Below are 57,326 nucleotides of genomic sequence, written 5' to 3'. Positions count from 1 at the left end.
CAAAATATCGCGCGCCAGGAGGCTCAGGATTCTCGTAGTCTGGATTTTTTACAGGCGCAGTTGCCGAAAATCAGCGCGGACCTTGATCAGGCAGAAGCGCGGCTGAATGCCTACCGGGCGCAGCGAGACTCGGTGGACCTGTCTCTGGAGGCAAAATCTGTCCTGGATCAGGTTGTTAACGTTGAGAATCAGCTAAATGAGCTGACGTTCCGGGAGGCAGAGATCTCCCAGCTCTTTAAAAAAAGTCACCCTACCTATCGTGCATTGCATGAAAAGAGACAGACCCTTGAGCGGGAACGGGAGCGTCTCAATAACCGTGTGTCAGCTATGCCCTCCACGCAGCAGGAGATTTTACGCCTGAGCCGTGATGTTGAGTCGGGTCGCACGATTTATTTACAGCTATTGACGCGCCAGCAGGAGCTGAATATTTCCCGCTCCAGCTCTGTCGGGAACGTGAGGATCATTGATGAGGCTGTTACGCTGCCGGACCCGATAAAGCCGCGTAAAGCGTTAATCATCGTTCTTGGCGCGCTGTTCGGGCTAATGCTCTCAATGGGGACCGTGCTGGTACGTCAGGCGTTCAAACGTGGGATCACGCTTTCCGAACAGCTGGAAGCGCAGGGGATGCCGGTTCTGGCTACGTTGCCAAGTTCACAGTGGCTGTGGAGTAAAACGCAGTTGCGCAGAAAAAATCCGTTTTCTCGTCGCTGGAAACACAAAACCTCGGATGTGCCTTTCCTGCCCGTCGATCGCCCTGCTGATATGTTTGTTGAAGCGGTGCGCGGGCTGCGGACCAGTCTGCATTTCACCATGATGGAGGCTGAGAACCGCATTGTGATGATTTCTGGCCCCACGCAGGACTGCGGAAAAACGCTGGTGGCGACGAATCTGGCGGCCATCGCCGGGCAGAGCGGTCAGCGGGTGCTGTTTATTGATGCGGATATGCGCCAGGGCTATGTTCATAATATTTTTGGTCTGGAGAACCGCCACGGATTGTCCTGCCTGCTCGAAGGGAAACGCGACTTAGCGGAGGTCATTCAGCATGCTGAAAAAGGGGGAATTGACGTCATCACCTGCGGCCCGGAACCCCTGCGCCCGTTAGAATTGCTGTTAAGCGAACGATTCCTTTCCGTCATGTCCTGGGTTAACGAGCAATATGACATTGTCATCATTGATACTCCGCCGGTCCTGGCCGTCACCGATGCCGCGCTGGTCGCCAGAGCAGCCGGAACAACGCTAATGGTTGCCCGTTTCGATAAAACCAGCGTGAAAGAGATGGAGAATACCGTTAAACGGTTACAGCACGTTGGCGTGAAGGTCAGCGGCACAATCCTCAACGATATTGTTAAATCCGCAGCGCTGTATTACAGCTCGGGGTACAGCCAGTATGAATACGGCTATGCTTCGAGGAAAAAAGGGGAAAGGCGTTAGCGCGGGAAAAACAATCCCTCTCCCGGGTGGGAGAGGGATAAGCATTACTTCGCCATCACTTCCTGCGCGGTACGCTCAACCAGAGACAGCAGGATTTTTACGTCCTCCAGCGTCACGGTTGGGTTCAGCAGGGTCAGCTTCAGGCAGGTGATACCGTTATGCTCGGTCACACCGACGTTTGCACGGCCAGACTCCAGCAGCGCATCGCCAATTTTCTGGTTCAGCAGGGCAATACCGGCGTCATCCATCTGCGCCTGCGGACGGAATCGGAACAGCACGCTTGCCAGCTGGGGTTGCATCACCAGTTCCAGAGCAGACTGCTCTTTCACGTAAGCCGCAACCTGCTGTGCCAGCGTCACGCCGTGATCGATGATTGCCGCGTATTGCTCCTGACCCAGCGCTTCCAGGCTCATCCACAGTTTCAGCGCGTCGAAACGGCGCGTGGTTTGCAGAGATTTGGAGACCAGGTTAGGTACACCCGCTTCTTCATCGAACTCAGAGTTCAGATAGGCCGCCTGATAGCGCATCAGTTCATAGTGACGCGCTTCTTTCAGCAGGAACGCACCGCAGCTGATGGTCTGGAAGAACTGCTTGTGGAAGTCCAGGGTGACGGAATCCACCAGCTCGATACCGTCCAGGTAGTGACGATACTGCTCAGACATCAGCAGCGCGCCGCCCCAGGCCGCATCAACGTGCACCCAGATATTCTGTTTCGCAGCCAGCTCAGCAATAGCACGCAGCGGATCGATAGCACCCGCATCGGTCGTACCGGCCGTGGCCACAATCGCCAGGATCTGCTCGCCGTTCGCGTTGCACTGTTCGATTTTCGCCGCCAGATCGGTGAGATCCATGCGGGAGAATTCGTCAGTTTTCACCTGCACCACGGACTGGTAGCCCAGACCCATCAGCGCCATGTTTTTCTGCACGGAGAAGTGGGCATTTTCCGAACACAGCACGCGGATCTTACGCAGATCGCCTGTCAGACCGTCCTGCTGAACCGAGTGGCCCTGACGCGCAAAGAACGCGTCACGCGCCAGCATCAGCCCCATCAGGTTACTCTGGGTGCCGCCGCTGGTGAAGACGCCTGCGTCGCCAGCCTGATAACCCACGCGGGTACGCAGCCATTCGATCAGTTTGATCTCAATGATGGTTGCGGACGGGCTTTGATCCCAGGAGTCCATACTCTGGTTAGTGGCGTTGATCAGCACTTCCGCCGCCTGGCTAACCACCAGGCTTGGGCAGTGCAGGTGCGCCACACACTGCGGGTGATGAACGGACAAACTGTCTTTCAGGAAGAACTCCACGGCGCGTTCGATCGCCGCTTCGTTGCCCAGCCCTTTCGGGTTGAAATCCAGCTTAATACGGTCGCGCAGCTCCGCGACCGTTTTGCCCTGGTACATCTCAGGCTGTTTCAGCCACTGCATCACAGCCTGAGTGCTTTGTTCAATCGCCTGCTGGTAAGCTTCAATGCTCTGCGCAGAGGAGAACAAAATTGGGTTTGAATCAGACATCGTATTCAACAACTCCGGTTACGCCGGGCTAACGCCCGCAGCAAGCAGTGCCTGCTCGAATTTATCCAGGAAGACTTTCAGCTCGTCATCGCTGATCAGCAGAGAAGGCAGCAGACGCAGAACGATACCGTTACGGCCGCCACGCTCCAGAATCAGGCCGGCTTCGAAGCATTTCTTCTGGATCAGTGCAGACAGCTCGCCATCGCCCGGGAAGCAACCCATGTGATCGGCGGCTTCATGAGGCTTAACGATTTCAATACCGATCATCATGCCCAGACCGCGAACGTGGCCGATCACCGGATAGCGTTTCGCCATCTCTTTCAGCTGGCCTTTCAGCCATTCGCCCTGTGCAGCTACTTTGCCCGCGATGTTCTGGTCTTTCAGGATCTTCAGCGTCGTCAGACCAGTTGCCATCGCCAGCTGGTTGCCGCGGAAAGTACCGGTATGATGACCTGGCGCCCATGCATCGAACTGCTTTTTGATACCGAGCACGGCCAGCGGCAGACCGCCACCGACTGCTTTAGACATCACGATGATGTCTGGCTCAATGCCAGCGTGTTCGAAGGCAAAGAATTTACCGGTACGGGCAAAGCCAGCCTGGACTTCGTCGAGGATCAGCAGGATACCGTGTTCCTGAGTGACTTTACGGATGCGCTGCAACCACTCAACAGGCGCCGGGTTCACGCCACCTTCACCCTGAACGGCTTCGAGGATCACCGCGGCAGGTTTACGCACGCCGCTTTCGACGTCGTTAATCAGATTTTCGAAGTAGTAGGTCAGCGCCTTCACGCCCGCTTCACCACCGATACCCAGTGGGCAACGGTACTCGTGTGGGTAAGGCATGAACTGGACTTCTGGCATCATACCGTCAACCGCTTCTTTCGGAGACAGGTTGCCGGTGACGGACAGTGCGCCGTGGGTCATACCGTGGTAACCACCAGAGAAACTGATGATACCGCTACGACCGGTCACTTTTTTCGCCAGCTTCAGCGCCGCTTCAACGGCATCAGCCCCGGACGGGCCAGTGAATTGCAGGCAGTACTCTTTGCCCTGACCAGGCAACAGAGAGAGCAGGTATTCTGAAAACGCGTCTTTCAACGGCGTGGTCAGATCCAGGGTATGTAACGGCAAGCCGCTGGTAATGACATTTTGGATGCTTTTCAGCACATCAGGATGATTGTGTCCAAGCGCAAGGGTGCCTGCGCCTGCTAAACAGTCAAGGTATTCTTTATTATCTGCATCGGTGATCCACACGCCTTCTGCTTTCGTAATCGCTAAAGGCAATTTGCGCGGATAACTCCTGACGTTAGATTCAAATTCGGCCTGACGGGCCAGATAGGTTTCGTTGCTTTTGTGGGCATCTACGGTGTCAATACGGACTTTATCCGTCATCATATCACTCCTACAACCGCCGCTTCGTTATGAGCAACGATTGAATAAAAAGTTAAAAAACAGATGGGGCCTGAAAAAAACGCCGCCAATATAGAGCCTTTTGTCACCGGGCTCAATGGTTAATTTGCTTACTGTTTTGTGACACAGGGCACAGGGCAGGGAAGATCGCCGTTTGTATGGGGGAGGTTGCACTTTATGCAAAATAAAAACAGCAGCTTACGTATGATTTATCCGCATTGTAAAATCAGACAAAAGAGTGTGACAAATCGTGCGATTGTCAGGTGAAAAGGAGGCAGTGAGCCTCCTTACGCTGTTTATTTCTGGCTAACGCGTAAAATACCGTGTTCGCGTCCCTTCGTTTTATTCCACGACGCGTCCGTAATACCGTTTTCATCCAGGCTTAGCGATATCACAAAACCATTACCACGGATCTCATAGAAATTCGCATTCAGACGTTTAACGCTGGCTTTTTTGCCGTTTACGGTGGCGCTAAAGAAGCCGTTAGAAAGCGTGGCGTTAACCGTATCCGACGAGAACGAGGCTTCACGCAGGGGATCGTGAACGGATGTCGTTGGTTCGTGTTGTGCCGCATTTTCCGCTTTGGTTTTGCTGATATCGCAAGAGCCATCGCCAGCGCTAATTTGCGTGCATCCCGAACGCTCTAATTGAGCGCGATAATGGGCGTTTATGGCGTGCGCAGGCGAGACACAACCTGCAAGCACCGCAGTACCTATAACGAACATCATTACTTTTTTCATTTTACCGCCTTAAAAACGACACAAATACCAGGAGACATACATCACGCCGATCCAGATCCCGACCGAAATCAGCATCAGATACAGGGCTACCGAAATAAAAATATATTTAGACATCTTTTTGTATCAACGAAATGCTCATCCGCTAAAATGAGGCTTTATATTTGTCCCGATGATTGTTTTACGCTTTAAAAGCCCATTCCAATCCCAACCGAAGCGCCCATATTATTCGCGGTATCATCTGAGAAGCTCACTTTCGCGATGACATGGGAATTAAAGTTAACGGATGCACCGACAGCAAGCGCGCTCTCGCTGTTGTAAGTCGCGCCGCCAGCAGAGAACATGACGCGTTGATTGGTTTGCACTTGTGGCAAACCCGCCATCGCCCCTGAAATACCGGCATTGGCCTGCTTCTTATTATTGTCCACTTCATCACGCAGAGATTTAAATTGCTGGCTGGTGTTAGTATTCATTGCCAGTAATGTCTGCCTGGTGGCTTGCAGATCCTGCGTGGCGGCGGTAACAGCCAGGCTATTTTTAGCGACCTTCGCCTGGGTAGCCGTATCCAGCTATCGTTGTGTTACGGTGGTTGTCACACCATCTTTACCGTTATGACCGTCTACACCGTCGCGCCCATTTCTTCCCGCAATGCCTTGTGCGCCAGTATCACCCTTTATCACCTTTCGCTCCATCTGTACCGTTGATGGGTTTAGGTGCATTTTCGAGAGCAGTAAGGCGGCTATCCTGAATATTATCGACGTGTTGAAGGTTGATAATGGCTGTGCCGTTAGTCGCTACACCCTGTAGGGCCGTCTCACTTTTCAGACTGGCGGTATCGACAAGCAACGCTTTCTGATGTGTGTCGTTAGCCATTTTATCCACGACTAACACGCCTAATTTTGTGGACTGAAGGTCGTCATTAACCTGCGTTAAGCGGTTATCCGTTGCGATATCACGGTTAATGCTATCAGCGTTGTTTTGTGCAATCTGATCCTGATGGTCATTTACAATATTAGTGATTTGCTGATCGTCCCAAACCGTATTCGCGGCTTCAGCCTGGCTCATTGTACCCGCTAAGACAACGCCCATTACAAAAATAGCAATAAAGGTTTTATTCATAGATTTCATTTGAAAAGCTCACATCATTAATTGTCGAAAAATACTGAAGCTGAATCGCTTTGTTTTGTGGATTTAAAAAACGGGTGAACGTTGTCTAAATCTTATTTAGTAACGCGAGTAAACTATCAATTAAACGCAAACCAATGATGTTGATCTAAGTCATAAATATTATGAATAGTTCCGACGGCGTAAAAGTCATTTTGCGGTTGTTATTAATGTAAACATTAAGGTGAAAATGAGGTGGTAAATGAGAGAGTTAAATTAAGTGTTTGACAGAGATAAAATTTTGCAAAATAAATGTTTACATTAATATGTGGGTTTATTTCATACGAAAGAAGGTGGGCTGTCTTATAAAAGCACTCCCGGTGCGTCATTATGGATAAAAATAATATTTCTCTGCACAGTGAGTAAATAATATTTTTCATGTGTTCTTAACAAATCTGGCGGGATAATTAACTGAACAATAATGTATACATATAGAGGGTAGTTAATATCTTGTCGTTTATTGTTCGTTACAGGGGATTAACGGACAGCCCAAAACCCCTTGCACCCGGGTTACCCCCCGGTTACACTACATGACTACGAATTGCTATTTCGTAAGTAGCTGTTTTATAAGTAATTTGACTCGGGGTGCCCTTCTTTGTGAAGGCTGAGAAATACCCGTATTACCTGATCTGGATAATGCCAGCGTAGGGGGCCGAAATTTGGCCTATTTATCATGAGATTGCATCTCTTTTTGTCCGTGCGGAATGCACTTGAGGTACAAAAAGGGGATGTTCATGAGGTTAAGATCACTTCCGTACACGTTCAAGAGGTACGGTAACTACTACATTCAGATCCGCTTATCTGATGGGCGGTCATACAAAAAATCACTGTCCACTGACAGCTATCGTGAAGCATCTGCTTTGATGATCAGCATCCTTCCGCATATCCCTTTTCTTAAATCATTAACTACTCCGCTCCCTGTGTTTGAAGCGTTCTTATCAAATCTGATCGCGTCAGAACGCAGGGCTGCAAGAAATCCACTCTTATCCCAACAGCAGATAATTGTTCCTTCTGAACTCGTGGAACCTCAGCCGCCAGCCGAACCGGAAAAAGTGCTAACCCTGTGGGATGCGTGGGCTATGTACAAAGATGAAAAAGGGCGCAACTGGACGAAATCGATCTCTATGGCAAACGAGCGATACATGGAAGTGTTGTTAACTGTCTTGGGAGAGAAAACTGATGTAACGGCGATCACAAAGCAGGATATTAAGCAGGTGATGGAAGTGGTTGAAAATCTCCCTAAGCGCGTTGTTCAGCCTTATCGCTCAATGTCCATTCAGCAGTTGATAGAATGTGATGATGTCCCACCGGATGATCTGGTTGGTGTTGAGGCTATCCATAAGCATCTCAAACTCTACAAATCACTGTTCAAAACATTTCTTACCGAGAGCAAAGATATTCTTTCTAAGCCTCCAACTGATGGCGTAGTGGCTGCACCTTCAAAAGCGAGATTTGGTGCTTACAGCACAGCGGAGATGAAAAAGTTTGTAGGGTGGGCGCTCAAGCAGCCAGATCACTGGCAAAAATGGATCACATTGTTGTTGGCGTACACTGGAGCCAGAAGGGGGGAGATTGCCAAACTGGAGAGGTCACAGATCAAATACGATGAAGATAGTCAGCGCTATTATTTCCTGATTGCGGAGGGAGGCCAGGGCAAAACGGAAAATGCCACAAGGCAGGTAGTTATTCATCCCAAGCTGATCGAATGGGGTTTTATGGACTATGTTGATCGCCAATGGAAAGAGCGGATTTTCTCAGAGGTGGCAGGATCGAACATGACAAAGATCGGAAAAATGTTCGCTGATCTCCGTGATGAGCTTGGGATTCCGTATCAAGATGATTACGGGCAACGGCGGTTGCTGCACTCCATACGTCATTCCGTCTGTTCTTCGGCAATGGCAGGTTGGGTGACGAATATTCTTCATCTTCAACAGACAGTTGGCCACGAGAAGAGCGGAGGGATCACTAAGCGCTATCTGCATACGTTTCCCTTATCCTCAATTTCTTATGTGATTGATGGGATTGATTGGGAGTCCTGAGTAGGCTCCCCAACGGGCAATAAGGCTTGTATTGTCCAATATCTGCGCTACGCTACCTTTGATTAACCACAGCAAAGGATAAAAATTATGACTAAAGAACAGTTTAAAGCGGCTGCACAGTATGATGATTGGAAAGGAAGCGTCGCAGCAGATGAGCTTGAGAAGAAAAATTTCAGCGACTTCTTAAGAGCGAAAGGAATACTCAAACAAGGTGAAGTCGTCAAAGGCATCTCCGTTTATTCGGGTGTAAATCGCTTTGATGTAGAAGCGTACATCGCTGATGATAAAAACGCATTACGGAAAGAAGATATTCAGATAACCCTTGGGGAGTTTTTCAAAACTTTCAAACGGTTCTCTATCAATATTTCTCGTAAAGGGGAATTGGACGATCAAGAAATCGAGTTCAAAGAGTAAGGAATCATAATGAGCATTTACTTTACTGAACATGGCAGCGCTATTGAATACCAAGTTGAAGGACGTTGGACAGTCAAGGGAGACTATTTGCAGGTCAATCATGGCCCCAATATTCCGGGCGGCTTGTACAAAATCAACGACGATAAAGTGAAATTCCCATTCGACTACAGAGAGGTTGAGGCAGTGATCGATACTGAAAAACTCACCTTTACCGTGAATGGTCAAGAGTACTCAATGAGGAAAAAACAAACTAACGCTTGGGATGTATAGCTGTATGGGGGCATTGCGCCCCCTCATATCATCCTCTCAAAGTCTGTAGCCACATCATCAGCAAATGAAGCTGGTTTCCTGTCATTGCTGGCAATTTAAACGTTTGACCTCAATATACGTCGCACAATGCAAGCGGCAAACTTTATTTTTATGGGAGGAGAAGTTTATCATGTGTCTTATATTAACTCGATCTAACCATTTACTTCTTCCACCCAAATTTTCGACAAAGGTAGCCGTTGATGGATTTATGCCACCTTAATTAACGAGTAAATACCATCTGGATTAAGATAATCAATGATATCGTAGAAGGATACGAATAACTCCCACGGACCTAAGGCATAGCAGTGAATTTCATACGGAGCAAAATGGAAAGTTAACCCTGCTTCACTAATGGTGAAAATATCCAGTTTACTATCCGTTATCCCCCGGACTAACCACTCCATATCTGATTCCTCAGGTTTTTCTCCCGTTCTCTCCCAGAATATACGGGGAGCATCCGATATAAGCCTTTCTTTAATTTTGTTAATAGCATCGTACCCTTTTTCATCAATGAAGAGATCATATAATGAAAATTTATAGGAATAATCATCGTCGATTACTACGAAATTGCTAACATCGAAATGGCTGTTAGGGTGAGCTGCGCCTGCACCATACCAATTGGCACTATGGAGAATACTTAGGATATGGATATTACAGTATGCAATGTAATATCCTTCAATATAGTCACTGGTATAAGTGTTTTTATACTCTTCATTCCAACCAAAATTACTTGGCCAAGGTGAAGTTCTGTTGTTGAAAACTAAACTCGCGGCACGACCTTTGAAATAGTTAGATATGATCTTTGCTGACCGAGGATAATTTTGGTTAGAAACAATCGGAAAGGTTATATCAATTTCATGTCCAGGTATGCTGTTATATTCTTCCTTAAATGTTTCGCTTGTGAATGTAAAATCACCGTACGTTACCCCTTTTGCAATTTCAATGTTTTGTTGAGTTGCAGCTAAGGCTAACGATTTTTCTAACAACGCCCAGCCATCTTCACGTTTATAGTCGATGTATTGAATTTTTGAGGATATGAATGTTGGGACAGGTGAATCATCAATAAGAATGGGTATCACAAAAATGTCATCAGGTTTATAATATTTCAATTTATCAATGGCTTCATTCATTTCACGCCTAATATAACCATTTTTTTGACAGCTAACTTTACTAAGAATAATAATTATAACATTTGCGCTGCTAAAGTTTTTTTGAATTTCGTTGTCCCAATTTACACCCGCAGGAATATCTCTTATATCCATCCAAGGACTATAACCATTGGTTTTTAATTTCTCATAAATTGACTCTGTAACCTTTTCATCTTCTTTTGCGTGAGCCAAAAATAATTTCATTCCTGATCTCCATTAGAGAATATCTGATATATTTTAACATCAGTGAGTGCAAATTTTACATTCATTATATTGCAAGCGGGAGGGGAAGGGTAGCCTTAAAAATATATTTAACTGATCTAAGTGATATGTTCGCTTCCAGAGTTTCACCTCCATCGGATTAACGCGCTCCGTAGCGCCACACCAGAAAAAACTGATGATCGGCTCTTCTTCCTTCTTCCTTCTTCCTTCTTCCTTCTTCCTTCTTCCTTCTTCCTTCTTCAATCGTTACTCCTCTTTAAAGGTCATTGTGTAGCGGTATTGCTGCGATGGTCTGATCGTCACTGTCTCTGTAAAGTTGGCGTTGCGATATACGCAAATCTTCGCGTTATCTGTCTCCTCTTCATCATTCAATATCAGGGTTATATGTCCGGCATTCGCCAGGGCAGGCAATAGCGCCAGCGTCAGCACAATCAAGCGTTTCATGCGCGTGTCCCTCTCTTAATGCCTGTTGAATACTTCGTTCGTAGTGCGTCCACTTTGGCCTGAGTGATCCCCAGGTAGGCGCGTGTGTGTTCTGTGGAGCGATGCCCCAACATTTTACTAATCACCTCTAAATCCTCATTGTTATTGTGGGCAATTGTTGCCACGGTCTTACGTGCGCTGTGCATACTGATCACTGCTTCCTGTGGAATCAAGCGCTGCATTTTGAGCTTATCCACTGCATACTGAATCTCTGCATGGATTTTAGAACGGCTGATCGGCTTACCCTTGCTCCGGTTGCTGTCATTCTGGAATACATACACGTTATCCCCGCGCTCGTTATGACGAGCCTTGAGAACCTCCCTTGCTGTCTCCGTCAATTCCACTTCTACCGCTTCTTTGGTCTTGTCCTGGGTGATACGCAATACCTTGCTACCGATATCCAGTTCGTCCCAGCGCCAGGAACGCATATCCACGCCGCGAAGCTGTGTCTCTACTCCTATAAGGAAGAGATCCGCCACTGTCTGGCTCTTCTTCGCGATTTCCTCCACTACCATCTTCACCTGATCGGCGCTCTCAAGTCCGTCTGTACGCTTTGCACCCTTACTGATTGCCATTCTCTTACCTCCTTAATCTGTTTCGGTGAGAAATTAATATTGATCAAAATCAGATAGATAGAAAGATCATTTTGTTCGTAATTGCATAAATGTCTTATTGGTGGGATTTCGGGGGTATTAAGTGGCATTAAACGCGATTAAAGCCGATTTGGGGGAGCGCGGTTGCGAGAGGTGCTTAACGGACTAAAACTAGGCCCCCCGATCTTGTGATTTCTTGAGTTTAAAATATCTCATTGATTCATAAAGGTTTTATTTTTAATTGTGATATTTCATAGAAACTTAATCTTGTCAACAGATTTATTTTTGCAGGCTGATTTTGCTCCAGGAATAGCCGAGAAAAGGCCAATAAATAGAGCTAAAACATAAGTGATTGTTTCTACTGAATGATGAATAGGACAGATAACCTGAATGTCCTATCGGAGCGGGATATTGCACCGCAGATGATAATAATTCGCACTTAAGTTGATTGCACCAAGAAATGATTAGAATGCTAATGAATTGGCGGATTTTGGCATGGAAAATCGATATTCAAATAAATTTGATAAAACATAAAAGTCTTTAAGCACATTGCACCTATCATGAAAGTGCTCATTGTGGACAATGATCGCTGTGAGCCGCACGGCGCAAGGCTTTACGAAAAGTGAGCGATAGTTACTATTTGCTCACCATGGCAACTTTACCCCTGTAACAACGGCATTCATTACCTGCCAATTACCAGCGGATTATATGCCTGTTTGGTAGGGATAACCCTTGGTTAACCTCGGATTAATCTTAGGTGTTGTTGTATGGTCGATTCGGAGTGAGCAGGGCGACGGTCTACCGTTGTATAGTGACCTATTGTCACTCTCTGCACGAGAACACACGGAAAAACCCGATTATGTGACGGAACGTCACACATACTAATCATCCTATCTGTGACGTTATGTCACACTTACAAACTACTTCTGTGACGCTGCGTCACACCTTGGGCACGTTATCTGTGACGTTATGTCACTCTATAAGACTACTTAACTATAATACTAAGATCTATAAGACTATCTTTCATGGTTTTGCGCTTGTCGCAAAGATCTTTTGCCTGGCGCCTATCGCCGTCACTCCTGGCAAGCAGCCTTACTTCGCTTCCTTTCGGGCTACGTTGGCTGGCCTCGTTCCGCTCACGACGCAGCAAAGCGTTATCTATACATTCTGTATGGTGCAATGGCGTTAGCCACCGTGAAAACGGTTGCACATGATCACTTCGCCGTGGGCGAATCTCTCTGCGCTGTGCGCGGTATGTAACCATCTACTAACCATCTAACGATGCTTACCAGATGCTAACTCTACCTACCTCCTATTACCTCCTCTACATCCTTTCGTCTGTAGTGGTGCTAATTCTCGAAGGTAGAGCAGCAGGGCTAAAGCTCACTGTTCACCGTGCTACGGTTCCACTTCACTAAGCCAACATATCCAATCATCTACAGCTATCCGATCTCACTGCCGTTCAATCTTATGAGTGCAGATTCTTGGTGTTGGAAAGTGCCAGAGGGCGGAAGTGATGCGAATAGAACGCCTCAGACGCGCTGTAAGCGGTTTTGAGAGGGTGGGGAATGCAGATATTACTGATATCACAAAAGCTCTCAAACGCGATACAGGAGGTTTTGTTAGTGTGAGAAGGGGTTGATCAAATAGCTTTAGTGTGTTATGATTTTAATTCACTTAATAGTGAAATTATCTATTGATTTTGAAATCATTTCATGTTATAGTAAGTTTTGTCGAGTGATGAAAGCATTCATCCCGTCGCCTTCTTAGGCATCCAGCCTAACGCAAACAATCCAAAATACACCGCACTATCAGGCAACGTTATTAACGTTCTCCCTGGATGGTGTTTTCGTTTATCTCACGCAAGGAGAACCAAAATTAAGTATTTCAACCCAGAACTTGTCTTCGAGGCTTTAAAGGCCGGAAACCAGACACGAAAGGCAATTAACAGCCAGCGAGCAGCAGCACAGCGTCAAGGATATTTGGAACACGCTGAAAGATTGCGTAAAGGAATCGAACTTTACGATCAATGGAAAGCTAAACAGGCTGAAACCACCACCAACGATTAAACCAAAAGGAGAAACCATATGATCGAGAAGAAAACCAAACTACCGCCGTCCACATCGTTAATGATCCCTGATGCGACATTTCAGATTCTATTCAAAGAAGCTAAGCGCCGAAAAATGAGCGTAAGCGCACTACTTCTTGAAGAGTGTCAAAACCTGGCGGTTAAATATTCGAAAGCTGGCGCGTAACAACCACGTTCCATCATTAACACCCACCCCACGAATGAGAAGCGGAGAAAACCAAATGAAGAGCATTCGTAACTTACTGAGCATACATAGGAGCATACACCAATGGCAAAAACACTCGCCGAGATTAAGGCAGACTACCAATACACCGACAAGCAAACTGGTGAAGTAAAAGATCGTACAATTAACACCCCACATTATTTCCGAGACATTCCCAGAATTTATTCTCCCAACCTCCAGGATGGTTACATGGACTTTTGCCCCAAGGCGCAAAAGTTGTACTGCTATTTTCAGGGATGGGAAAATTCAGGGAATTTCTGTTACGAAAGTCAGACAGAACTTGGAAAGGTGATCGATTTATCCAGGGAGAGAACCTGCAAACTCATTCAGAAGCTGCAAGATGCAGGGCTAATCACGAAAGAGAAAAACCCTGGTTATCGTTCCAAAGTTTACCGCACGTTTCCGATCACTGATGCGCACATTACTCCACCAGTGATCTTGACCCTCCATCTCCGAACAGCTTTTGTATCTTAAGTTAACGATGTCCGCTGCCGCCGGTATTCCCTCGGGGAGTGATATCCCAGCGCGCTGTGCGGGTGGTTTTCATTGTAATGCGTGAACGCTACTGCAAGGTTTCGCAGTGCTGTTCTCACATCCGGTTTTGGCATGAACGCGATATAGTCTTCTTTCATCGTTTTCACGAACCGTTCGGCCATGCCATTACTCTGCGGGCTGCTCACCGCTGTTGTGCAGGGCTCCAGATTCAGCTCTCTCGCGAACCTCCGCGTTTCATACGCGGTATACGCTGAACCGTTATCCGTCAGCCACTGCACCGCTGTGTCGGGCAACCTGTCGCCGAAGCGCTTTTCCACCGACCTCAGCATCACATCCTGCACGGTCGAACTGTCATAGCCTCCCGTGCTTGCTGCCCAGTCTATGGCCTCACGGTCGCAGCAGTCCAGCGCGAACGTTACCCGCAGTTTTTCGCCGTTGTCGCAGCCGAACTCGAAGCCATCTGAACACCAGCGCATATCGCTTTCTGCCACCGCTATCTTGCCCTTATGTTCACGCTTCGGTCGCTCTGGTTTGTGATGCAACAACAACAGGTTATGCTCGCTCATTATCCTGTAAAGCCGTTTGGCATTCACAGGTGGCTGTCCCTCTGTGCGACGTTGCTTGCGCAGGATGCCCCACACGCGTCGATAACCATAACTCGGCATATCGCTGATAATGTTGAGGATAGCCGACAGTATTTCTGCGTCTGCTTCTTCATTACGCCGGTTACAGCGCCTGTCCTGCCAGTCGGCAGAACGGTTAATCCGCAGTGACAGTTGCGCACGCGACACGCCCATGGTCCGGCTGACCATGGCTATTCCCCGTCCTTTGGCAACAAGGGCGCGTGCGCTATCCATTTTCGCGACTGACCGTACTCCACGGCTTCTTTCAGGATCTCAACTTCCATCGTTTTCTTGCCCAGAAGGCGCTGAAGCTCCCGGACCTGCTTCAGAGCAGCAGTAAGCTCAGAAGCAGGAACGACTTCCTCTCCAGCCGCAACGGCGGTGAGGCTGCCTTCCTGATATTGCTTCTTCCACTTAAACAGCAGGCTGGGCTGGATACCATGCAGGCGGGCGACATGGGAGACATTCATACCCGGCTCCATCGTCTGCTGGATAATGGCGATCTTCTCCTGAGGAGTTTTACGTTTACGGACTTCTTGCCCTAACAGGATCCCGGTCATCTCAAAATTGGCGTTAGTGTTAGACATATATTCAAGCCTATCTCTTATCTGGAGATACAGCTACTGTCCGGTGTTTCAGGGGGCTACATCACACATTACTCCACCAGAAGCACTGACAGTGCAGCCTGATATCATTTCTGACGTAGTGCCTGAACCAGCTACGGCAGAGGAAACGCAGGATGATGCGACAGAAAAGTCTGAGCCTTTAGGACTGCCTGAAACGATTACCGATGAAATGAAAATAGACGCAATGTGCGATCTATTGTCCAAACCGGAAAGTTTACGGCAGCAAAACAGGGGGGACACATTTATTAACTACGCTCGCCGCGTATTGCACCGCAAGAGTATGAAACTACCTTCCAGACTCGAAGAGGAATTAGAAATGCGATTTGAACATCGTTATCCACACTTCTATGGACGATTCGGAACACCATTTTAACGGAGACCTAATTGATACAATATATAAAACTAAACAACACAAACCAGATACAGATCAACGATAGCGGGAAGGGCGTTTATTATGCGCTTATCTGGTTCTGGAGAGGACGTAGGACACGCATTTCCTACGGAGAACTATCTGATAAATCCGGTGTAAGTGATAACGGGATCAGGTTCTGGCTTCGTGCGCTGCGCAACATTGGTGTGATTGAGATAGACGATGAGAGCCATTATCTATCATTCACGCTGAAACACATCGAACGAGACAATGTAGAATTTATCTACACTAATTTCTAAAACACACAATCGGGAAACTTTTATGATCATCGCTATGTATTGGTTATTTGCATTTTACGCAGTATGGACATTAACGAGAAAACACGGAAGTTTCCCTCTACGAGGAATGAATGGGAAAAAGAAAACGTAACGTAGTTACAAAATTTGAACGAAACGCACAATCATTATTACGAACATCTGATTTTCAAAATCTATCTCGCCTTTCGAAGGAATACAATTCTGTTCCTGGTGAATGGCAAACTACAATAATTGAAGAGAATAGCCCTGCAATGTCTCCTGACGAGATGGGCGCATTACAGGATATTCTCAATAGCTGCCCTGGTGCATTCTGGAAACCCAGGAAGATGAAAATCTTCAATGTGGATTCTTCAAATCTCCACAAATGGCAAATTCTTAATTTCTCCTCATACGAACATTATTGCGGCTGGCTTTCGGTTAATCACCTTAACAATTTAACCCGCGACTTTGACACCCTATTTGATACCAAGGAACATTATGACTCTTAACACTATGGACACCGTGAACATCGTGAACACCCTTATTAACTCTTTCCACGACATTTGGCATTTACCAGCCCTGCGGCTTGTTAATAAGGCGTGGTGTGAGAGAACGCCCTCCGCGCTCCTGGAAGCGATACAATACACTGAACAGGCAATCACTGCCCTTGAACACTGGAACGCTGCTGTAGAGCACCTGGTGCAGATGAACGGGGATACCGTCACCGTGGATCAGGCGTGGCGAATTGCCAATGATATGGAGGAGCTTGCCCTCGCTATGGAACACATCACCGTTGAACTCGGAGAGCTTGCCATCCAGATCGCGGAAGAATGCGCATAACATAAAAGTTACGAAATGTCTTGACTTATTGTGCTATTTGTGTCATAATGAGTTATAGGGTAAGTATTCGAATCACTTCTCCCATAGATGGCTACCCTACAGGGGAGGTGTAGCCCTCTTCTCTAAAATCATTCCTTCTTTGATTTTTGGTTGTGTCCTTTATTGCTACGTTTCGTTTGTTTCTAACAGGGGATCTCCACTGCCTTATTTATTGCTTCTTCTCAATGAATAGGGGATATCCGGTGGAGAACACCTTTTTAAGGTGCGCCCTTCATTCTAAAGGTAGTCATTCACAACGAGTGATTTTATAGAAGAGCAATCCTGCTCTTCATAACCGTTCTAATCATAAGAGTGGTTGTTAGACAATACAGAGAATTCAGACACTGGAACATTTTTGCTTTAGGGAAGGTGCGAACAAGTCCCTGATATGAGATCATGTTTGTCATCTGGAACCATGGAACAGGGTTCATTATGAGTCATCAACTTACCTTCGCCGACAGTGAATTCAGCAGTAAGCGCCGTCAGACCAGAAAAGAGATTTTCTTGTCCCGCATGGAGCAGATTCTGCCATGGCAAAACATGGTGGAAGTCATCGAGCCGTTTTACCCCAAGGCTGGTAATGGCCGGCGACCTTATCCGCTGGAAACCATGCTACGCATTCACTGCATGCAGCATTGGTACAACCTGAGCGATGGCGCGATGGAAGATGCTCTGTACGAAATCGCCTCCATGCGTCTGTTTGCCCGGTTATCCCTGGATAGCGCCTTGCCTGACCGCACCACCATCATGAATTTCCGCCACCTGCTGGAGCAGCATCAACTGGCCCGCCAATTGTTCAAGACCATCAATCGCTGGCTGGCCGAAGCAGGCGTCATGATGACTCAAGGCACCTTGGTCGATGCCACCATCATTGAGGCACCCAGCTCGACCAAGAACAAAGAGCAGCAACGCGATCCGGAGATGCATCAGACCAAGAAAGGCAATCAGTGGCACTTTGGCATGAAGGCCCACATTGGTGTCGATGCCAAGAGTGGCCTGACCCACAGCCTGGTCACCACCGCGGCCAACGAGCATGACCTCAATCAGCTGGGTAATCTGCTGCATGGAGAGGAGCAATTTGTCTCAGCCGATGCCGGCTACCAAGGGGCGCCACAGCGCGAGGAGCTGGCCGAGGTGGATGTGGACTGGCTGATCGCCGAGCGCCCCGGCAAGGTAAGAACCTTGAAACAGCATCCACGCAAGAACAAAACGGCCATCAACATCGAATACATGAAAGCCAGCATCCGTGCCAGGGTGGAGCACCCATTTCGCATCATCAAGCGACAGTTCGGCTTCGTGAAAGCCAGATACAAGGGGTTGCTGAAAAACGATAACCAACTGGCGATGTTATTCACGCTGGCCAACCTGTTTCGGGCGGACCAAATGATACGTCAGTGGGAGAGATCTCACTAAAAACTGGGGATAACGCCTTAAATGGCGAAGAAACGGTCTAAATAGGCTGATTCAAGGCATTTAAGGGAGAAAAAATCGGCTCAAACATGAAGAAATGAAATGACTGAGTCAGCCGAGAAGAATTTCCCCGCTTATTCGCACCTTCCTTAGTCGAGTTGTATTGTCTCCTAATTAATTATTAAGCCGAAAGGCTTGGTAGTGATAAGAAATTCCAATAGGGCGATCATTCATCCTAAGCGTGTTTGCAACGACACGGAATGATCCCCAGGCTGGTTTATAAGATTTCCAGCTATCCCAATAAGCCCCTTCAATGGGGTTTATTTTTATCTGCTGTAACAAAAAAGTTACGATAAGGAAACGACAATGTTTCTAATGAACTATGACCGTGTGATAACACACAAAGGTGCATCTCTTGTTCTGTCTGAAAAGATGATGAAACAAGCGGCGAATGTATTATGCGTAAGTGTCGAAGAAATTCGAGAGGCTACAGAAAAATTCTGGCCTACCGCCACGATCACTAAATCAAAAGAAGGTTCCCACCCATTAACGGGACTTGAGGAACGATTAAAATTATTAGCTAAAGGAAAATAACCGAATGCAATTTGGAACATTTCAAACTCTCAACGGGAATAACAGCCACGCCCGTTATAAAGTAGTGGCTTACGCATCTGATGCAATTATGCAGGACAAGCTGATCCGTGTGGAATCCGGTATTCCTGCCGATCTCATTGTTGGCGATCTCGTAACCGCAACAGGTGCAAAAGCTGCCACCCCTGGTGACATTGCGTATGTTGTCGTAGAACCTGCACGCGCTGGTGATAAGGCGTTTATTGTAGCTTCTCCAGAACATACTATTTTAGCCCTGGTTGGCGTTGAATTTGGAAGCCTGGATAAATCTCTGGCTCAAGCGCAATTAGCAACCCTTGGCTTTACTTTCACTGATTTTGACACTGTAGCGCTACGCACTACCTAATAATAAGGAAATTACATAATGTCTAAAGATTTATTCTCTGGTGTAGTGTACGACAGCTTTACAAGCCCGTTTACTTTCAGCACTCAGCTAAACCGTATTATTTCAAATCTGGGCTTATTCCGTCAGGAGTCCCACAACGTAAATCTGATTTCTCTTGAAAAGATTACCGATGTTAAAAATCTGGTAGCTAAAGAAAACTCTCCTTATTCCCAATCAGATTGGAACAGCGCACAGCGTCCAGAGTTTACTAACTCATTGTACACCATGAAATATTTCGGTGTTTTGAACAGCGTCACCAGTTTAGATCTGCAACAATACGCCGCGCGTGGAATTGCTGACACTGCCGACCAGGTGAGTATTGCTCTGTCAGATTTCAGTGATAGCCAATATTCTATGGCAGAAAACGCCGTTGAAATTGACCTTGTGAATGCTCTGTTAGGTCTGCGTGTTAATAGCGACTATGCCGGACAAGGCGATCTTGATTTCTTAACTGGCGGTGCTCGAACAGAATACACCCTGGACACTTCCGACACTGCTAACATCTTTGAACAACTAAGCGAAATTGCCCGTATTCAGAATGTCGCTCTTGGGGATGGCCTGGCACAACAGAAACAAGGCGCTGTGATCCTGGCTTCTGGGGCTGCTGCTAAAGCACTTCGCTATCATCCATCTATTAAAGATTTCATGGTGTACACCCTAAGTGTCAATAGCTCTGACAACTTCTACACTCGAACAGTAGAAAGTAATCCGGCTTACGAGGTGTGGACTCTGAACGGGATCACCGTAATGGATGTAACAGGGTACTCCCTGATCACCGACAAAATCGGTGTGGACGGGTTCGCCGTCATCCCACGCATGAGTGAGGGGAGTAATGCACTGGTGCTGCACACCGGAATCGGTGTTCGTCATCTGACACTTGGAAAATCTGCAACTCTGCATAATCAGTATGTTGTTTCAGATGCTAAATGGCAATTCCCATCTATTGCAACAGAAACCAGCTATATACCAATTAATAACATCCCTACGGCGATAGTTTTCGGTAGCGTCTCAGCATAATGAGCGATAGACGGTAGCTCTTCCCGTCTGGAAAATAAATAACAGAAGAGCTTTTGAATAGGGCGTGTGAACGTTGGGAACTAAGAGAGCGCAAATCTCCCCAGTGTTCCCGCCCTTTTTTATTTCCAGAATAAGAGGAAAGATGAAATTGGAACTTATCCTAAAGAGTCGAGGCTTACATTTACAACTAAATGATACAAACGCAGAGCAACTACTGAATTTAGCAGCCGTATCGAGAGCACTTGATGTGAGCTATTCACATTTAAGACAACTTATTTTCAAGGGAATGAGCGTATCAGATGCGCTTAATTATCTTGTGAACGAAAAGAAAGGCGGTGAATAATCATGCTTGAGATCCACACAAGTTCTATCGTAAACACGGTACGTTTTCAAGTTTCGAAAGAGGACATTGCAGAGGCGAAGAAAGCCGCTGATGATCTTCAACGCCATTTTTCTAAGATTAAAGACCCGAAAATTCGTTTTCAGAATCAAAAGAAAAACAGGCAGAAAGCTCGTAAACAAGCCGATGATGCGAAGTTTAATAGCTCTCCTAAGAATACGGCTGAAATGAAAGCGCAGCGTACAGCAGAGAAGCAGAAAGCCAGGGATGAAAAGGCCAATCTGAAAGCGAAGCAGCAGCTACAGAAACGACAGGAAACAGCCGAGCTAAAATTTCGCCATGTAGGGCTACAAGTTTCAGGAATTAAAGGTAAATACGGGCTTGATCCTAAGTCTCAGTATGAAGCGTTACGTTTCATTCAGAAGCAAACAGAGGCTTTTGCTCAAGGTAACATCACAAGCCAGCGTATGAACGCTACTATTCGTGAGCGTGTAACCCTGTTACGCAGAGAAGCCGCACAGCAAGCGAAAGTGACACAGGCACAGCGTACCCAGTATGCCGCAGCAGCCACTAAGCTAAAGGCTCAGAAGGGCGGGAATGCTCCTATCGTCGGTGGTGGGGTATTAGGAAGCCTTGCGTTAACGGCTGGCTCCCTCGGAGTGGGGCAGCGAATTGTTGACAAAGGGAATGAAAATCTTGACCTGGTGCGACAGTCGGCTCTTGTTAAGACAAATCCTAATGCAATCAAGACAATGGTAGCCTGGGGGCAGCAACATGGGGTTGACTCAGCTAATACATCTAAAGCCGTTGATAATATGAAAGATGTTCGTGAACGCCTCGCCATGACTGTTAACGATGCTCAAATGAAGAATGGCGAATGGAAGGGTGGGGATGGTGGCATTACGTCGATAATGAACAAATTCGGATGGAGTAAGGATCAGATTTCCAAGTTCCAAGATTCACCACTGGATTTCGTTCAAGCTACGGTGAATGAAGGGCAACGCCGTGGTATGTCACAGGCTCAGATTGGTACGTTGATCGAGAGTTTAGGTGATGACCTGATGCACTACACAGATATGTTCATGAATAACGGAGCTGACTATAACAAGACGCTGAAACAGCTTGTGGAAAGCGGTCAGACGCTGAACGACGAGCAGGTAAAACAGACGCTTGCATATGGTGATCTGAGTGTAGCGATGGGTAATCTGATGAATGGATTAGACAATCAGTTGTTTACAGGCTGGATGAAAGGCTTTGCCGATGGGGGCGACGATCTGGTAAGGAACACCAAAATTATCACCGAAGCGGCGGGAATGCTTGGAGAGGGCTTAGGCAATCTCTCGAAAGAAATCACTGGGCTTGTGGGTGAGATTTCCAATGTTGTGAGTGATATCAATAAAGGGCTGAAAGAACGTTTCCCTCAATGGTTCACTGATAGCGATAAGCCAGCGGCCCAGGCTCTCTACGATGGTGCTGTTACAGGCAGTGCCAACAGTGCTGCCGATTGGGTGCAGGACAAGACAGGGTTTAGTACCCGTAGTGTCGGTCATGCTGTTAAAGGTTGGTTAGGAATAGATGATCAGCCTACAGGGACAGCGGTAGAACAGTACGGCCTGAATGGTGATTCTCTGCGAGGGGGAGCGCTTCGTGATTCTGCTATATCATCCCTAACCAGCACCAATAGTGCGCCATCGTACAACCTTGCACCTGTATTCAATCTAAATCTTGAAGCGTCTGTTCCGCTCACTATCGCCAGCGATAGCTCAAGATTGAGCGATTACATTGATTTCCAGGCGAGAGCTTCTCAAGCCAGCTTTGCACAGTCGCTAACGCTGCAAATGTCGTCCGGTCAATCGTCTACAGGTGGGTGATATAAGGTACTATTCCGCTATATGTTGTATGGTATTTTGTGATCTGTGTGCATATATTGTGCTTTTTCTTTGACGCCGCTTCGCTTATTACCTACTATTAAAAAGGTAAAGTCGTTCTATCCTTCATTCCAGATGAGGTGTTTTCATGACTAAACAAAAGGTAGTTCGTGATGCGGGTACTGGTCAGTTTGTAAAGCCGGAAGAGGCTAAGAAACGTCCAGGGACAACTGTTACGGAAACTGTAAAAATCCCCTCTAAAAAAGGGAAAAAGTAAAAACATCTCAAAGCGCTCATTTGTAGCGCTTTTTCTATTTCTGGAGATCTTTTGATGGAAAGTCATAACTTTGAAAGGCTAAAAGAACATATCTTATCGTTATCTGTTTCAAAAAACTTCGAAGTTGCCAAAACAGAGTGGAGTCTACATTCGATAGAAGTTTCTGAAGAAATGGATTCCTGTCCCTGTGGTCAGGATATCAAAGAGCATTGCTATATTGAAAATAATAAAAATGGCAATACCACGTATGTTGGCAATGTTTGTATAAATAGATTTTTGAATATTTCAACTGGCACTTTATTCGATGGGTTGAAGAGGATTAAAAAAGATATTTATGCTAATCCCAATCTCGCATTGATTGAATATGCAAATAGCAAAGGGTATTTGTTCGACAAAGATTATGATTTTCTTATTGGAACTATGAAAAAGAGAAACCTCAGTGATAAACAGAGGCAGTGGAAGGAAAAAATAAACAATCGCATACTTAGAGAAGTTGTTGTTAAGAACCGTACAGCAAGATGAGTATTCTGTTTAGCACCCTCGATTCGAAAACAATGAAAACCAGCACATTCTATAAAGAGTGTAAGAAATAAGGGGCTTGCGCCCCTTTTTGCTGTCTGGGGTGGGGGTCAAAATGGGGGTCAAATTAGGGGTTATGCTTATTTTCAAGTTGTAGATGCGATGACCGGAAAGGCGGGGCTTGCATCAGTAAGCCACTTCCCCTAAGCTGGCAAAAAGTATAGAGATTCAATCTTCATGACTCGGGGTGCCCTTCATCAAAGAAGGCTGAGAAATACCCGTACCACCTGATCTGGATAATGCCAGCGTAGGGAAGTCAGATGCCTACCCGGTCATCGCTTCTTCACGCACGGCAGGAGCGAAATCATGCAGCCTGACCTGCTAGACTCACACGTTTTACATCAATTCCGAACCCGTTCCCCGCTCACGCACTGTATGACCAACGATGTCGTGCAGACCTTCACCGCCAACGTTTTGCTCGCGCTGGGTGCTTCCCCGGCAATGGTGATCGAAGCCGAGGAAGCGGAACAGTTTGCCGCGCTTGCCGATGCTCTGCTCATCAACGTGGGTACACTCACCGCGCCGCGCGCCCAGTCGATGCGTCGGGCCATTGAGAGCGCGGTAGCCGCGGGTACGCCCTGGGTTCTGGATCCGGTTGCGGTTGGCGCGCTGGCGTACCGCACCCGATTTTGCCAGCAAATATTGTCCCTTAAACCTGCGGCCATTCGTGGAAACGCCTCCGAAATCCTCGCCCTTGCCGGAATGAGTGCGGGCGGGCGCGGGGTTGATTCCACCGATACGGCGGCGAGCGCGTTGACCGCTGCGCAGACGCTCGCCCGCCAGACCCACGCCGTTGTGGTCGTCACAGGAGAAGTGGATCACATCACTGATGGTCAGCGAACCCGTACGGTCGCGGGCGGCGACCCGCTGATGACCCGCGTGGTGGGAACAGGCTGTGCGCTCTCGGCGGTCGTCGCCGCCTGCTGTTCGCTGCCTGGCGACAGGCTTGATAATGCGACGGCAGCCTGCGGCTTTATGAAGCGCGCAGGGGCAGCTGCACTGACTCACAGCCGGGGCCCCGGCAGCTTTGCCCCGGCGTTTCTGGATGCGCTTTACGCGCTGGAGGAGCTGGTATGACACGCATTAATGCCCTGACTATTGCGGGAACCGATCCCAGCGGCGGAGCGGGGATCCAGGCAGACCTGAAAACCTTCTCTGCGCTCGGCGCTTACGGATGCTCGGTTATCACCGCGCTGGTGGCGCAAAACACGCGCGGTGTACAGTCGGTATATCGTATTGAGCCGGATTTTGTCGCCGCACAGCTGGATTCGGTATTCAGCGATGTACGCATCGACACCACCAAAATCGGCATGCTTGCAGAGGCGGACATTGTTGAAGCGGTCGCTGAACGTCTCAAACGTTATCAGATAAAAAACGTGGTGCTCGATACCGTGATGCTGGCCAAAAGCGGCGATCCGTTGCTCTCCGCCTCTGCCGTCGACACCCTGCGTAAAAAGCTGCTGCCGCAGGTGGCGCTGATCACGCCAAACCTCCCTGAAGCCGCCGCGCTGCTGGATGCGTCACACGCGCAAAACGAACGTGAGATGAAAGAGCAGGGCAATGCGCTGCTGGCGATGGGATGCAGCGCGGTGCTGATGAAAGGCGGTCATCTTGATGATGCAGAAAGCCCGGACTGGCTCTTCACCCGCGATGGCGCGCAACGTTTCACCGCCCCGCGGGTACAGACCAAAAACACCCACGGCACGGGATGTACGCTCTCGGCGGCGCTGGCGGCGCTGCGTCCCCGAAACGCGAACTGGGCGGATACGGTGCAGGAGGCGAAGATCTGGCTCTCGTGCGCGCTGGCAAAAGCCGATTCTCTGGAAGTGGGTCACGGTATTGGGCCGGTTCACCATTTTCATGCATGGTGGTAAGCCGTATACTGGCATAAAACCTTATGCCAGAGAAAAACAGAGATGGAACAAGCGCATACCCGGTTAATTGCTCAACTCAAGGAACGAATTGCCGCACCGGACAACACGCCGTTGTACCTGAAATTTGCCGAAACGGTTAAAAACGCGGTACGCAGCGGCGTGCTCGCGCACGGTAATATTTTGCCGGGCGAGCGCGATCTGAGCCAGCTGGCCGGTGTGTCGCGCATTACGGTGCGTAAAGCGATGCAGGCGCTGGAAGAGGCCGGCGTCGTCACCCGCGCGCGTGGATACGGTACGCAAATCAACAATATCTTTGAATATTCGCTAAAAGAGGCGCGCGGGTTTTCTCAGCAGGTGGTGCTGCGGGGCAAAACGCCCAACACGCTGTGGGTTAATAAACGCGTCGTGAAATGTCCGGAGGAGATCGCCCGCCACCTTTCCCTTGCGCCGGACAGCGATGTATTTCTGCTTAAGCGCATCCGCTACGTGGATGACGATGCGGTATCAATAGAGGAGTCCTGGGTACCGGTAGGGTTAATCCCCAATCCGGACGACATCGGCGTCTCGCTTTATGATTACTTCCGCAGCCAGAATATCTTTCCGCAGCGCACCCGTTCCCGCGTCAGCGCCCGGATGCCGGACAGCGAGTTTCAGGCGCATATCAAGATGGACGATAAGATACCGGTGCTGGTGATCAAGCAAGTCGCGCTCGATCAACAGCACCGGCCAATTGAGTACAGCATCAGCTACTGCCGCAGCGACCTATACGTCTTTGTGTGCGAGGAGTAGGGCCTCGCGCGTGGGGGCGCAGTCGCCACCGCGATGGCTGACTACCCAGGCGGCTACGGCATTGCCAAGCTGCACCGCCTCTGGCAGTGACCATCCCGCGGCCAGCCCGGCAAGGGTACCTCCCGCATGGCTGTCACCCGCGCCGATGGTATCGACCACGGTAGCAGGAAACGCCGGAACGTGTCCGGAAGCGTCACCGTCGTACCAGACCGCCCCGTCTTTATCATGGCGTACGATCAGCGCAGCGCCAAACCTCTGCTGCCACCGTGTGCCGAGCTCTTCCACGTTTACGCCAAGCCATTCGGCGGCAAGTTCCGCCTCCTGACGATTGAGCGAGACGATTGGTTTGCAGGCCATGATCCGCGCCATCAGCGGGTCGGGAATATCCGCGATGCGCGGACCGAAATCGATAAAGAGCGTCGCATCCTGAAGACTTTCCAGCCAGGCCGTCAGCAGCTCACCGCTGGGGGACGCCAGCTGGTAGCCGGACAAAGAGATCAGGCTCCCTGCCGGCACGCTTAACCCGTCCAGCCAGCGCTGCTGCCACTGGTTCTCCACGCCGCTAAACGACATAAAGGTCCGTTCACCGTCAGGCTCCACCAGCGCCAGGCACCAGCCGTTATCGCCCGTTTCCGCTTCCACGGCGCTGTGCAGATCCTGCTTCGCCATGGCGTTACGGATAATATCGGCCCACACGCCGTGGCCGACGGGAAGGGCGTTTTGCGCAGCAATGCCGAGCCGCTTCAGGGCGATGGCGATATTCAGCGCGCAGCCGCCAATATTCACTCCCTGTTGCTTCAGCTCGATATCACACCCGCGCCAGGGCAGGGCGTAGGCGTCGGCAATCACGTCGATGACCGCCGCGCCGAGTACCGTTACGGGGCGCGTGGCGTGAAGGGTTTCGAGACGGCGGGCAAAAGCACTCATACGCCCTCCCTTTGCTCCCGGAAGTGCAGCAGTTTTTCGCAGTAGTGGCCGAAATCGAGCCGGTTTACGGCATCAAGTTCGTTTTTGAGTGCCGGATCAATGGCCTGTACACCGTGCAGCGCGCCGCAGATGGCCGTTGCCATCGCGCCGATAGTGTCAGTATCACCGCCCAGGTTGGCGCATAACACCGCGCAGCGGTTCGGATCGGTACCCGCGAGTTCGACCATCGCAATCGCCGCCGGAACGGACTCAAGGGTGCTCGTGCCCGCGCCAATAAGCTGATAGATCTGCTCGCTGGCGGACTCGGTACCGTTGGCTTCGCGCACGGTTTTCAGGGCCAGCTCAATACGAGCGGAAAGCGATGCGCTGAAGGTGGTCGTGTTCGCCTCCTGCGCCGCACGGGCAATACCCGGCAGGGCATCGGCGATGTGATGCCAGCGTTCGCCGTCGATAGCGCGTGAAACCGCCCAGGCGATCACCACCGCACCGGCGATGGCGAGATCCGATTTATGGGTCGGGCTGGAGGCTAACGCAACCTGTTCCACAAAGTGCGCCAGACGCGTGGCTGGCAGGAGGCATCCCAGCGGGGAGGCGCGCATCGCCGCCCCGTTGGTGACGCCGTTGTTTTCCAGCTGGCTCACCGGCTTGCCGTCACGGATGGCGTTCAGGGCAATTTTGGAGGTCGGGCCGAGCACATTCTTATTGAACGCGTCAAAATCCAGCGCCCAGTCCAGAATATGCTTACCGATAACGTCAGGGTTAATTTCCCCGTCGCATTCGATAATCGCGTCGGCCAGGCACAGCGCCATCGACGTATCATCCGTAAATTCGGCCTGCTTAAAGTAACAGGCGGCATTATTCTCAGCCGGGCCGGGTAAGAAACGGTCGATCCAGCCGAAGTGTGCTTTCACCCTCTTACGCGGCCACAGCTCCGACGGCATCCCCATCGCATCCCCTAACGCCTGCCCGTAAAGAGCACCGAGAATACGGTCTTGTTTCATTTAACTTCCCCTCGTGTCAGCGCGGTATCGCCATCAACCACCTCAATTGCGGTGATCTCTTTATCCGATTCGCGGAAAAACAGCATAAACAGTACGGCAATCACCACAATCATGATTGCACCAAACGTCCACATTCCGGCCCAGTTGAAGGTCAGCCCATTCACCGGCTCTTTATATGCGAACATTTTTTCCATCATCACGCCGCCGAGACGGTAACCCAGCAGGCTACCAAAGCCCTGACAGCACAGCGTGATCAAGCCCTGCGCCGCGTTGCGCATGTGCACTGGCGCTTTTTTATCCACGTAGATGTACGCGGTGACGTAATAGAAGTCATAGCTTACGCCGTGCAGCAGAATACCGAGGAACAGCAGGGCGTAGGTGAAGTATTGCTCGGCGCCGCCGTAAACAAAGAAACCGTAGCGAATGGCGGCGGTGATCAGGCCCAGCAGCAAGACCTTCTTAATACCAAAGCGTTTGGTAAAGAATGGCAGAGCGAGCATGAAGAAGATTTCAGAGAACTGGCCGAGGGTCATCCAGCCGGTGGCGTTTTTCATCCCCACTTCGGTGAGATAGCCGTTGGCAAAGATATAGTAGAAGGCCAGCGGCATGGCGAACAGGAACGAGCAGAAGAAGAACACCAGGAAGTTTTTATCGCGCAGCAGGATCAGCGCATCCAGCCCCAGCATCACTTTGAAATCCAGCTTGCCGGTACTCTTCGGCGGGGTATTCGGCAGGAACAGCGCGAAGACGCCAAGCAGAAGGGAGCTGGCAGCGGTCATCAGCAGCGGGATATTGGTGTCAGAGATGTCGCTATAGCCCATCATCTGCGGCAGGAAGCCGCACGCCAGGCCGGAGGCAATCCAGCCGATGGTGCCCATCACGCGAATGCGCGGGAAATCAGCCTCCACGTCATCGACGTTCGCGAAGGCGATACTGTTGGTCAGCGCGATGGTCGGCATATAGGTCAGGGAGTAGGCCAGCAGCAGCGGGAAGAAGGTGCTGAACTGGGTTTGCTGTGCTGCGAAATACATCAGAATCGCGCCAGCGAACATCAGCACGGCCAGCACTTTCTGGGCGGCGAAGAAACGGTCCGTCAGCGAGCCGACAAGGATGGGAGAGAGGATCGCGGCAATCGCGGTACAGGCGTACGACCAGCCAATTTCCCCGGCGGTAAACCCGCTCTTACTCAGCCACAGCCACAGCGGCACAAACCATGCGCCCCAGATAAACCATTCAACGAACATCATGAATGACAGTTGGACTTTCGTTTTCATTTTTTAATCCTGCATGTCAGAGGTACGCATGTAACATACCATGTGATAATACCTTTTAAATACCTTTAAGGCGATTGTTTGATCAGTGTAACAAAAATGTTGTACACGAAACGAGCCAGCAGATTGTGCTTAAAAAAGTTGCAAATGGTGGAAAATAGGTTAAGTCGGTACCAGGCTTAGTCTGCCTGCAAAAACGTGGGCTTGGATCACACGCTCCGACATCATGTCGGACTTACGGGAGCATCACTATGACTGATATTGCGCAACTGCTTGGCAAAGACGCCGACAGCCTTTTACAGCATCGTTGTATGACCATTCCAGCCGACCAGCTTTATCTGCCTGGCCATGATTACGTAGACCGCGTCATGGTAGACAACAACCGTCCGCCTGCCGTACTGCGAAACATGCAGACGCTTTACAATACCGGTCGTCTGGGCGGGACCGGGTATCTCTCCATTCTGCCCGTTGACCAGGGCGTAGAGCACTCGGCGGGAGCGTCGTTTGCTGCTAACCCGCTCTACTTTGACCCGAAAAACATTGTCGAGCTGGCGATTGAAGCGGGCTGTAACTGTGTGGCATCGACGTATGGCGTGCTGGCCTCCGTTTCCCGCCGCTATGCTCACCGCATTCCGTTCCTCGTCAAGCTGAATCACAACGAAACCCTGAGCTACCCAACCGAATACGACCAGACACTGTACGCCAGCGTCGAACAGGCTTTCAACATGGGTGCGGTAGCGGTCGGGGCGACTATCTATTTTGGCTCTGAGCAGTCGCGTCGGCAGATAGAAGAGATCTCTGCCGCGTTTGAGCGCGCGCACGAGCTGGGGATGGTGACCGTATTGTGGGCCTATCTGCGTAACAACGCGTTTAAGAAAGACGGCGTGGATTACCACGTATCAGCGGATCTGACCGGTCAGGCAAATCACCTGGCGGCAACCATCGGCGCGGACATCGTGAAACAGAAAATGGCCGAGAATAACGGCGGGTATAAAGCGGTGAACTTTGGCTATACCGACGACCGCGTCTACAGCAAGCTGACCAGCGACAACCCTATCGATCTGGTGCGCTACCAGCTGGCTAACTGCTACATGGGCCGCGCCGGGCTGATTAACTCCGGCGGTGCAGCAGGCGGTGAAACCGATCTGACCGACGCGGTGCGCACGGCGGTGATTAACAAACGCGCCGGCGGAATGGGGCTGATCCTGGGCCGCAAAGCGTTTAAAAAATCCATGGCCGACGGCGTGAAGCTGATTAATGCGGTTCAGGATGTCTATCTGGACAATAAAGTGACGATTGCCTAATCGCACGCATCTTCCTGCCGGGATAAGCGTGACCCGGCAGGAAAGTTCTCTCGCTTACTCCTTCAGCGTTTCAGGATGAGGAGTATTCAGCAGACCCGCCATCCCTCTCTTGCTGCTATTTGCTTTTTCTAAGCCCGGCTGCGTGACGCGGATAAAGGCACACAGAACAAAAGCCAGCAGATAAAGCACCGTATAGGCGATGACCACACCGAGCGTGCTGAACCAGGGCAGCAGCACCACGGCAATCGCCGGCGCAAGGAAGTTAGACAGGCCGGCTGACAGGTTATACACCGAAATCGCCGCCCCCTTGTGCCGCGGCTCCAGCGCCGGGAACACCGCCGCCATCGGTACGAAGGCCGCCACAAAAATCCCCAGCGCGATGGCCGGGACCAGCGCCATGGCAAAGTTATGCCCGAAGTGCTGCGGAATGTAGTAAAACGCCAGGCTCGAGAGCGCCATCCCGATGCAGCCAAACCAACGCACCACCCGCATCCAGCCCATTTTTTCCGCCACCACGCCCCAGAAGACGTTCGAGAAGATGGTGGTGAAGAAGAATACCGCCCAGACCTGAAGCCACTCGGAGGTGGTGAAGCCCAGTTCGTCAACAAACATCATCGGCATGATGACGGCAAACCCGAACAGGGAGAGGGTGTTGATGATACGCACCATGCTGGAGAGCAGAATACTGCGGTTGGTGTAGAGCAGCGTCGCCGCACGGCCCAGCTCGGCGATTTTTTCCCGGGTGGAGAGATTATGCATGTGCGTTGGGGTTTTGACGCTGCGCAGGGATACTATGGCGATGACTCCCCCCGCCAGACAAAACGCCAGTGCCAGCCACAGGGTGCCCATCTCCCCGATGTGCGGAATGGTAAAGCTCGGAATATAACTGCCCGCCACGCCAATACCTACGGAATAAACCGCCCAGTACCAGCCCAGCGCCGAGCTGGATTTATCGCTACGCACATTATGAATAATGACCACGATGAAGGCGTACAAAAATAACGGGTAGGCCAGACCGCGGATCCCATAGAACAGCAGAATTAATGCGTAATTTGCCTGACCCAGACCAAAAACGAGAAACAGGACGTGGAAAACGCACCACAGGACGAAGCCAATCAGCATGGTTTTTTGCGGGGTGATGATTTCAGCCACCACGCCGGAGATCCACGCGGAGAGCGCCGCCGCGAGACCGTAAAGCGTGAAGGCGAAAGAGGCTTCAGCAGGCGTGAAGCCCAGTGATTTAATATAGTGCGACAGGAATGCCAGCTCGAAACCGTCACCCGTCATAAAGACCGCGATCGCCAGATATCCCCATAGCAGGTTCAGCGGCAATCCCAGCCACTGTTTATTTATTTCGGACATATTGACCTCGTTTGTAGCGTACAGGTAAGCCCACACCGGAAATATTCCGGCGTGAGTTTTCTTATTGTCTTTTTCTCTAAATATACTGACGTGTATTTATTCTCTGATTACTGTCGCAGTCTGTTGTAACTGCTTATAAGCCTCGTATCGACGCAGATGAAGGGACTGATAGTTCGCTTGCGGATAGAAATATTTATCCACGTGGGTAAATTGTTTCATGGCATCGGTCACTGAAGGCGCTATATTTCCCGCCACCGCCCCGAGAATGGCCGAACCCAGTAATACCGGTTCGCTGCATTGGGTCGCTAACACCGGTAGCCCGCAGGTATCTGCCAGCAGCTGGCGAACGAAAGGGTGCTGGCCCGCGCCGCCGCTGATAACGATATTTTCGGTCTGTACGCCGCATTCACGCTGGGCGTCAATGATTTGTCGCAAACCGTAACCGATACCACACAGACCGGCCACATACAGTGCCATCAGGTTATTGATATCGTTCTCCATGCCCAGCCCGCAGATCGTGGCCCGCGCATGGGGATCGGCAAAGGGCGCGCGGTTACCCAGAAATTCGGGTACCACGTGCAGTCCTGCTGCCAGGTTCACCGCCTCTGAGGCGGTGGCGAAGGTCTGTAAAAGCCTGTCCGCCAGGTAAACCGGCAGCGGCAGGTCTGACTCCTGTGCCAGCTGGCGCGCTTGCGGTGCGGCAGGATGGAAACTTAATAACCGATCGATAGCGGCACCCGCGGCGCTTTGTCCGCCCTCAATCAGCCACAGTCCAGGTACCATCGCGCTAAAATAAGGCCCCCAAACGCCGGGCACAAAAACGGCGCTCTCGGCGCTGGTCATGGTGCACGATGAGGTGCCAAAGACATACGCAAGATTGTTCAGCGCGCCGCCGCCAACGCCCAACGTCCCGATGCCGCCAGCGTGGGCATCAATTAACCCTACCGCCACCGGCGTGCCTGGCAGCAAGCCCATCTCACGCGCGGCCTGCTCCGTTAAGCCCTCGCCGCAAGGGGTGCCGGGGGCGGCAATATGCTGCCCTATGCGGACAAAATCTTCTCCGGCCAGCTCGTCCAGGCCAACGGTGCGGAAATAGTCCGGGTCCCAGCGATTCTCATGGGCCAGCCACGTCCATTTACAGGTTACGGTACAGATGGAACGGGTGACATCGCCGGTCGCGCGCCAGGTCAGGAAATCGGCCAAATCGAAAAATTGCCAGGCGCGATCGTAGACCTCTCGGTGGTTTTCTTTCAGCCACAGCAGCTTGGGCGTCTCCATTTCGGGCGATATTTTCCCGCCAACGTAGTCCAGCACCGGATGATGGGTGGCGTTGATGCGCTCCGCCTGGTCTGTCGCACGGTGATCCATCCAGACGATGATATTGTTTTCCGCTTCACCGTCAGGGCTGACCGCCAGCGGTTCGCCATTGTTGTCCAACACCACCAGCGAGCAGGTGGCGTCAAACCCGATGCCGGCAACGCTCTGCGGAGTCGTCCCGGAGCGCGCCAGCGCCTCGCGGATGCAGCGGCAAACGGCCTGCCAGATCTCGGCGCTGGACTGCTCCACGCGGCTTCCGCTGCGGTGCACGGTGGCAATTTTCTGCGTCGCGTGGGAAAGCAGCCTGCCGCTGAGATCGAAAATGCCCGCGCGAACGCTGCCGGAGCCGACGTCTACGCCGATAACGGTTTCTGGTGTACTCTTCATCCTTACGGCCCTTAAAGATCGACGCTGTTAGGCAGAATCACTAGATCCCGGACGGTAACGTTCTTCGAACGGGTCACCATGAACAACACCGATTCTGCGACTTCAATCGGCTGCATCAGGCTGCCGTTTGCCAGCGCTTCATCCATTTTGGCCTGCGGCCAGTCGTCGAGCAGAGCCGTCACTACCGGCCCAGGCAGAACGGCTCCGACGCGTACGCCATGTTCCGCGACCTGACGACGGGTGGTATGCACGAACGCCTGAACGGCAAATTTGGACGCGGTGTAGATCGGCTCCCAGATAACCGGCACCACGCCCGCAATGGAGCTGGTGAAGATAATATCGCCTGACTTCTGCGCAATCATATGCGGCAGTACGGCGCGAACGCAGCGGAAGGCGGCGTTGATATTCAGGTTCAGTACGCGATCCCAGACGTCCGGGTCGCCTTCAGCAACCGGCCCGCCGATGTAGGCGCCTGCATTGGCGTGAAAAATATCCAGGCCGCCGGCGAGGCCGACAATGTCGCTCAGCATCGCGTCGACTTGCTCGGGTTTGAACAGATCGATTTGCAGGGCAAACGCGTTCTCGCCCAGCTCGGCGACAAGGCGCTGAAGCTTTTCGCCTTCCCGGTCGATTAACACCACCTTAGCGCCAGCGCCGAGCAGCGTTTTTGCACACTCCAGGCCAATACCTGAGGCGGCGCCAGTGATAGCAGCGACTTTGCCCTGAAGGGAACTATTCATGGAGGGGACAGAGTGATTCATTTTATAATCCTTTATGCAGAGATGATTTTTAGGGTGTGTCTGCTTTCGCGTGAAGAACGGGGGTTCTGACTGACGCGTGAAGCAAACTGCTCAATCGATGAAGCAGATCTAGCACTTGCTTATTTCTCCAGCAAGAGACATTCAAAATGAAGAGGCGATTTTGTGACGCGCGTTGAGAAAACGAAGAAAACGACCATTTACGATCTGGCGGAACTCACCGGCGTTTCTGCCAGCGCGGTGAGTGCTATTTTGAATGGCAACTGGAAGAAACGCCGCATCAGCGCCAGCCTGGCAGAGAAGGTAACCCGCATTGCACAAGAGCAGGGCTACGCGGTTAACCGTCAGGCAAGCCTGCTGCGCAGCAAGAAATCGAACGTTATCGGCATGATTGTGCCGAAATATGACAACCGCTATTTCGGCTCTATAGCGGAAAAATTCGAAGAGATGGCGCGTGCCAGAGGGCTGTTGCCGATTATTACCTGCACACGCCGACAGCCGGAACTCGAGCTGGATGCCGCCCGTGCCATGCTCTCCTGGCAGGTTGACTGGGTCATTGCCACGGGGGCGACACACCCGGACAAAATTGCTGAACTCTGTCATCAGGCGGGCGTACCTACGCTAAATCTTGATCTGCCGGGTACCCTGGCGCCCTCTATCATTTCGGATAACTACGGCGGCGCGAAGATGCTGACAGAGCGGATCCTCGCCAGCAGCTTTAAACGGTTTGGTTCGCTGGCTCCGCTGACCTTCGTGGGCGGACGCCGGAGTGATAACAACACCGCAGAGCGCCTGCGCGGGTTCCTTGATGCCCATCAGGCCCATGGGCTGACCGTTCCGGAACAGCAGCTGCTGGTCACCGGGTACTCGTCATCGCGCGTGGAGGAGCAGCTCAGAGCCACCTTCCCGTCGCCATCGACGGCGCTAAAGGGGCTGTTTGTCAATTCGACCATTTCGCTGGAGGGGGTGGTACGTTGGCTGGCCCAATACGGGCAGACCGGCCAAAATCAGCCGCCGATGGGTTGTTTTGACTGGGACCCATTTGTCTCTCTGCTGGGACATGATATCGACATGGTGCGCCAGGACGTCCCGGCGATGCTGGAGAAGGTATTTGAAATTCTCGATTCCGGTGATACCTCGGTCAGGCGTATTGAGATCCCACCGGAACTGATTGGCAGCCAGAGCGTCACGGGCTAGCCCTGACGCGTCAGCAGCCAGCGCGCGGTCTGTTCATCCGTCACCAGACCGTTTACCCAGCCGCCTTTGAGGGCGGCAAGGATCGCCGGGCGTTTATCCTCGCCGCAGGCGGCCGCAATACGTGGACACTGGCTCTGGCGAATATCGTAGCTGGTAATAAAGCGATTAATCTGGCTGTCGATGACGTTGCCGTCGGCATCGATAAAGCGTCCGAGTATTTCGCCAACGCCACCGCGCTGGGTCAACTCTTCCAGCTGTGCCTCATCGATAAACCCGTCTTTGAAGATAGGGCTCTGCCTGCCCAGCGCCCCGATGCCGACAAAAATCACATCGGCCGCATCCGCCACGGCGCAGACGTTACGGAACAGGCGGTTTGAGCACCACATCTCATGCTCCTCGCTGGACTGAGCATAGCGCGGCGCCGGCCACTGGTAATATTTTCCCTGAATTTTACGCGCCAGCAGCAACGGCACATCATCGTAATAGTTACATTGCCCGTGCTCGTTCATGGCGCTGATCAGGGCGACACAGCGGGTGTTGTGGCTGTCAAAATCGATACGCTTGATGGTTTTTTTTAGCGTCAGTCCGGAGCCAATTCCGACAACCGTGGGTTTATCACCTTGCAGGTAGCGGGCCATCAGCTGATAACAGCCAAACGTCACGCTATCCAGCGCGCTTTCATTGCGGTAGACGGGCACAATGTTGCAGTGGGTCAGGTGATATTTTTCCGCGAGAAGTTGCGCATAATCGAGGCAGTTAGCGACAGGGTGATGAAGCCCAATCGAGACAATGCCTTCCTCTTTCGCGGCGGCAATCAGCCGCTGCACCACCGGTCTTGATGTGCCGAGCTGGCTGGCAATTTCGCTTTGATTAAGCCCGGCGATGTAATACATCCATGCCGCCCGCACTTTTTGATCGAGCCTGATGTCATCTTCTTTGCTCACGTTTCCCTGCCTCAAGAGTGGGGTTGAGGGCGGTCAACACCCACAACAATTGTCTGTCATTCTGGCGGGTGCTCCGCGCTGAGGCAAGCGGTTTGCTCTTTATTGGTCATTTGTTATTTGAATGGTCATTTGTTCTTTTGTGATCTGTAGCTCTTATTTTAATCAAATGATCATCTACAGTTCAGCCATAACCTCACTGGAGAACAGAACAATGACCGAGAAATACACATGGCTACATATTGGGCTGGGGTCTTTTCATCGTGCGCATCAGGCGTGGTATCTGCATCGCCTGATTGCCGGCGGCGATACGCGCTGGCACATCGCTGCGGGCAACATACGCAACGATGCTGAACATGTGGTGCAGGCGCTGGCCGCGCAGAAGGGGCGATATGTACTGGAGACCGTCAGCCCGGAAGGCGAGAGAGACTATGAAGAGATCGCCTCGATTCAGACGCTGATCCCGTGGCAGGCGGATTTGCAGCCGCTGATTGCCGAAGGGGCGAACCCGCAGACTCGGGTCATCGCGTTTACCGTGACGGAGGGGGGCTACTATCTGGATACCAGCCACAGGCTGGATGTGGCCAATGCCGATCTGGCGAGCGATATTAAGGGCGGCTGTAAAACCATCTACGGGACAATTGCCCGCATCCTCGAAGCGCGTATGGCGAACGGAGCGGGTCCGGTAACCTTGCTTAACTGTGACAACGTGCGGCATAACGGCGAGCGCTTCCACGACGGGTTGATTGAATTCTTAACCCTCAGCGGCAAACAGAGGGTCATCGACTGGCTGAGCGCTAATGCGACCTGTCCGAATACCATGGTGGATCGCATCACACCGCGTCCAGCGGCCGATCTCCCGGCGCGCATTAAGGCCCGGACGGGCATAGACGATAACGCCCCGGTTATGGGGGAACGCTTTATTCAGTGGGTGATTGAAGACAATTTCCGCGACGTTCGTCCCGCGCTGGAAACGGTGGGCGTGGAGCTGGTGGGATCCGTCATCCCTTATGAAGAGGCGAAGATCCGCATCCTCAATGCCTCCCATAGCTGTATCGCCTGGGCGGGTACTCTGGTCGGGCAGCAGTATATCCATGAAAGCACGCTGACAGAGTTTATCTACAAGATTGCCGACCGCTACGTGACGGAAGATGTCATTCCCTGCCTGGGAGATAATGGCATCGATCTGCCAGCCTACCGCGACGTGGTGCTTAAGCGTTTTACCAACCCCTGGATTCAGGACACCAACCAGCGCGTCGCGGCCGACGGGTTCTCGAAGATCCCGGCGATGATAGCCCCAACGCTGCGTGAATGTTACCAGCGCGGCGTACGTCCTGACGCTACCGCTATGCTGCCTGCGCTGTTCTACGTCTATATGGAGCAGTGGCATCACGGCAAGCTGCCATATGAATACCAGGACGGTATCCTCAACGCCTCTGCGGTACATGCGATGTTCGAATCGGACGATCCGATAGCCCGATATGCCAGCGATACCGCCCTGTTTGGCGATCTGACCGGCCGGGAAGATTTTGCCGCGCTTCTGCGTGAAAAAATCGCTGACGTCTACGCGCTGATTAAGTGAGAGGTGGGTATGTATCTGGGCATCGATCTTGGCACATCAGAAGTAAAGGCGCTGGTCATTGACGAAAACAACGGCGTTGTCGCTACCCATAGCGCGCCGCTGACGATACAGCGTCCGAAGCCGCACTGGTCTGAACAATCGCCGGAAGCCTGGTGGGAGGCAACCGAATACCTGATTGCCACCCTCCGGGAGAAGTGCGGCCACCACTGGCAGGCGATAAAAGCCATTGGCCTTTCCGGACAGATGCACGGTGCGGTACTGCTGGATGCCGCGGGTGAACCCCTGCGTCCGGCCATCCTGTGGAATGACACCCGCTGCGCGCAGGAGTGCGCAGAGCTGGAAGAGATGGCGCCCGAGCTGCACCAGGTGGCGGGGAACCTGGCAATGCCGGGGTTTACGGCACCAAAGCTGCTCTGGGTGCGCCGTCATGAGCCGCAGAACTTCAGCCGTCTCGCCACCGTGCTGCTGCCGAAGGATTATCTGCGCTTCAAAATGACCGGAAAAAAAATCTCTGATATGTCGGACTCGGCAGGGACGCTGTGGCTGGATGTGGGAAAACGAGACTGGTCGGATGCACTGCTGGAAAAATGTGGGCTGTCGCGTGCCGCCATGCCTGCGCTGGTGGAAGGGTGTGAGGTCTCGGCGCTACTCGAACCTGCGGTAGCGCAGCGGTGGGGTCTGAACCCCTCGGTTATCGTTGCCGGCGGCGGGGGAGATAACGCCGTCAGCGCGATAGGGGTTGGGGCCGTTTCGCCGGGCGATGCGTTTATTTCGCTGGGCACCTCCGGCGTGCTGTTTGTGGTCACAGATGCCTACCGTCCGGCGCCCCAGTCTGCCGTGCACGCGTTCTGTCACGTGCTGCCAAACCTGTGGCATCAGATGAGCGTGATGTTAAGCGCCGCCAGTTGTCTACAGTGGTTTTGCCGTCTGGTGGGCGTCACGGAGCTGGCATTGCTTGAGGAGATCGCCCAGCTAAGCGATGCGGAGAAAGCGAGCGCGCCGATGTTCCTGCCGTACCTTTCCGGGGAACGTACGCCGCATAACGATCCCTGTGCTCGGGGCATGTTCTGGGGGCTAACGCACTCCAGCCAGCGTGCGCTGATGGGGTATGCGGTGCTGGAAGGCGTCAGCTTCGGTATTGCCGATGGCCTTCGCGTGTTGCAGGAGAGCGGCACGCAGATTGAACAGTGCTCCCTCGTCGGCGGCGGGGCGCGGAGCCCCTTCTGGGCCCAGCTGCTGGCCGATATTCTGGCGATGCCGGTGGTGACGCATAAGGGCGGCGAAACCGGCGGTGCGCTGGGGGCTGCACGGCTGGCCTGTCTCGCAGCCGGTAAGCCGCTGGCTTCCGTGTGCGAAAAACCTGAAGTCTATAAAACCTGGCGCAGCGATCCGGCGCGCCACCGTGCGCTGATGACGCGTTACCAGCAGTTTAACGCGCTTTACCAAAACGACCTGAACTACCGAAACCCATAATTCTGTGGCAAAGACCCTCCGGTGATGCTGCCGGAGCGGTTCCCTGTACCCTAAAAACGAGGTCAATATGTCGTTAAATAACAAACAATGGCTGGGATTACCCCTGAGTCTGGTCTGGGGGTATATCGCTATCGCGGTCTTTATGACGGGCGATGGTTTCGAGCTGGCATTCCTGTCGCACTATATTAAGGCGCTGGGCTTCACGCCTGCTGAAGCCTCTTTCGCCTTCACGCTCTACGGTCTCGCGGCGGCGCTCTCCGCATGGATTTCCGGCGTGGTGGCTGAAATCATCACCCCGCAAAAAACCATGCTGATTGGCTTCGTCCTGTGGTGCGTTTTCCACGTCCTGTTTCTCGTTTTTGGTCTGGGTCAGGCAAATTACGCATTAATTCTGCTGTTCTACGGAATCCGCGGCCTGGCCTATCCGCTGTTCCTCTATGCCTTTATCGTCGCCATTGTGCATAACGTTCGCAGCGACAGTACCAGCGCGGCGCTGGGCTGGTTCTGGGCGGTTTACTCTATCGGCATCGGCGTGTTCGGCAGCTACATTCCGAGCTTTACCATTCCGCACATCGGGGAGATGGGCACCCTGTGGCTGGCGCTGGCGTTTTGCGTAACCGGCGGGATCATTGCGCTGGTCTCTATGCGTAAGGTGGAAACGCCACGGCATATGCAGACTCTCTCCACCCGGGAAAAAATCGCCGAGCTGGGCCGTGCGGCGACGCTGCTCTACACCAACCGCAGTATTCTGCTCTCCAGCATGGTGCGTATCATCAACACCCTCTCCCTGTTCGGGTTTGCCGTCATCATGCCGATGATGTTTGTTGACGAACTGGGCTTCACCACCTCCGAGTGGCTTCAGGTCTGGGCGGTATTCTTCTTCACCACCATCTTCTCGAACGTCTTCTGGGGCGTGGTGGCGGAAAAAATGGGCTGGATGCGGGTGGTGCGTTGGTTTGGCTGCATCGGGATGGCGCTTTCGAGCCTGGCGTTTTACTACATTCCGCAGCACTTCGGGCATAACTTTGCCATGGCGCTGGTCCCGGCCATCGCGCTGGGGATTTTTGTGGCGGCCTTCGTACCGATGGCGGCGGTGTTCCCGGCGCTGGAGCCGCGGCACAAGGGGGCGGCGATTTCGGTGTATAACCTGTCAGCCGGTCTGTCTAACTTTCTTGCGCCGGCGATTGCCGTGGTGCTGCTGCCCTGGTTCAGCACGCTCGGCGTGGTCATTGCCTACACGGCGCTGTATGTCGTGGCCTTCATCCTGTGTCCGTTTATTCGGGTTGAACAGCCTGGGTTTGTTCGTCAGGAAACCTGTAAGGGTGAAACGGTCGGAATTTCGTAATTTATTCAGGCCTGACGGCAGCGTCGGGCCATTCACGGAGACGTATGATGGATGTTAAGGCGGTAATTTTTGACATGGATGGCGTCATCATTGACTCCGAAGGCCTGTGGCGTCAGGCGCAGAAAGCAGCTCTGGCAGGCTGGCGTGCTGAGGTCAGCGACGAAGAGTGTGAGTCACTGACGAAAGGCAAGCGGCTGGATGAGATTGCCCGGACCTGGTGCGAATACTGCAAACTTGAGGCCGATCCTGAAATGATTGAAGCGGCCATTCGTCTGCGCATCATCGAACTGATTGGCCGGGAAGGCAAAGCGATAGAGGGCATCTACGACGTGATGTCGTATTTTCGTGAGGCAGGTTACCGGATTGCACTTGCCACCTCTTCGTCGCATGAAATCGTGCATGCGGTGCTTAAGAAACTCAGGATGGGTCACTATTTTGAGGTCATTTGCAGCGCCGACGATGAACGCTACGGAAAACCGCACCCTGCCGTCTATCTCTCGGCGCTGCGAAAATTAGGCCTGACGGCCTCGCAGTGTATAGTGATTGAGGACAGCCAGAGCGGCTACCGTGCCGCCCTTAGTGCGGGGCTCAAAACCCTCATCGTCTCGCCAGCGTGCCATCATGCCAGCTTTAACAATGCCAGTGGCCGGTATGCGTCTATGCATGCGCTGCTGGAAACGCTTGCCGTTCCAGCCCCGGAAGCGGGTTAGTTGACTGATTTGTAAGCGCAGAAGTTTCCGCGGGTTGTTGCCGGTCAGCATATTCCTGCTTCTGCGCTTACCTTCAAATAACGTCTCCCGATCAACCTCACATTTCCCCGCGCTTTTGTGAAAATTGTCACGTCCGACCGTGCATATGCCCAAAAAATAGCCTCTCCTTAACGCGTTTTGTCCGAGGACGTGCTGATTTTTTATGCTTAAATTACATACTGAAACGCATTTTTAAAATCATAAAACCCCTTTGTCATTTTCTGCTTCTGGGCTTATCGCCGGACTTAAGGACCGATAATGAAAATTGAATCTGTAAACGTCACCGTTTTTCAGTACCCGACGCGTCGGGTCTCTGACGCCGCGGGGCATTCGCATCCTGGGCCGGAGAGCATGGCCAAAATGGCGATGCTGACCATCACGGCAGAAGAGGGCACCCGCGGATATTCGTTCGCGCCGCCGGAAGTGGTGCGCCCCTTTGTGGTCAATACCTTCTTTCGCAAAGTGCTGGTGGGGCAGGACGCATTCAACCGGGAACGCATCTGGCAGGATCTGGCGCACTGGCAGCGGGGAAGCGCGCATCAGCTGACCGAGCGTGCGCTGGGCTTCGTTGAACAGGCGCTGTGGGATCTGATTGGCCGTAAGCTCAACCTGCCGGTCTGGAAACTGCTTGGCGGCTATCGCGATAAGGTGCCGGCCTATGGCAGCACCATGTGCGGCGACGATCTGCCGGGCGGATTATCCACGCCAGAGGAGTACGCCAGCTTTGCCGAAAAGCTGGTGGCGCGCGGTTACAAGGCCATCAAGCTGCACACCTGGATGCCGCCGGTCTCTTTCGCCCCCAATCCAAAGATGGACGTCAAAGCCTGTGCCGCCGTGCGTGAAGCGGTTGGCCCGGACATTGACCTGATGATTGACGGCTACCACTGGTACAGCCGTACCGAGGCGCTGTACATCGGCAAAGCGCTGGAAAAGCTTGACTTCGCCTGGTTTGAAGAGCCGATGGAAGAGGAGAGCATGGCCTCCTACGCGTGGCTGGCGGAGAACCTCTCGATTCCGGTTATCGGGCCGGAAAGCCTGGGCGGAAAGCACCACAGCCGTGCTGACTGGATCAAAGCCGGAGCCTGCGACATCCTGCGCGCAGGGTCGAACGGCGTGGGCGGCATTTCCCCAACGCTGAAGGTGGCGAACCTGGCGGAATCTTTTGGCATGGACTGCGAAATACACGGCAACGGCGCGGCCAGCCTGGCGGTGATTGGCGCCATCAAAAACTGCCGCTGGTACGAGCGCGGCCTGCTGCACCCGTTCCTCGACTACGACCAACCGGCGGCGTACCTCAACAGCCTGGTGGACCCGATGGACGAAAACGGCATGGTCAGTCTGCCGACCCGCCCGGGACTGGGCGAAGACATTAATTTTGCATATATCGAAGCCAATACCGTCAGCCACGACTGACAGATAAAAACGTACCCTACAGGCGATATATACATGAAACGATCTCCCTTAGCCGGGGCGTGCTTGCTCGCGCTCTCGCTGATGATGGGGAGCGGTGCGGCGTACGCGAAAACGCCGCCCGACCAGCTCATCATCGGCATGAACATGAATAACCTGCTGACCCTCGATCCGTCGGCAATGACCGGTAACGAAGTGGTCGGCATTGTGGTCAATCTCTACGACTCGCTGGTGGAGCTGGACCCGAACGCGCTCACCAACGTCAGGCCCGCGCTGGCGACGTCCTGGGATATTTCGCCGGACCGTAAAACCCTCACCTTTCACCTGCGTGACGACGTTAAATTCCACTCTGGCAACCCGCTCACGGCGGAGGATGTGGTCTGGTCGATGCGCCGTCTGCTGCACCTCAACCTTGCCCAGGCCTCGGTGTGGAAGTCGTATGGATTTTCTAAGCAAAACATCGACAGCCAAATCAGCGCCCCCGATGCCTACACGGTGCAAATTGTTCTGCCTAAGCCTAACGATCCGCAGCTGGTGATCTACTCCCTCGACGCGCTCGGCAACCTCGGCGTGCTCGACAGCAAAACGGTGCAGCAGCACGCGGTGAATAACGACTGGGGCAACCGCTGGCTTACCACCAACGAAGCGGGTTCCGGCCCGTTTATGCTGGAAACCTGGCAGGCGAAGGATGTGCTGCGCATGCAGCGCAACCCGCAATACTGGCGGGAAGAACCCAAAATGAGCCGGGTGGTGCTGCGTCATTTCCAGGAGTCACAAACCCTGCGCCTGATGATTGAGAAAGGCGACCTCGACGTTGCCAACAACATGGCGGTGGCGGACATTAACGCCCTGCGCAAAGACCCGCAGCTCACCGTCGAAGCCGTGCAGAAAGGCACGGTGTACTACGTGGCGATGAGCATGAAAGAGGCCCATTTCGCTAACCCGAAGGTGCGCGAAGCGGTGCGCTATCTGATTGACTATCAGGGCATCAACAGCGCGCTGATGCCGGGCTACGGCGTGCTGCACCAGCGCCCGATCAAGGCGGGTATGCCGTCCACGCTGCCGGACCCGGGCTATAGGCTCGATATCCCGCGCGCCAGAAAGCTGCTGGCGGAGGCGGGCTACCCGGACGGGTTTGACACCACCCTGCGGGTGCTGGCGGATCAGCCGTTCCTCAATATCGCCATCGCCGTGCAGTCGACGCTGATGCAGGCGGGCATCAACGCCAAAATCATCACCGGCACCGGGAACCAGATTTACGGCGCAATGCGCGAGCGCAAGTTCGACATGCTGGTGGGGCGCGGCGGTAGCGGCGTCGAACCCCATCCGCACTCCAGCCTGCGGGCGTTGGTCTATAACCCGGACAACAGCGATGAAGCCCGTCTGACCAACTTCCAGGGCTGGCGTACCAGCTTCTACGACAAGCCGCTCAACGAAATGATCGACAAGGCCCTGCTGGAGCGCGATCCGGAAAAACAGATCGCCGACTACCAGCAGATCCAGGTCCGCTACGACGCGCTGATCCCGGCGATGATCCCCCTGTCACAGATGGTCGATTCGGTGGTGGTGCGTAACGAGGTGAAGAACTTCCAGTCGCACCCGTCGGCCACCACCTTCCTGCGCGACGTCTACAAAACCGGAGGTGACAAATGAGTGTGGCAATTCTCGCGCCCGGCTCACGGACCCGGCGCTTCTCAAAGCGGTTAACGCAGGTGGTGGTGACGCTGTTCGGTCTGCTGCTGCTGACCTTTTTCATCGGCCGCGTAATGCCCGTCGATCCGGTGCTGGCGATTGTCGGACCGGATGCCGACCACAGCACCTATCAGCAGGTCTATCACCAGCTGGGATTCGACCGGTCGCTGCTGGCTCAGTTCGGTATTTACCTCAATAACCTGCTGCACGGCGATCTGGGCAATGCCCTGCTGACGGGTAAACCGGTGACTGCCGATATTCTGCGCGTCTTCCCGGCGACGCTCGAGCTGGCGACGATGGCGATTATCGTCGGTGCGGGTCTGGGCATTCCGCTGGGCGTACTGGCGGCGGCGCGGCGCAACAGCGTTTCCGACTACGTGGTGCGCATCATCAGTCTGGCGGGTTATTCCACGCCGATTTTCTGGGTCGGGATGATGGGGCTGCTGCTGTTCTACGCCTGGCTTGGCTGGGTGGGAGGCGCGGGACGTCTGGATCTCGGACTGGAGGGGGTAGTCCCACGCCGCACCGGACTGATGACGGTGGATGCGCTGCTGGCCGGGAACGGCGCGGTGTTCTGGAACGCCATTAACCATCTGGTTTTGCCCGCGTCGCTGCTTGGCTTCCACTCGCTGGCCTATATCAGCCGCATGACCCGCAGCTTCATGCTGGCGCAGCTGTCGCAGGAGTTCATTATCACTGCCCGGGTGAAGGGCTTAACTGAACGTCAGGTGATCTGGAATCACGCGTTTCGCAACATTCTCGTGCAGCTCCTGACGGTAGTGGCGCTGGCCTACGGCTCGCTGCTGGAGGGGGCGGTGCTGATTGAAACCGTCTTCTCCTGGCCGGGCTTCGGTTCGTATCTCACCGGCAGCCTGCTGCTCGGGGATATGAACGCGGTCATGGGCTGCGTGCTGCTGGTGGGGGTCATCTTCGTGATGCTGAACCTGCTCTCCGACATGCTGTATCAACTCTTTGACCCGAGGACGAAATCATGACCGTTTCTCTGGATTCGCCGCTGGGGACCGGGCCATCCGAACGCCGCCAGCGTATCAGACGCACGCTGGGCCGCGCCGCGGGCTTCGTCGGCAAGATGGCGCGCAATCCGCTCACCGCCATCGGCGGCGGGATTATCCTGCTGCTGCTGATTGTGGCGGCGTTTGCCCCGCTGATCGCGCCGTACAACCCGCTGGTGCAGGACCTCAATAACGCGCTGGTCGCCCCGAACGCACTGCACTGGTTCGGCACCGACGAGTTTGGCCGGGACATCTTCAGCCGGCTGGTGTACGGCGCGCGCATCACGCTCTACATCGTGCTGCTGGTCTCCGTGACCGTTGGCCCGCTGGGGCTGCTGCTGGGCGTGACCGCAGGCTACTTCGGCGGCAGGGTGGACGCGGTGCTGATGCGCGTCACCGATATCTTTATCTCCTTCCCGAGCCTGGTGCTGGCGCTGGCGTTTGTCGCGGCGCTCGGGCCGGGGCTGGAGCACGTGGTGATTGCGATTACGCTCACCGCCTGGCCGCCGATTGCCCGTCTGGCGCGCGCCGAAACCCTCTCTCTGCGCCAGGCCGATTTTATCTCCGCCGTGCGGCTTCAGGGTGCTTCCCCGGTGCGCGTACTGTGGCGTCACATTGTCCCGCTGTGCCTGCCGTCAGTGATTATCCGCATCACCATGAACATGGCGGGGATCATTCTCACCGCCGCCGGGCTGGGCTTTCTTGGCCTTGGCGCACAGCCGCCGGAGCCGGAGTGGGGAGCGATGATCTCCAGCGGTCGTACCTACATGATGGAGTGCTGGTGGGTGGTGACTATTCCGGGGCTGGCGATCCTGATCAACAGTCTGGCGTTCAACTTCTTAGGAGATGGCCTGCGTGACATCCTCGATCCTCGTAGCGAATAACCCGATGCTCGACGTGCGCGATCTCCACGTCGATTTTATCAACGGCGACGCGGTCACCCACGCGGTGCGCGGCGTCTCTTTCCAGCTCGGACGCGAAAAGCTGGCGATTGTCGGTGAATCCGGTTCCGGTAAATCCACCGTCGGGCGGGCGCTGCTACGCCTGCATCCGGCCAAAGCGCAGATCCGCGCGGCGCGGATGCAGTTTGGCGATGTCGATTTACAGGCCGTCAGCGAGGCGCAGATGCGCGGCATTCGCGGCAAGCGCATCTCGATGATCATGCAGGACCCGAAATACTCCCTTAACCCGGTGGTGTGCGTGGGCGACCAAATTGCCGAAGCCTGGCTGACCCATCATCCGGGGCGCAAGGCGGAAGCCAAAGCCAGAGTGCTGGAGATGCTCGACGTGGTGCGCATTCGCCAGCCGGAGCGGGTGTATCACCTCTGTCCGCACGAGATTTCCGGCGGGCAGGGGCAACGCATCATGATCGCCATGATGCTGATCGCCGATCCCGAGCTGGTCATTGCCGACGAGCCGACTTCGGCGCTGGACGTGTCGGTGCGTTTGCAGGTGCTGGGCCTGCTCGACGACCTGGTGCAGTCCCGCGGTCTGGGGCTGATCTTTATCAGCCACGACATCAACATGGTGCGCAGCTTCTGCGACCGGGTGCTGGTGATGTACGCCGGACGGGTGGTGGAGTCGATTGCCGCGAAGGATCTGCACAACGCCAGGCATCCCTACACCCAGGGGCTCATCAGCGCGCTACCGGAAATCAACCATCGCCGACCGACGCTGCCGGTATTACAGCGTCAGGCCAGCTGGCTCACCGAGTAAGGAGCAGAGATGATCGAGATACAACACCTTAACCTGACGTTTGGCGAGGGCGAGAAGCGTAATCAGGTGCTGGACGATGTGAATATCAGCGTGAGGGACGGCGAGATTTACGGCCTGGTGGGGGAGTCCGGTTCGGGCAAAACCACGGTGCTGAAATGCCTTGCCGGGCTGTTTACCCACTGGGAGGGCGAGCTGGCGATTAACGGCAAGCGGCTGGAAAAACGTATCAGCCAGGAACGCTGCCGCCGGGTGCAGATGGTATTTCAGGATCCGTACGGCTCTTTGCATCCGCGTCACACCATCGGCGATATTCTGGAAGAGCCGCTGCACATTCAACGCATAAAAAATCGGGAGCGGCGCGTTCACGCCCTGCTGGATAAAGTTGGGCTTAGCCGGGCGTTTCGCGATCGCTATCCGCACCAGCTTTCCGGCGGGCAGCGCCAGCGCGTGGCGATTGCCAGGGCGCTGATTCTGGAGCCGCAGGTGCTGCTGCTGGATGAACCTACCTCGGCGCTGGACGTCTCGGTTCAGGCGGAAATCCTCAACCTGCTGGCGGAACTTCAGCGTGAGTCGAACCTGACCTACCTGATGGTCACCCACGATCTGGGCGTGATTGCCCATCTGTGTCAGAAGGTGGCGGTAATGCAGTATGGCAAAATCCTTGAAAGCCTGACGGTGGACGAACTGGTCGCCGGGCAGGCCAAAACCGACTATACGCGGATGCTGGTCAATGCCTCACAGCAGTATTCCCGCGAGATGGCGCGGGAGGTGGCGGTGTATTAGGTAGCCGGGTGGCGGCTACGCGATCGGTCCTGTAGGCCGGGTAAGGCGTAGCCGCCACCCGGCAAACCATCAGCGCAAGAGCTGACAATCCGGCGGTAATCGGCACTGCAACGCGCCCGGAACAACTTCGATGCGGAATTTCTCTCCGCTCAGCGGTTCACCATCAAGGTTAAAGGTCATGCCGTGTGGGGCGATCACTTCAAACCACGCGGATTTCCCGGCGATGATATTGGGGCTCTCCTCTGGCTGCGTCAGCGTCGTAAACAGCGCGGGCAGCAGCCCGTCGCCAGTAAAAATGCGCAGCTGTAGCTGACCATCATTAATCAGGGCTTCCGGGCAAAGCTGCTGTCCGCCGCCTGCCTGACGTCCGTTGCCGATACCAATCACCAGCGCGTCGCCCTGCCAGTGGAAGTTCTCACCGTGGATTTCACAACTGTCGGGCTTGAGGGTGTCCATGCGCATCAGGCCGTGAATGAGGTACGAGACGCCGCCCAGCGCGGCTTTCAGCTTCTCCGGCGTTTCGCTGGTGATCCGCGTGCCGAAACCGCCCGTTGCCATGTTGATAAAGCAGGTTCTTTCATTCACCTGCGCGATGTCGACGGCGGTCGCTTTCCCGAGGATAGCCAGTTGCAGCGCTTTGCCTAAATCCTCAGGTATGCCGGCGCTGGTGGCAAAATCATTGGCGGTACCGAGCGGTAAAATGCCCATCACCGGGCGATGTGCTGTGTTGAGGTCAATAAGCGCGCCAGCGATCTCGTTGATTGTTCCGTCGCCGCCGCCTGAAATGATGGTCTCAGCGCCTAACCTGATGCCTTCGTCGATATAGCGTGCCGCATCGCCTTTTTCAAAGGTCACCCGCACGTGAATGCGCGCGCCATCTTCACGCAATTCGGTGATCGCCTGGCGCAACAGATCGTTGCCTGCACTTTTGCCATTGAGAATTAATAAACTGTCTGGATAGGATGCCATCCGGGTTGCTCCCTTTTTTAACTATAGAAAGAGTGTATCCCAGAGAAGGAAAAAGCGGGTAAGAACAGGATGAAAGGCAAAAAATAAGCCCGCGTAAGGGAGATTACGCAGGCTAAGGAGGTGGTTCCTGGTACAGCTAGCATTTATGGGTTATGTTTTTCAGCGGGGGGATAATACCCGTATTGAACGAAGCGGTATGTGATCCGATTCTAAGAATTATCCCAGCGTGAAAAAATCCCGTTGATTGACTATTTGCCGTGTGGATTTCGGGTATTTTCACCTTCAAAATTACGCATCAGCAGCGCAAACTCCAGCTCTACCTCTTCAGGAACCGGCAGCCAGACCACATGGCCGTCGCCAGGTGCGACCTCTATCGCCTCACCTTTTTTGTTTTCCAGGTGCTCCAGGCGGAAGTTCATGTTGCCCTGAGGCGTCATCAGCTCCAGGCTGTCGCCTTTAGTGAATTTGTTTTTTACGGCGACGGCGGCCAGCGGACCTTTACGTTCGCCGGTGAAGTCGCCTACAAACTGCTGGCGTTCGGAAATCGAGTAGCCATGCTCGTAGTTCTGGTAGTCGTCGTGGGTGTGACGACGCAGGAAACCTTCGGTATAGCCGCGATGCGCCAGACCTTCCAGCGTTTCCAGCAGGCTGGTGTCGAACGGTTTGCCGGCGGCGGCATCGTCGATGGCTTTGCGATACACCTGTGCGGTACGGGCGCAGTAGTAGTAAGACTTGGTGCGGCCTTCGATTTTCAGGGAGTGTACGCCCATCTGGGTTAAACGCTCGACGTGTGCGATGGCGCGCAGATCTTTGGAGTTCATGATGTAGGTGCCATGCTCGTCTTCGAAGGCGGTCATGTATTCGCCCGGACGTTTGGCTTCTTCGATCATAAACACGCTGTCGGTAGGCGCGCCGATACCCAGCGTTGGCTCAACGTTGGTGACCGGGATCGGCTCGTGTTTGTGCACGATATTGCCGATGTCATCTTCTTTGCCTTCCTGAACGTTATATTCCCAGCGGCAGGCGTTGGTGCAGGTGCCCTGGTTCGGGTCACGCTTGTTGATGTAGCCAGAGAGCAGGCAGCGGCCGGAGTAGGCCATGCACAGCGCGCCGTGAACGAAGATTTCGATCTCCATATCCGGCACCTGGGTGCGGATCTCTTCGATCTCTTCGAGGGACAGCTCGCGGGACAGAATGACGCGGGTCAGCCCCATCTGTTTCCAGAATTTCACCGTTGCCCAGTTGACGGCGTTAGCCTGCACCGAGAGGTGAATGTCCATCTCCGGGAAGTTCTCCCGAACCAGCATGATTAAACCCGGGTCCGACATGATCAGCGCGTCCGGCCCCATCTCCACGACCGGCTTCAGGTCGCGAATGAACGTTTTCAGCTTGGCGTTGTGCGGCGCGATGTTCACCACCACGTAGAATTTTTTTCCCAGGGCATGCGCTTCATTGATGCCGAGCTGAAGATTCTCGTGGTTGAATTCGTTGTTACGCACGCGCAGCGAGTAGCGCGGCTGGCCCGCGTAAACGGCGTCGGCACCATAGGCGAAAGCGTAACGCATATTTTGCAGCGTTCCCGCCGGGGAAAGGAGTTCCGGTTTAAACATGTTTGTTCTCGTTCTGATGACAGGTCAGATCCGCGTGCACCTGGTGCAGCGGTAAGGGGAGATCCCCCACTTTAAGGGCGGGCATTGTAGCGCTGCGGGGAAGAGAGGTAAAGCTTTGCCCCTCACCCTAACCCTCTCCCCTTTGGGGCTGAGGGTTCCCCACAAAATAATGCCTGCACAGACGGCCCCCTCTCCCTTGAGGGAGAGGGCTGGGGTGAGGGGGGGGTATTCAGGCAATCCTGCACGCATCCGCTTCCCAGCGATAACCCACGCCGTACACAGCGCGAATAAACGACTGGTCGGCGTCGAGCGCCTCCAGCTTGCGGCGCAGGTTTTTGATGTGGCTGTCGATGGTGCGGTCGGTCACCACGCGGTAATCGTCATACAGATGGTTGAGCAGCTGCTCGCGGGAAAACACTTTTCCCGGCTCGTGGGAGAGCGTTTTCAGCAGGCGGAACTCCGCTGGGGTAAGATCCAATAGTTTGCTGCGCCAGCTCGCCTGGAAGCGGCTTTCGTCGACGATCAGCGGGCTTTGCGCATCCAGCACCTGCAATTCACGCTGTGGCTTACAGCGGCGGAGGATGGTTTTCACCCTAGCGACCACCTCCCGCGGGCTGTAAGGCTTGCAGATGTAATCGTCGGCGCCGATTTCGAGCCCCAGCAGACGGTCGATCTCTTCGATTTTGGCCGTCACCATCACGATGGGAACATCGGAGAAACGACGAATTTCCCGGCACAGGGTCAGGCCGTCGGTACCCGGCAGCATCAGATCCAGCAGGATCAGATCCGGCGGCGTCTGGCGCACGTAGGGCAGCGCCTGGTCGCCGTGGCTGATAAGCGTTGGCGCGTAACTTGCGGCACGCAAATAGTCGATCAGCAGTTGCCCAAGTTTAGGCTCGTCTTCTACGATCAAAATACGCGGTGTGTTGTCGTCAATCGGTAACTCGGTCATGCTTCCCTCGATAAATCCCGTTCCAGAGGTAACTCTACTGTAATGCTAACCCCGCCAAAAGGCGAATGGGCGGCGCGGATGGTGCCGCCGTGGGCCTCAACAATGTTAACGCAAATCGCCAGCCCAAGGCCGGAACCGCCGCTGGCGCGGTTGCGTGAACCTTCGGTGCGATAGAAGCGCTCGAACAGTTTTTCCAGCTGCGCATCTTTCACGCCAGGGACGGAGTCCGCAAAGGTCAGGGCAAAGCGCCCGTTTTCCTGCCTGCCGGAGATATGCAGCGCGCCGCCGCCGTCGGTGTAGCGGAGGCTGTTCTCCAGCAGATTATTGAACAGCTGCATCAGGCGATCTCTGTCGCCAAATACCACCGCGCTGTCCGGCAGCGAGAGGTTGATTTTCAGGTCACGGCTGGCGAAGCGTTCGCGGAATGCGCCGGTCACGACTTCAAGGATATTGATCACGTCGACTGGGGCTTTCTGGTAGGCCAGGGCGCCTTCGTCGGACATGGAAAGCTGATGCAGATCGTCCACCAGCTTGGTCAGCGTGCCGACTTCCGCCTGAAGCGAGGCCACGGACTCGGGGGTGAACTGCCGCACGCCGTCCTGAATCGCCTCCAGCTCGCCGCGCAGCACCGCCAGCGGGGTGCGCAGCTCGTGCGAAATGTCGGCCATAAAATCGCGGCGCATCTGCTGGTTTTTTTCCAGCGTGCTGGCGAGCTGGTTGAAGTCCTGCGCCAGCTTGCCCAGTTCATCCTGGCTGCGGGTGTCAACGCGGGTCGAGAAATCACCCGCCGCCAGCTTGTGCGTGCCTTCCACCAGGCGCTTAACCGGCGCCAGCAGGCCGCGCGCCAGCGGGAAGGTGGCGAGCGCCGCAAGCAGGGTAGAAAGCGCGACAATCAGCCAGCTGGTCTGACGCTGCTGGCGGTCAAAGTTAATGTCGGTGTTGCGCGTCAGCCGCTCGACCGGCGAGGCGATAACCCAGCCTACCGTGGCGCCGTTCGAGGTAATGGCGCGCTTTGTACCGTCCGGCGGTACCGGAGCGCGCGGGCCTACGAGCACGCGCATCTCCTGATCAATCACCCAGAACTGGGTGCGCCAGCCGTGCGGCGGCATGCCCGGCCCCGGACGGTCGTCGTCGTTATCGTGCTCCAGCGAGCGCAGGATTTGAAACACAAAGCGATCGTTATTGCGCAGAAAACGCCAGTTACCGTGCAGGCTATACTGTTCGCCCAGCGCGTCGCTCAAGCCCTGTAATCGCTGTTCGTTACCGTGCTTAATGTAGTCAATAAAGCCGCGCTCAAAACTGACCCGCACCGCCCAGTGCATGGTAATCAGCAGGACGATACAGGTGGCGAAAATCGCCACAAAAAGCTTACCGGTGATGCCCGGACGCCAGAATTTCATGGTGCACTCCTTTTGCCGCGTCGGATCACGACGTTTTTGGTCGTGTCATTCGGTACTCTGGCAAAGATAAAAGCGGGCAGGGCGATAATTACCGCCATGCTGAGGTAAGTGTATAAAAAGACCTGATGCGCGACGGGGGTGTCGGCGCTGAGATGGTGCTGCCCGTACATGCCGAGCAGCAATCCGGCGACCGTGACCCCCACGCTCATGGAGAGCTGCATGATCATCGACAGCAGGCTGTTACCGCTGCTCGCCAGCTCGTCCGGCAGATCTTTCAGCGTCAGGGTGTTCATCGACGAGAAGCGCATGGAGTTGATGATCCCCTGGCAGAACAGCACCAGCGGCAGGATGTAGTACCAGCCCAGCAGCGCCACGGCCATAAACAGCAGGCAAACCAACGCCAGCCCGATCGTGGCGGCCACCAGCACCCGGCGATAGCAAAGCGGTTCACCACCTGCACCACAATACGCTTCATCCCCATGCTGCCGAGCACCATCGGGATCATCATCAGCCCGGCGTGGAACGGCGAGAAGCCCATCCCAATCTGTAAAAATACCGGCGTCATAAACGGCAACATGCCGCTGCCGATGCGTCCGGCAAAGCTGCCGAAGAGACCAAGACGGTAGGTGGGATTCCTGAACAGATTCAGGCTGAACAGCGCGTTAGCGTTGCCTCTGGCATGCCACAGATACCAGAGAATCGCGGTGATCCCCAGCGCCACCAGCAGGGCGAGCGACAGGGAGGAGATCCCCAGCCCTTTTTGCCCGTCGAGGGCCAGGGTGAGCGTCGCCATGCCAGCCGCCAGCAGGATAAAGCCAACGAAATCAAAGCGCCGGGTCTGCATTTTATAGTTCGGCATCAGCGTCAGAGTGGCAATCGCGCCGATAATACCGACCGGCAGGTTGATCAGGAAGATCCAGTGCCAGGAGGCATACTCCACCAGAATACCGCCCAGCGCCGGGCCAAGCAGCGGGCCGACCTGACCGGGCAAGGTGACGAAGGTCATCGCCGCCATATACTGCGCGCGCGGAACAATTTTCATCACCGTTAACCGCCCGACGGGCACCATCATCGCGCCGCCGACGCCCTGTAGCACGCGCGCCATCACCAGCTGGTCGAGGGTATTGGCCTGGGCGCAAAACAGCGACCCGGTGGTAAACAGCACAATGGCGGTGAAGAAGATGTTTCTCACACCGACTTTATCCGCCAGCCAGCCGCTGGCGGGCAGCATCACGGCGACCGTCAGCACGTAGGCGACAATCACCATATGCATGTGCAGCGGGCTCTCCCCCAGGCTTTTCGCCATCGAGGGGAGGGCGGTGTTCACGATGGTCGTGTCCAGCGACTGCATAAAGAAGCCGAACGCGACGATCCACAATTGCCAGCGAACGTTACTGGGTAGGTCGGTCATTTACTCGGTCACCGTGGTTCTCTTTTTACGCGAAAAACGCAGCCGCAGTCGGTCAAAGAACAGATAGACTACCGGCGTGGTGTAGAGCGTCAGCAGCTGGCTCATCACCAGGCCGCCGACAATCGTGATCCCCAGCGGCTGGCGCAGTTCAGAGCCGTCACCGCCGGATATAACCAGCGGTAGCGCACCGAACAGCGCGGCCAGCGTGGTCATCATGATCGGGCGAAAACGCAGCAGACAGGCCTGGAATATCGCCTCGTCCGGCGTCAGGTTGCCGTTACGCTGGGCGTCCAGGGCAAAGTCGACCATCATAATCGCGTTTTTCTTCACAATACCTATTAATAGCATGATCCCGATGAGCGCGATTAGGCTGAACGGGGCACCGAACAGCTCCAGCGCCAGCAGCGCCCCCACGCCCGCAGAAGGCAGCGTGGAGAGAATGGTCAACGGGTGCACATAGCTTTCGTACAGCACGCCCAGCACGATATAAACCGTGGCAATAGCCGCCAGGATCAAAATGACCTGCGAGTTCATGGTGTCCTGGAACACCTGCGCCGTACCGGCAAAGCTGCCGCGCACGGAGGAGGGCACCCCGAGCTGGGTCATGGCGCGGTTGATGGCGTCGCTGGCCTCAGACAGCGACGAGCCGGTTGGCAGGTTAAACGACACGGTCGAGGCGGCGGAAAGCCCCTGGTGGTTCACCGACAGCGGCGCGTTCGACGGCTGCCAGCTGGCGAAGTACGACAGCGGGATCGCCTTGCCGTCATTATTGATCACAAACATCTTGTCCAGCGCGCTGATGTCCTGGGTGTAGCGCGGATCAACTTCCATCACCACCTTGTACTGGTTCATCGGCTGATAGATGGTGGAGACTTCACGCTGCCCGAAGGCGTTGTTAAGCAGGCTGTTGGCCGCTTCAACGTTAATGCCCAGGCGGGACATGGTTTCGCGATCGTAGGTGAGCGCCATCTCGGCGCCGTTATTCTGGCTGTCGGAGTTCACGTCCGCCAGCTGCGGCAGCGCGGCCAGCGCTTTACGGATCTTCGGCTCCCATTCGCGCAGGGCGGCTAAGTCATCTGAGAGAAGGGTGTACTGATAGCTGGCGTTAGCCTGTCGTCCGCCGACGCGGATATCCTGAACGGCCATCAAAAACAGATTTGCCCCCGGCTCTTTGGCGAGCTTCAGCCGCAGGCGGTCAATGATCTGCTGCGCCGTTTCGTGACGTTCACCGCGCGGCTTAAGGGTAATAAACATCATCCCGCTGTTAACGCGCGAGCCGCCGGTAAAGCCGGTGACGTTATCCACGGCCGGATCTTCCCGGATGATTTTCATAAAGTCTTGCAGTTTGCCCCGCATCGCCTGGAACGAAATACTCTGGTCCGCCTGAATACCGCCCATCAGCACGCCGGTATCCTGCTCCGGGAAGAAGGTTTTCGGGATGGTGATATACATCCAGACGTTGAGCACAATGGTGCCGATCAGCACCAGCCCGACAAGACGCGTGTGGTTCAGCACCCATTTCAGCGATTTGCCATAGCCGGACTGCATTGCCATCAGGACGCGGCCAAAGCCTTTCCTGCGCGGCTGCGAGTGCGGTTGGCTGCGCTTTAGCATCCAGCCGCACATCATCGGCGTCAGCGTCAGCGAAATCACCAGGGAGATACCGATGGCGACGGAAAGCGTGACGGCAAATTCGCGCAGCAGTCGCCCCGGCAGGCCGCCCATCAGCAGCAGCGGCAGGAACACCGCCACCAGCGACAGGCTCATGGACAGGACCGTGAAGCCCACTTCGCGCGTCCCCTGAAGCGCCGCCTGGAGCGGCTTCATGCCCGCTTCCAGATGGCGCGAGATATTCTCCAGCACCACGATGGCGTCATCCACTACAAACCCGGTGGCAATCGTCAGCGCCATCAGCGACAGGTTGTTAAGACTAAACCCACACAGGTACATGGCGGCAAAGGTGCCTATCAGCGATACCGGAACCGCCACCGCCGGGATCAGCGTGGCGCGCCCCGAGCGCAGGAACAGGAACACCACCAGGATCACCAGCGCGACGGAGATGATCAGCGTTTGCTCTACCTCCTCAAGCGAGGCGCGGATGGTAGGGGAGCGGTCCTGCGCAATCTGGAGGTCGATGGCCGCCGGAATCGTTTCCTGGAGCTCCGGCAGGCGCGCGCGGATGCTGTTCACCGTCTGGATAATGTTGGCTTCCGGCAGTTTGCGGATCATCAGCAAAATCGCCGGTTTGGCGTTAGTCATCCCGGCGTTACGCACGTCCTGCACCGAATCGGTGACGCTGGCGACGTCGCTCAGGCGCACCGCCGCACCGTTGTTGTAGTGAATAATCAACGGCTGATACTCGGCGGCGGTTTTCAGCTCGTCGTTGGTCTGGATCTGCCAGCGGTGGCTGTTGTCCTCAATCGCGCCCTGCGGCTTACGCACGTTGGCGTTGCTGATGGCGGAACGCACGTCGTCCAGCGACACGCCCTGGTTAAACAGCGCCTGCGGATTCAGCCCCACGCGCA

The 57,326-nt window shown here is 53.8% G+C and carries 55 protein-coding genes, 1 pseudogene and 2 riboswitches (2 of these 58 running past the window's edge); of the genes and pseudogenes, 33 read left to right on the top strand and 23 right to left on the bottom strand.

What is annotated here, in order from left to right; translation table 11 throughout:
* On the top strand, positions 1-1,431 hold the 3' portion of the coding sequence (locus AC4OVU_RS14585) for a polysaccharide biosynthesis tyrosine autokinase (protein WP_110293192.1). 768 nt of this gene lie to the left of the window's left edge; the window shows 1,431 of its 2,199 coding nt (coding positions 769-2,199); its start codon lies off the left edge, out of view; its stop codon occupies positions 1,429-1,431.
* A gap of 44 nt (positions 1,432-1,475) precedes the next feature.
* On the opposite strand, the gene AC4OVU_RS14580 is transcribed toward AC4OVU_RS14585, so the two are convergent.
* The 5 genes from AC4OVU_RS14580 to AC4OVU_RS14560 all read right to left on the bottom strand — a co-directional run bounded on the left by AC4OVU_RS14580 (position 1,476) and on the right by AC4OVU_RS14560 (position 6,208).
* The gene (locus tag AC4OVU_RS14580; RefSeq protein WP_023304100.1) at positions 1,476-2,942 is read right to left on the bottom strand and encodes a pyridoxal phosphate-dependent decarboxylase family protein; all 1,467 of its coding nucleotides are present in this window, start codon (positions 2,940-2,942) and stop codon (positions 1,476-1,478) included.
* Between the two features lie 18 nt (positions 2,943-2,960).
* A complete protein-coding gene (locus AC4OVU_RS14575) occupies positions 2,961-4,337 on the bottom strand; it encodes a diaminobutyrate--2-oxoglutarate transaminase (RefSeq protein ID WP_015572345.1) in 1,377 nt (458 codons plus the stop codon).
* A gap of 311 nt (positions 4,338-4,648) precedes the next feature.
* Positions 4,649-5,092, bottom strand: a complete 444-nt coding sequence (locus AC4OVU_RS14570; protein ID WP_017693060.1) for a hypothetical protein — start codon at positions 5,090-5,092, stop codon at positions 4,649-4,651.
* A gap of 185 nt (positions 5,093-5,277) precedes the next feature.
* On the bottom strand, positions 5,278-5,562 hold the full coding sequence (locus AC4OVU_RS14565) for a YadA C-terminal domain-containing protein (protein ID WP_017693061.1): 285 nt from the start codon (positions 5,560-5,562) through the stop codon (positions 5,278-5,280).
* Between the two features lie 193 nt (positions 5,563-5,755).
* A complete protein-coding gene (locus AC4OVU_RS14560; RefSeq protein ID WP_063863132.1) occupies positions 5,756-6,208 on the bottom strand; it encodes a hypothetical protein in 453 nt (150 codons plus the stop codon).
* Between the two features lie 616 nt (positions 6,209-6,824).
* A riboswitch (TPP riboswitch) is annotated at positions 6,825-6,920 on the top strand.
* 67 nt (positions 6,921-6,987) lie between these two features.
* Between AC4OVU_RS14560 and AC4OVU_RS14555 the strand changes: the two genes are divergently transcribed.
* From AC4OVU_RS14555 to AC4OVU_RS14545, 3 genes are all read left to right on the top strand, one after another.
* On the top strand, positions 6,988-8,292 hold the full coding sequence (locus AC4OVU_RS14555) for a tyrosine-type recombinase/integrase (protein WP_063134589.1): 1,305 nt from the start codon (positions 6,988-6,990) through the stop codon (positions 8,290-8,292).
* Between the two features lie 87 nt (positions 8,293-8,379).
* Positions 8,380-8,706, top strand: coding sequence for a hypothetical protein (locus tag AC4OVU_RS14550; RefSeq protein WP_063134512.1), 327 nt, complete (start codon positions 8,380-8,382; stop codon positions 8,704-8,706).
* 9 nt (positions 8,707-8,715) lie between these two features.
* Positions 8,716-8,976, top strand: a complete 261-nt coding sequence (locus AC4OVU_RS14545; RefSeq protein WP_063134511.1) for a hypothetical protein — start codon at positions 8,716-8,718, stop codon at positions 8,974-8,976.
* Between the two features lie 245 nt (positions 8,977-9,221).
* On the opposite strand, the gene AC4OVU_RS14540 is transcribed toward AC4OVU_RS14545, so the two are convergent.
* The 4 genes from AC4OVU_RS14540 to AC4OVU_RS14525 are packed head-to-tail and all read right to left on the bottom strand — an operon-like array spanning position 9,222 to position 11,443.
* Positions 9,222-10,367 (bottom strand): TIR domain-containing protein, encoded by a 1,146-nt coding sequence (locus AC4OVU_RS14540; protein ID WP_491928729.1) that lies wholly within the window; start codon positions 10,365-10,367, stop codon positions 9,222-9,224.
* Positions 10,368-10,406: 39 nt separating this feature from the next.
* Entirely contained in the window at positions 10,407-10,628 is a 222-nt protein-coding gene (locus tag AC4OVU_RS14535; protein ID WP_491928728.1) for a hypothetical protein, read from the bottom strand.
* 3 nt (positions 10,629-10,631) lie between these two features.
* Complete coding sequence (locus AC4OVU_RS14530; RefSeq protein WP_491928727.1) at positions 10,632-10,829, bottom strand: hypothetical protein; 198 nt, start codon at positions 10,827-10,829, stop codon at positions 10,632-10,634.
* Positions 10,826-11,443 carry a tyrosine-type recombinase/integrase gene (locus AC4OVU_RS14525; RefSeq protein ID WP_063867181.1) on the bottom strand — a complete coding sequence of 206 codons (618 nt, stop codon included), beginning with the start codon at positions 11,441-11,443 and terminating at the stop codon, positions 10,826-10,828. The genes AC4OVU_RS14530 and AC4OVU_RS14525 overlap by 4 nt, the downstream gene beginning before the upstream one ends.
* A 1,748-nt stretch (positions 11,444-13,191) precedes the next feature.
* Here AC4OVU_RS14525 and AC4OVU_RS14520 point away from each other — a divergent pair.
* The 3 genes from AC4OVU_RS14520 to AC4OVU_RS14510 all read left to right on the top strand — a co-directional run bounded on the left by AC4OVU_RS14520 (position 13,192) and on the right by AC4OVU_RS14510 (position 14,247).
* A complete protein-coding gene (locus AC4OVU_RS14520) occupies positions 13,192-13,530 on the top strand; it encodes a hypothetical protein (RefSeq protein ID WP_146215488.1) in 339 nt (112 codons plus the stop codon).
* 18 nt (positions 13,531-13,548) lie between these two features.
* Complete coding sequence (locus tag AC4OVU_RS14515) at positions 13,549-13,716, top strand: hypothetical protein (protein WP_022649293.1); 168 nt, start codon at positions 13,549-13,551, stop codon at positions 13,714-13,716.
* Positions 13,717-13,818: 102 nt separating this feature from the next.
* The gene (locus AC4OVU_RS14510) at positions 13,819-14,247 is read left to right on the top strand and encodes a hypothetical protein (protein WP_491928726.1); all 429 of its coding nucleotides are present in this window, start codon (positions 13,819-13,821) and stop codon (positions 14,245-14,247) included.
* On the opposite strand, the gene AC4OVU_RS14505 is transcribed toward AC4OVU_RS14510, so the two are convergent.
* Positions 14,244-15,451 (bottom strand): IS3 family transposase gene (locus tag AC4OVU_RS14505; RefSeq protein WP_089617520.1). Its coding sequence is split into 2 segments (ribosomal slippage): positions 14,244-15,130 and positions 15,130-15,451, totalling 1,209 coding nucleotides; the frame shifts between segments, so codons are not numbered across the junction. The genes AC4OVU_RS14510 and AC4OVU_RS14505 overlap by 4 nt on opposite strands.
* A gap of 118 nt (positions 15,452-15,569) precedes the next feature.
* On the opposite strand from AC4OVU_RS14505, the gene AC4OVU_RS14500 reads away from it, so the two are divergent.
* From AC4OVU_RS14500 to AC4OVU_RS14435, 14 genes are all read left to right on the top strand, one after another.
* Complete coding sequence (locus tag AC4OVU_RS14500) at positions 15,570-15,890, top strand: hypothetical protein (protein ID WP_491928725.1); 321 nt, start codon at positions 15,570-15,572, stop codon at positions 15,888-15,890.
* Between the two features lie 406 nt (positions 15,891-16,296).
* Complete coding sequence (locus tag AC4OVU_RS14495; RefSeq protein ID WP_032623407.1) at positions 16,297-16,692, top strand: hypothetical protein; 396 nt, start codon at positions 16,297-16,299, stop codon at positions 16,690-16,692.
* Entirely contained in the window at positions 16,682-17,023 is a 342-nt protein-coding gene (locus AC4OVU_RS14490; protein WP_110293187.1) for a hypothetical protein, read from the top strand. Before AC4OVU_RS14495 ends, AC4OVU_RS14490 begins: the two co-directional genes overlap by 11 nt.
* Positions 17,024-17,494: 471 nt before the next feature.
* Positions 17,495-18,475 carry an IS5-like element IS5 family transposase gene (locus AC4OVU_RS14485; protein WP_000019403.1) on the top strand — a complete coding sequence of 327 codons (981 nt, stop codon included), beginning with the start codon at positions 17,495-17,497 and terminating at the stop codon, positions 18,473-18,475.
* A 363-nt stretch (positions 18,476-18,838) separates the two neighbouring features.
* Complete coding sequence (locus AC4OVU_RS14480) at positions 18,839-19,066, top strand: hypothetical protein (protein WP_110293186.1); 228 nt, start codon at positions 18,839-18,841, stop codon at positions 19,064-19,066.
* Between the two features lie 4 nt (positions 19,067-19,070).
* Positions 19,071-19,448: a hypothetical protein gene (locus AC4OVU_RS14475; RefSeq protein ID WP_110293185.1), complete on the top strand. Its 378-nt coding sequence runs from the start codon at positions 19,071-19,073 to the stop codon at positions 19,446-19,448.
* A gap of 18 nt (positions 19,449-19,466) precedes the next feature.
* Positions 19,467-20,504, top strand: a complete 1,038-nt coding sequence (locus AC4OVU_RS14470; RefSeq protein ID WP_110293184.1) for a major capsid protein — start codon at positions 19,467-19,469, stop codon at positions 20,502-20,504.
* Positions 20,505-20,646: 142 nt separating this feature from the next.
* Positions 20,647-20,847: an uL22 family ribosomal protein gene (locus AC4OVU_RS14465; RefSeq protein WP_224310681.1), complete on the top strand. Its 201-nt coding sequence runs from the start codon at positions 20,647-20,649 to the stop codon at positions 20,845-20,847.
* Positions 20,848-20,849: 2 nt separating this feature from the next.
* Positions 20,850-22,715 carry a hypothetical protein gene (locus tag AC4OVU_RS14460; RefSeq protein ID WP_110293183.1) on the top strand — a complete coding sequence of 622 codons (1,866 nt, stop codon included), beginning with the start codon at positions 20,850-20,852 and terminating at the stop codon, positions 22,713-22,715.
* A gap of 145 nt (positions 22,716-22,860) precedes the next feature.
* Entirely contained in the window at positions 22,861-22,989 is a 129-nt protein-coding gene (locus AC4OVU_RS14455; protein WP_258364724.1) for a hypothetical protein, read from the top strand.
* A gap of 54 nt (positions 22,990-23,043) precedes the next feature.
* Entirely contained in the window at positions 23,044-23,511 is a 468-nt protein-coding gene (locus tag AC4OVU_RS14450) for a hypothetical protein (RefSeq protein ID WP_104669009.1), read from the top strand.
* Positions 23,512-23,741: 230 nt separating this feature from the next.
* Positions 23,742-23,839: riboswitch (TPP riboswitch) on the top strand.
* Positions 23,840-23,874: 35 nt separating this feature from the next.
* Positions 23,875-24,645, top strand: coding sequence for a hydroxyethylthiazole kinase (gene thiM / locus AC4OVU_RS14445; RefSeq protein ID WP_023295038.1), 771 nt, complete (start codon positions 23,875-23,877; stop codon positions 24,643-24,645).
* Positions 24,642-25,442 (top strand): bifunctional hydroxymethylpyrimidine kinase/phosphomethylpyrimidine kinase, encoded by an 801-nt coding sequence (thiD, locus tag AC4OVU_RS14440; RefSeq protein ID WP_017383356.1) that lies wholly within the window; start codon positions 24,642-24,644, stop codon positions 25,440-25,442. The genes thiM and thiD overlap by 4 nt, the downstream gene beginning before the upstream one ends.
* A 42-nt stretch (positions 25,443-25,484) precedes the next feature.
* Positions 25,485-26,231: a GntR family transcriptional regulator gene (locus tag AC4OVU_RS14435; protein ID WP_003859242.1), complete on the top strand. Its 747-nt coding sequence runs from the start codon at positions 25,485-25,487 to the stop codon at positions 26,229-26,231.
* On the opposite strand, the gene AC4OVU_RS14430 is transcribed toward AC4OVU_RS14435, so the two are convergent.
* Genes AC4OVU_RS14430 through AC4OVU_RS14420 form a run of 3 tightly spaced genes read right to left on the bottom strand, consistent with a single transcriptional unit; the run spans position 26,205 to position 29,433 of the window.
* On the bottom strand, positions 26,205-27,158 hold the full coding sequence (locus AC4OVU_RS14430) for a PfkB family carbohydrate kinase (RefSeq protein WP_023295037.1): 954 nt from the start codon (positions 27,156-27,158) through the stop codon (positions 26,205-26,207). The two genes, AC4OVU_RS14435 and AC4OVU_RS14430, sit on opposite strands and share 27 nt — an antisense overlap.
* Positions 27,155-28,159 (bottom strand): ADP-ribosylglycohydrolase family protein, encoded by a 1,005-nt coding sequence (locus AC4OVU_RS14425; protein WP_015572351.1) that lies wholly within the window; start codon positions 28,157-28,159, stop codon positions 27,155-27,157. Before AC4OVU_RS14425 ends, AC4OVU_RS14430 begins: the two co-directional genes overlap by 4 nt.
* Entirely contained in the window at positions 28,156-29,433 is a 1,278-nt protein-coding gene (locus AC4OVU_RS14420; protein WP_003859236.1) for a nucleoside permease, read from the bottom strand. Before AC4OVU_RS14420 ends, AC4OVU_RS14425 begins: the two co-directional genes overlap by 4 nt.
* A 248-nt stretch (positions 29,434-29,681) precedes the next feature.
* On the opposite strand from AC4OVU_RS14420, the gene fbaB reads away from it, so the two are divergent.
* Positions 29,682-30,734 carry a class I fructose-bisphosphate aldolase gene (fbaB, locus tag AC4OVU_RS14415; RefSeq protein ID WP_015572352.1) on the top strand — a complete coding sequence of 351 codons (1,053 nt, stop codon included), beginning with the start codon at positions 29,682-29,684 and terminating at the stop codon, positions 30,732-30,734.
* A gap of 54 nt (positions 30,735-30,788) precedes the next feature.
* Here the strand turns inward: fbaB and AC4OVU_RS14410 are convergent, their stop codons facing one another.
* The 3 genes from AC4OVU_RS14410 to AC4OVU_RS14400 all read right to left on the bottom strand — a co-directional run bounded on the left by AC4OVU_RS14410 (position 30,789) and on the right by AC4OVU_RS14400 (position 34,561).
* On the bottom strand, positions 30,789-32,096 hold the full coding sequence (locus AC4OVU_RS14410; RefSeq protein ID WP_491928724.1) for an RbtT/DalT/CsbX family MFS transporter: 1,308 nt from the start codon (positions 32,094-32,096) through the stop codon (positions 30,789-30,791).
* A 96-nt stretch (positions 32,097-32,192) separates the two neighbouring features.
* Positions 32,193-33,800 carry an FGGY-family carbohydrate kinase gene (locus AC4OVU_RS14405; RefSeq protein ID WP_047062496.1) on the bottom strand — a complete coding sequence of 536 codons (1,608 nt, stop codon included), beginning with the start codon at positions 33,798-33,800 and terminating at the stop codon, positions 32,193-32,195.
* Positions 33,801-33,811: 11 nt separating this feature from the next.
* On the bottom strand, positions 33,812-34,561 hold the full coding sequence (locus tag AC4OVU_RS14400; RefSeq protein WP_017693070.1) for an SDR family oxidoreductase: 750 nt from the start codon (positions 34,559-34,561) through the stop codon (positions 33,812-33,814).
* Positions 34,562-34,723: 162 nt separating this feature from the next.
* On the opposite strand from AC4OVU_RS14400, the gene AC4OVU_RS14395 reads away from it, so the two are divergent.
* A complete protein-coding gene (locus AC4OVU_RS14395) occupies positions 34,724-35,755 on the top strand; it encodes a LacI family DNA-binding transcriptional regulator (protein ID WP_032654226.1) in 1,032 nt (343 codons plus the stop codon).
* On the opposite strand, the gene AC4OVU_RS14390 is transcribed toward AC4OVU_RS14395, so the two are convergent.
* Complete coding sequence (locus AC4OVU_RS14390; protein WP_023295033.1) at positions 35,752-36,699, bottom strand: sugar-binding transcriptional regulator; 948 nt, start codon at positions 36,697-36,699, stop codon at positions 35,752-35,754. The genes AC4OVU_RS14395 and AC4OVU_RS14390 overlap by 4 nt on opposite strands.
* Before the next feature lie 211 nt (positions 36,700-36,910).
* Here AC4OVU_RS14390 and dalD point away from each other — a divergent pair, with 211 nt between their 5' ends.
* The 10 genes from dalD to AC4OVU_RS14340 all read left to right on the top strand — a co-directional run bounded on the left by dalD (position 36,911) and on the right by AC4OVU_RS14340 (position 48,459).
* Positions 36,911-38,278, top strand: coding sequence for a D-arabinitol 4-dehydrogenase (gene dalD / locus AC4OVU_RS14385; RefSeq protein WP_017693073.1), 1,368 nt, complete (start codon positions 36,911-36,913; stop codon positions 38,276-38,278).
* A gap of 9 nt (positions 38,279-38,287) precedes the next feature.
* Positions 38,288-39,751: a xylulokinase gene (gene xylB / locus AC4OVU_RS14380; protein ID WP_015572354.1), complete on the top strand. Its 1,464-nt coding sequence runs from the start codon at positions 38,288-38,290 to the stop codon at positions 39,749-39,751.
* Positions 39,752-39,818: 67 nt separating this feature from the next.
* Complete coding sequence (locus AC4OVU_RS14375) at positions 39,819-41,096, top strand: RbtT/DalT/CsbX family MFS transporter (RefSeq protein WP_214606680.1); 1,278 nt, start codon at positions 39,819-39,821, stop codon at positions 41,094-41,096.
* A 44-nt stretch (positions 41,097-41,140) separates the two neighbouring features.
* Complete coding sequence (locus tag AC4OVU_RS14370) at positions 41,141-41,806, top strand: HAD family hydrolase (RefSeq protein WP_015572355.1); 666 nt, start codon at positions 41,141-41,143, stop codon at positions 41,804-41,806.
* A gap of 297 nt (positions 41,807-42,103) precedes the next feature.
* Entirely contained in the window at positions 42,104-43,258 is a 1,155-nt protein-coding gene (locus tag AC4OVU_RS14365) for a mandelate racemase family protein (protein WP_015572356.1), read from the top strand.
* A 33-nt stretch (positions 43,259-43,291) separates the two neighbouring features.
* Positions 43,292-44,908 carry an ABC transporter substrate-binding protein gene (locus tag AC4OVU_RS14360; RefSeq protein ID WP_491928723.1) on the top strand — a complete coding sequence of 539 codons (1,617 nt, stop codon included), beginning with the start codon at positions 43,292-43,294 and terminating at the stop codon, positions 44,906-44,908.
* The gene (locus AC4OVU_RS14355) at positions 44,905-45,942 is read left to right on the top strand and encodes an ABC transporter permease (protein WP_017693076.1); all 1,038 of its coding nucleotides are present in this window, start codon (positions 44,905-44,907) and stop codon (positions 45,940-45,942) included. Before AC4OVU_RS14360 ends, AC4OVU_RS14355 begins: the two co-directional genes overlap by 4 nt.
* Positions 45,939-46,844, top strand: a complete 906-nt coding sequence (locus tag AC4OVU_RS14350; RefSeq protein ID WP_015572358.1) for an ABC transporter permease — start codon at positions 45,939-45,941, stop codon at positions 46,842-46,844. The genes AC4OVU_RS14355 and AC4OVU_RS14350 overlap by 4 nt, the downstream gene beginning before the upstream one ends.
* Entirely contained in the window at positions 46,816-47,676 is an 861-nt protein-coding gene (locus AC4OVU_RS14345) for an ABC transporter ATP-binding protein (protein WP_110292759.1), read from the top strand. Before AC4OVU_RS14350 ends, AC4OVU_RS14345 begins: the two co-directional genes overlap by 29 nt.
* A 9-nt stretch (positions 47,677-47,685) precedes the next feature.
* Positions 47,686-48,459: an ABC transporter ATP-binding protein gene (locus AC4OVU_RS14340; RefSeq protein ID WP_110292757.1), complete on the top strand. Its 774-nt coding sequence runs from the start codon at positions 47,686-47,688 to the stop codon at positions 48,457-48,459.
* Between the two features lie 69 nt (positions 48,460-48,528).
* Here AC4OVU_RS14340 and yegS read toward each other — a convergent pair whose 3' ends face one another.
* The 6 genes and pseudogenes from yegS to mdtC form a co-directional block, all read right to left on the bottom strand.
* Entirely contained in the window at positions 48,529-49,428 is a 900-nt protein-coding gene (gene yegS, locus AC4OVU_RS14335; RefSeq protein WP_015572360.1) for a lipid kinase YegS, read from the bottom strand.
* A 248-nt stretch (positions 49,429-49,676) separates the two neighbouring features.
* The gene (gene trhP, locus AC4OVU_RS14330) at positions 49,677-51,038 is read right to left on the bottom strand and encodes a prephenate-dependent tRNA uridine(34) hydroxylase TrhP (RefSeq protein WP_017383261.1); all 1,362 of its coding nucleotides are present in this window, start codon (positions 51,036-51,038) and stop codon (positions 49,677-49,679) included.
* A gap of 229 nt (positions 51,039-51,267) precedes the next feature.
* Entirely contained in the window at positions 51,268-51,990 is a 723-nt protein-coding gene (baeR, locus tag AC4OVU_RS14325; protein ID WP_110293045.1) for an envelope stress response regulator BaeR, read from the bottom strand.
* Positions 51,987-53,390, bottom strand: a complete 1,404-nt coding sequence (baeS, locus tag AC4OVU_RS14320; protein ID WP_110293046.1) for an envelope stress sensor histidine kinase BaeS — start codon at positions 53,388-53,390, stop codon at positions 51,987-51,989. Before baeS ends, baeR begins: the two co-directional genes overlap by 4 nt.
* A pseudogene (locus AC4OVU_RS14315) lies at positions 53,387-54,801 on the bottom strand (MFS transporter). The gene baeS and the pseudogene AC4OVU_RS14315 overlap by 4 nt, the downstream one beginning before the upstream one ends.
* A protein-coding gene (mdtC, locus tag AC4OVU_RS14310) for a multidrug efflux RND transporter permease subunit MdtC (protein ID WP_017693079.1) crosses the window boundary here: on the bottom strand, positions 54,802-57,326 show its 3' portion. Its footprint extends 553 nt past the window's final position; 2,525 of the gene's 3,078 nt are visible here — the last part of the coding sequence; its start codon lies off the right edge, out of view — the gene reads right to left on this strand; it ends in the stop codon at positions 54,802-54,804. It abuts the pseudogene before it with no gap.

Source organism: Enterobacter sp. 6722112 (assembly GCF_058661685.1).
This window is presented reverse-complemented; position numbering and strand designations above follow the sequence as displayed.

Bases quoted from the DNA above. Each gene is read 5' to 3' on its own strand.
- AC4OVU_RS14410 (WP_491928724.1), bottom strand. From the start codon at position 32,096: ATGTCCGAAATAAATAAACAGTGGCTGGGATTGCCGCTGAACCTGCTA.
- AC4OVU_RS14510 (WP_491928726.1), top strand. From the start codon at position 13,819: ATGGCAAAAACACTCGCCGAGATTAAGGCAGACTACCAATACACCGAC.
- AC4OVU_RS14580 (WP_023304100.1), bottom strand. From the start codon at position 2,942: ATGTCTGATTCAAACCCAATTTTGTTCTCCTCTGCGCAGAGCATTGAA.
- AC4OVU_RS14555 (WP_063134589.1), top strand. From the start codon at position 6,988: ATGAGGTTAAGATCACTTCCGTACACGTTCAAGAGGTACGGTAACTAC.
- fbaB (WP_015572352.1), top strand. From the start codon at position 29,682: ATGACTGATATTGCGCAACTGCTTGGCAAAGACGCCGACAGCCTTTTA.
- AC4OVU_RS14465 (WP_224310681.1), top strand. From the start codon at position 20,647: ATGAAATTGGAACTTATCCTAAAGAGTCGAGGCTTACATTTACAACTA.
- AC4OVU_RS14460 (WP_110293183.1), top strand. From the start codon at position 20,850: ATGCTTGAGATCCACACAAGTTCTATCGTAAACACGGTACGTTTTCAA.
- AC4OVU_RS14455 (WP_258364724.1), top strand. From the start codon at position 22,861: ATGACTAAACAAAAGGTAGTTCGTGATGCGGGTACTGGTCAGTTTGTA.
- AC4OVU_RS14450 (WP_104669009.1), top strand. From the start codon at position 23,044: ATGGAAAGTCATAACTTTGAAAGGCTAAAAGAACATATCTTATCGTTA.
- AC4OVU_RS14565 (WP_017693061.1), bottom strand. From the start codon at position 5,562: ATGAATACTAACACCAGCCAGCAATTTAAATCTCTGCGTGATGAAGTG.
- baeS (WP_110293046.1), bottom strand. From the start codon at position 53,390: ATGAAATTCTGGCGTCCGGGCATCACCGGTAAGCTTTTTGTGGCGATT.
- AC4OVU_RS14350 (WP_015572358.1), top strand. From the start codon at position 45,939: ATGACCGTTTCTCTGGATTCGCCGCTGGGGACCGGGCCATCCGAACGC.
- thiM (WP_023295038.1), top strand. From the start codon at position 23,875: ATGCAGCCTGACCTGCTAGACTCACACGTTTTACATCAATTCCGAACC.
- AC4OVU_RS14570 (WP_017693060.1), bottom strand. From the start codon at position 5,092: ATGAAAAAAGTAATGATGTTCGTTATAGGTACTGCGGTGCTTGCAGGT.
- AC4OVU_RS14540 (WP_491928729.1), bottom strand. From the start codon at position 10,367: ATGAAATTATTTTTGGCTCACGCAAAAGAAGATGAAAAGGTTACAGAG.
- AC4OVU_RS14365 (WP_015572356.1), top strand. From the start codon at position 42,104: ATGAAAATTGAATCTGTAAACGTCACCGTTTTTCAGTACCCGACGCGT.
- AC4OVU_RS14340 (WP_110292757.1), top strand. From the start codon at position 47,686: ATGATCGAGATACAACACCTTAACCTGACGTTTGGCGAGGGCGAGAAG.
- AC4OVU_RS14470 (WP_110293184.1), top strand. From the start codon at position 19,467: ATGTCTAAAGATTTATTCTCTGGTGTAGTGTACGACAGCTTTACAAGC.
- dalD (WP_017693073.1), top strand. From the start codon at position 36,911: ATGACCGAGAAATACACATGGCTACATATTGGGCTGGGGTCTTTTCAT.
- AC4OVU_RS14495 (WP_032623407.1), top strand. From the start codon at position 16,297: ATGGGAAAAAGAAAACGTAACGTAGTTACAAAATTTGAACGAAACGCA.
- AC4OVU_RS14430 (WP_023295037.1), bottom strand. From the start codon at position 27,158: ATGAGTGCTTTTGCCCGCCGTCTCGAAACCCTTCACGCCACGCGCCCC.
- AC4OVU_RS14360 (WP_491928723.1), top strand. From the start codon at position 43,292: ATGAAACGATCTCCCTTAGCCGGGGCGTGCTTGCTCGCGCTCTCGCTG.
- AC4OVU_RS14575 (WP_015572345.1), bottom strand. From the start codon at position 4,337: ATGATGACGGATAAAGTCCGTATTGACACCGTAGATGCCCACAAAAGC.
- AC4OVU_RS14375 (WP_214606680.1), top strand. From the start codon at position 39,819: ATGTCGTTAAATAACAAACAATGGCTGGGATTACCCCTGAGTCTGGTC.
- AC4OVU_RS14435 (WP_003859242.1), top strand. From the start codon at position 25,485: ATGGAACAAGCGCATACCCGGTTAATTGCTCAACTCAAGGAACGAATT.
- AC4OVU_RS14425 (WP_015572351.1), bottom strand. From the start codon at position 28,159: ATGAAACAAGACCGTATTCTCGGTGCTCTTTACGGGCAGGCGTTAGGG.
- AC4OVU_RS14480 (WP_110293186.1), top strand. From the start codon at position 18,839: ATGTTTCTAATGAACTATGACCGTGTGATAACACACAAAGGTGCATCT.
- AC4OVU_RS14530 (WP_491928727.1), bottom strand. From the start codon at position 10,829: ATGAAACGCTTGATTGTGCTGACGCTGGCGCTATTGCCTGCCCTGGCG.
- AC4OVU_RS14400 (WP_017693070.1), bottom strand. From the start codon at position 34,561: ATGAATCACTCTGTCCCCTCCATGAATAGTTCCCTTCAGGGCAAAGTC.
- AC4OVU_RS14560 (WP_063863132.1), bottom strand. From the start codon at position 6,208: ATGAATAAAACCTTTATTGCTATTTTTGTAATGGGCGTTGTCTTAGCG.
- AC4OVU_RS14420 (WP_003859236.1), bottom strand. From the start codon at position 29,433: ATGAAAACGAAAGTCCAACTGTCATTCATGATGTTCGTTGAATGGTTT.
- AC4OVU_RS14515 (WP_022649293.1), top strand. From the start codon at position 13,549: ATGATCGAGAAGAAAACCAAACTACCGCCGTCCACATCGTTAATGATC.
- yegS (WP_015572360.1), bottom strand. From the start codon at position 49,428: ATGGCATCCTATCCAGACAGTTTATTAATTCTCAATGGCAAAAGTGCA.
- AC4OVU_RS14370 (WP_015572355.1), top strand. From the start codon at position 41,141: ATGATGGATGTTAAGGCGGTAATTTTTGACATGGATGGCGTCATCATT.
- AC4OVU_RS14485 (WP_000019403.1), top strand. From the start codon at position 17,495: ATGAGTCATCAACTTACCTTCGCCGACAGTGAATTCAGCAGTAAGCGC.
- AC4OVU_RS14490 (WP_110293187.1), top strand. From the start codon at position 16,682: ATGACTCTTAACACTATGGACACCGTGAACATCGTGAACACCCTTATT.
- AC4OVU_RS14475 (WP_110293185.1), top strand. From the start codon at position 19,071: ATGCAATTTGGAACATTTCAAACTCTCAACGGGAATAACAGCCACGCC.
- xylB (WP_015572354.1), top strand. From the start codon at position 38,288: ATGTATCTGGGCATCGATCTTGGCACATCAGAAGTAAAGGCGCTGGTC.
- AC4OVU_RS14405 (WP_047062496.1), bottom strand. From the start codon at position 33,800: ATGAAGAGTACACCAGAAACCGTTATCGGCGTAGACGTCGGCTCCGGC.
- trhP (WP_017383261.1), bottom strand. From the start codon at position 51,038: ATGTTTAAACCGGAACTCCTTTCCCCGGCGGGAACGCTGCAAAATATG.
- AC4OVU_RS14550 (WP_063134512.1), top strand. From the start codon at position 8,380: ATGACTAAAGAACAGTTTAAAGCGGCTGCACAGTATGATGATTGGAAA.
- AC4OVU_RS14355 (WP_017693076.1), top strand. From the start codon at position 44,905: ATGAGTGTGGCAATTCTCGCGCCCGGCTCACGGACCCGGCGCTTCTCA.
- AC4OVU_RS14525 (WP_063867181.1), bottom strand. From the start codon at position 11,443: ATGGCAATCAGTAAGGGTGCAAAGCGTACAGACGGACTTGAGAGCGCC.
- thiD (WP_017383356.1), top strand. From the start codon at position 24,642: ATGACACGCATTAATGCCCTGACTATTGCGGGAACCGATCCCAGCGGC.
- AC4OVU_RS14545 (WP_063134511.1), top strand. From the start codon at position 8,716: ATGAGCATTTACTTTACTGAACATGGCAGCGCTATTGAATACCAAGTT.
- baeR (WP_110293045.1), bottom strand. From the start codon at position 51,990: ATGACCGAGTTACCGATTGACGACAACACACCGCGTATTTTGATCGTA.